This is a genomic window from Alistipes sp. An116, from assembly GCF_002161005.1.
Lineage (GTDB): Bacteria > Bacteroidota > Bacteroidia > Bacteroidales > Rikenellaceae > Alistipes > Alistipes megaguti.
The window spans coordinates 1-54,866 of record NZ_NFLR01000013.1; the positions used below are offsets into that span (position 1 = coordinate 1).

Annotated in this window: 65 protein-coding genes and 1 tRNA gene (1 of these 66 running past the window's edge); 54 read left to right on the forward strand and 12 right to left on the reverse strand. The window is 57.5% G+C overall.

What is annotated here, in order from left to right:
• Positions 1-290: 290 nt before the first annotated feature.
• A complete protein-coding gene (locus B5E60_RS09355) occupies positions 291-854 on the reverse strand; it encodes a Crp/Fnr family transcriptional regulator (protein ID WP_087311244.1) in 564 nt (187 codons plus the stop codon).
• 158 nt (positions 855-1,012) lie between these two features.
• Between B5E60_RS09355 and B5E60_RS09360 the strand changes: the two genes are divergently transcribed.
• Together B5E60_RS09360 and B5E60_RS09365 are read left to right on the forward strand one after the other, a co-directional pair.
• A complete protein-coding gene (locus tag B5E60_RS09360; RefSeq protein WP_087311245.1) occupies positions 1,013-1,339 on the forward strand; it encodes a DMT family transporter in 327 nt (108 codons plus the stop codon).
• Positions 1,340-1,352: 13 nt separating this feature from the next.
• Positions 1,353-2,534 (forward strand): MFS transporter, encoded by a 1,182-nt coding sequence (locus B5E60_RS09365; protein WP_087311246.1) that lies wholly within the window; start codon positions 1,353-1,355, stop codon positions 2,532-2,534.
• 410 nt (positions 2,535-2,944) lie between these two features.
• Here the strand turns inward: B5E60_RS09365 and B5E60_RS09370 are convergent, their stop codons facing one another.
• Positions 2,945-4,072, reverse strand: coding sequence for a hypothetical protein (locus B5E60_RS09370; RefSeq protein ID WP_087311247.1), 1,128 nt, complete (start codon positions 4,070-4,072; stop codon positions 2,945-2,947).
• 219 nt (positions 4,073-4,291) lie between these two features.
• Entirely contained in the window at positions 4,292-4,999 is a 708-nt protein-coding gene (locus B5E60_RS09375) for a leucine-rich repeat domain-containing protein (protein WP_143260726.1), read from the reverse strand.
• 387 nt (positions 5,000-5,386) lie between these two features.
• On the opposite strand from B5E60_RS09375, the gene rpsL reads away from it, so the two are divergent.
• The 34 genes from rpsL to B5E60_RS09545 all read left to right on the forward strand — a co-directional run bounded on the left by rpsL (position 5,387) and on the right by B5E60_RS09545 (position 25,284).
• Positions 5,387-5,767, forward strand: coding sequence for a 30S ribosomal protein S12 (gene rpsL, locus B5E60_RS09380; protein ID WP_087311249.1), 381 nt, complete (start codon positions 5,387-5,389; stop codon positions 5,765-5,767).
• A 50-nt stretch (positions 5,768-5,817) separates the two neighbouring features.
• Positions 5,818-6,294, forward strand: coding sequence for a 30S ribosomal protein S7 (gene rpsG / locus B5E60_RS09385; RefSeq protein ID WP_087311250.1), 477 nt, complete (start codon positions 5,818-5,820; stop codon positions 6,292-6,294).
• A gap of 15 nt (positions 6,295-6,309) precedes the next feature.
• Positions 6,310-8,424, forward strand: coding sequence for an elongation factor G (gene fusA, locus B5E60_RS09390; RefSeq protein WP_087311251.1), 2,115 nt, complete (start codon positions 6,310-6,312; stop codon positions 8,422-8,424).
• 9 nt (positions 8,425-8,433) lie between these two features.
• The gene (rpsJ, locus tag B5E60_RS09395) at positions 8,434-8,739 is read left to right on the forward strand and encodes a 30S ribosomal protein S10 (RefSeq protein ID WP_004329464.1); all 306 of its coding nucleotides are present in this window, start codon (positions 8,434-8,436) and stop codon (positions 8,737-8,739) included.
• A gap of 225 nt (positions 8,740-8,964) precedes the next feature.
• A complete protein-coding gene (gene rplC, locus B5E60_RS09400) occupies positions 8,965-9,579 on the forward strand; it encodes a 50S ribosomal protein L3 (protein WP_087311252.1) in 615 nt (204 codons plus the stop codon).
• Between the two features lies 1 nt (position 9,580).
• Positions 9,581-10,207, forward strand: coding sequence for a 50S ribosomal protein L4 (rplD, locus tag B5E60_RS09405; RefSeq protein ID WP_087311253.1), 627 nt, complete (start codon positions 9,581-9,583; stop codon positions 10,205-10,207).
• A gap of 16 nt (positions 10,208-10,223) precedes the next feature.
• Entirely contained in the window at positions 10,224-10,514 is a 291-nt protein-coding gene (gene rplW, locus B5E60_RS09410) for a 50S ribosomal protein L23 (protein ID WP_087263386.1), read from the forward strand.
• Positions 10,515-10,519: 5 nt separating this feature from the next.
• Entirely contained in the window at positions 10,520-11,344 is an 825-nt protein-coding gene (rplB, locus tag B5E60_RS09415; RefSeq protein ID WP_087311254.1) for a 50S ribosomal protein L2, read from the forward strand.
• Between the two features lie 17 nt (positions 11,345-11,361).
• Positions 11,362-11,631, forward strand: coding sequence for a 30S ribosomal protein S19 (rpsS, locus tag B5E60_RS09420; protein ID WP_009597568.1), 270 nt, complete (start codon positions 11,362-11,364; stop codon positions 11,629-11,631).
• A gap of 7 nt (positions 11,632-11,638) precedes the next feature.
• The gene (gene rplV, locus B5E60_RS09425) at positions 11,639-12,061 is read left to right on the forward strand and encodes a 50S ribosomal protein L22 (protein WP_087311255.1); all 423 of its coding nucleotides are present in this window, start codon (positions 11,639-11,641) and stop codon (positions 12,059-12,061) included.
• A 6-nt stretch (positions 12,062-12,067) separates the two neighbouring features.
• Positions 12,068-12,832 (forward strand): 30S ribosomal protein S3, encoded by a 765-nt coding sequence (gene rpsC / locus B5E60_RS09430; protein ID WP_087311256.1) that lies wholly within the window; start codon positions 12,068-12,070, stop codon positions 12,830-12,832.
• A gap of 30 nt (positions 12,833-12,862) precedes the next feature.
• Positions 12,863-13,291: a 50S ribosomal protein L16 gene (rplP, locus tag B5E60_RS09435; RefSeq protein WP_087311257.1), complete on the forward strand. Its 429-nt coding sequence runs from the start codon at positions 12,863-12,865 to the stop codon at positions 13,289-13,291.
• Positions 13,292-13,303: 12 nt separating this feature from the next.
• Positions 13,304-13,495 carry a 50S ribosomal protein L29 gene (gene rpmC, locus B5E60_RS09440; protein WP_087311258.1) on the forward strand — a complete coding sequence of 64 codons (192 nt, stop codon included), beginning with the start codon at positions 13,304-13,306 and terminating at the stop codon, positions 13,493-13,495.
• Between the two features lie 9 nt (positions 13,496-13,504).
• Entirely contained in the window at positions 13,505-13,759 is a 255-nt protein-coding gene (rpsQ, locus tag B5E60_RS09445) for a 30S ribosomal protein S17 (RefSeq protein ID WP_087311259.1), read from the forward strand.
• Between the two features lie 2 nt (positions 13,760-13,761).
• Positions 13,762-14,127: a 50S ribosomal protein L14 gene (gene rplN, locus B5E60_RS09450; RefSeq protein WP_087311260.1), complete on the forward strand. Its 366-nt coding sequence runs from the start codon at positions 13,762-13,764 to the stop codon at positions 14,125-14,127.
• Between the two features lie 20 nt (positions 14,128-14,147).
• The gene (gene rplX, locus B5E60_RS09455) at positions 14,148-14,465 is read left to right on the forward strand and encodes a 50S ribosomal protein L24 (RefSeq protein WP_087263393.1); all 318 of its coding nucleotides are present in this window, start codon (positions 14,148-14,150) and stop codon (positions 14,463-14,465) included.
• Positions 14,465-15,022 carry a 50S ribosomal protein L5 gene (gene rplE, locus B5E60_RS09460; protein ID WP_087311261.1) on the forward strand — a complete coding sequence of 186 codons (558 nt, stop codon included), beginning with the start codon at positions 14,465-14,467 and terminating at the stop codon, positions 15,020-15,022. The genes rplX and rplE overlap by 1 nt, the downstream gene beginning before the upstream one ends.
• A gap of 3 nt (positions 15,023-15,025) precedes the next feature.
• A complete protein-coding gene (rpsN, locus tag B5E60_RS09465; RefSeq protein ID WP_162608259.1) occupies positions 15,026-15,322 on the forward strand; it encodes a 30S ribosomal protein S14 in 297 nt (98 codons plus the stop codon).
• Between the two features lie 750 nt (positions 15,323-16,072).
• Positions 16,073-16,471 (forward strand): 30S ribosomal protein S8, encoded by a 399-nt coding sequence (gene rpsH / locus B5E60_RS09470; protein WP_087311262.1) that lies wholly within the window; start codon positions 16,073-16,075, stop codon positions 16,469-16,471.
• 18 nt (positions 16,472-16,489) lie between these two features.
• Positions 16,490-17,077 carry a 50S ribosomal protein L6 gene (gene rplF / locus B5E60_RS09475; protein WP_087311263.1) on the forward strand — a complete coding sequence of 196 codons (588 nt, stop codon included), beginning with the start codon at positions 16,490-16,492 and terminating at the stop codon, positions 17,075-17,077.
• A 16-nt stretch (positions 17,078-17,093) separates the two neighbouring features.
• Positions 17,094-17,456: a 50S ribosomal protein L18 gene (gene rplR, locus B5E60_RS09480; RefSeq protein ID WP_087311264.1), complete on the forward strand. Its 363-nt coding sequence runs from the start codon at positions 17,094-17,096 to the stop codon at positions 17,454-17,456.
• A 6-nt stretch (positions 17,457-17,462) separates the two neighbouring features.
• On the forward strand, positions 17,463-17,981 hold the full coding sequence (gene rpsE, locus B5E60_RS09485; RefSeq protein ID WP_087263398.1) for a 30S ribosomal protein S5: 519 nt from the start codon (positions 17,463-17,465) through the stop codon (positions 17,979-17,981).
• Between the two features lie 14 nt (positions 17,982-17,995).
• On the forward strand, positions 17,996-18,181 hold the full coding sequence (gene rpmD / locus B5E60_RS09490) for a 50S ribosomal protein L30 (RefSeq protein ID WP_087311265.1): 186 nt from the start codon (positions 17,996-17,998) through the stop codon (positions 18,179-18,181).
• Between the two features lie 30 nt (positions 18,182-18,211).
• Complete coding sequence (gene rplO / locus B5E60_RS09495; RefSeq protein ID WP_087311266.1) at positions 18,212-18,658, forward strand: 50S ribosomal protein L15; 447 nt, start codon at positions 18,212-18,214, stop codon at positions 18,656-18,658.
• Positions 18,659-18,679: 21 nt separating this feature from the next.
• Positions 18,680-20,056, forward strand: coding sequence for a preprotein translocase subunit SecY (gene secY, locus B5E60_RS09500; RefSeq protein WP_087311267.1), 1,377 nt, complete (start codon positions 18,680-18,682; stop codon positions 20,054-20,056).
• Positions 20,057-20,090: 34 nt separating this feature from the next.
• Positions 20,091-20,867 (forward strand): type I methionyl aminopeptidase, encoded by a 777-nt coding sequence (gene map, locus B5E60_RS09505; RefSeq protein WP_087311268.1) that lies wholly within the window; start codon positions 20,091-20,093, stop codon positions 20,865-20,867.
• A gap of 6 nt (positions 20,868-20,873) precedes the next feature.
• On the forward strand, positions 20,874-21,092 hold the full coding sequence (gene infA, locus B5E60_RS09510) for a translation initiation factor IF-1 (RefSeq protein WP_009597667.1): 219 nt from the start codon (positions 20,874-20,876) through the stop codon (positions 21,090-21,092).
• Between the two features lie 16 nt (positions 21,093-21,108).
• Positions 21,109-21,225 carry a type B 50S ribosomal protein L36 gene (gene ykgO / locus B5E60_RS09515; RefSeq protein ID WP_010262443.1) on the forward strand — a complete coding sequence of 39 codons (117 nt, stop codon included), beginning with the start codon at positions 21,109-21,111 and terminating at the stop codon, positions 21,223-21,225.
• Between the two features lie 31 nt (positions 21,226-21,256).
• Positions 21,257-21,637, forward strand: coding sequence for a 30S ribosomal protein S13 (rpsM, locus tag B5E60_RS09520; RefSeq protein WP_087311269.1), 381 nt, complete (start codon positions 21,257-21,259; stop codon positions 21,635-21,637).
• 13 nt (positions 21,638-21,650) lie between these two features.
• Positions 21,651-22,040: a 30S ribosomal protein S11 gene (gene rpsK, locus B5E60_RS09525; protein WP_022307380.1), complete on the forward strand. Its 390-nt coding sequence runs from the start codon at positions 21,651-21,653 to the stop codon at positions 22,038-22,040.
• Between the two features lie 49 nt (positions 22,041-22,089).
• The gene (gene rpsD / locus B5E60_RS09530; RefSeq protein ID WP_087311270.1) at positions 22,090-22,698 is read left to right on the forward strand and encodes a 30S ribosomal protein S4; all 609 of its coding nucleotides are present in this window, start codon (positions 22,090-22,092) and stop codon (positions 22,696-22,698) included.
• 24 nt (positions 22,699-22,722) lie between these two features.
• Positions 22,723-23,715, forward strand: a complete 993-nt coding sequence (locus B5E60_RS09535) for a DNA-directed RNA polymerase subunit alpha (protein WP_087311271.1) — start codon at positions 22,723-22,725, stop codon at positions 23,713-23,715.
• Positions 23,716-23,719: 4 nt separating this feature from the next.
• Positions 23,720-24,310, forward strand: coding sequence for a 50S ribosomal protein L17 (rplQ, locus tag B5E60_RS09540; protein ID WP_087311272.1), 591 nt, complete (start codon positions 23,720-23,722; stop codon positions 24,308-24,310).
• A 533-nt stretch (positions 24,311-24,843) separates the two neighbouring features.
• Positions 24,844-25,284: a PepSY-like domain-containing protein gene (locus B5E60_RS09545; protein WP_087311273.1), complete on the forward strand. Its 441-nt coding sequence runs from the start codon at positions 24,844-24,846 to the stop codon at positions 25,282-25,284.
• Between the two features lie 170 nt (positions 25,285-25,454).
• Here the strand turns inward: B5E60_RS09545 and B5E60_RS09550 are convergent, their stop codons facing one another.
• The 3 genes from B5E60_RS09550 to lysS all read right to left on the reverse strand — a co-directional run bounded on the left by B5E60_RS09550 (position 25,455) and on the right by lysS (position 28,752).
• Positions 25,455-25,922, reverse strand: a complete 468-nt coding sequence (locus B5E60_RS09550; RefSeq protein ID WP_087311274.1) for a MaoC family dehydratase — start codon at positions 25,920-25,922, stop codon at positions 25,455-25,457.
• Positions 25,923-26,204: 282 nt separating this feature from the next.
• Positions 26,205-26,963 carry a triose-phosphate isomerase gene (gene tpiA / locus B5E60_RS09555; protein ID WP_087311275.1) on the reverse strand — a complete coding sequence of 253 codons (759 nt, stop codon included), beginning with the start codon at positions 26,961-26,963 and terminating at the stop codon, positions 26,205-26,207.
• A 64-nt stretch (positions 26,964-27,027) separates the two neighbouring features.
• Positions 27,028-28,752 (reverse strand): lysine--tRNA ligase, encoded by a 1,725-nt coding sequence (gene lysS, locus B5E60_RS09560; RefSeq protein ID WP_087311276.1) that lies wholly within the window; start codon positions 28,750-28,752, stop codon positions 27,028-27,030.
• A gap of 47 nt (positions 28,753-28,799) precedes the next feature.
• Here lysS and B5E60_RS09565 point away from each other — a divergent pair, with 47 nt between their 5' ends.
• Entirely contained in the window at positions 28,800-29,366 is a 567-nt protein-coding gene (locus B5E60_RS09565; protein WP_087311277.1) for a hypothetical protein, read from the forward strand.
• Positions 29,367-29,442: 76 nt separating this feature from the next.
• Here the strand turns inward: B5E60_RS09565 and B5E60_RS09570 are convergent, their stop codons facing one another.
• From B5E60_RS09570 to B5E60_RS09590, 5 genes are read right to left on the reverse strand one after another with little or no spacing between them, the layout of a single operon-like run.
• A complete protein-coding gene (locus B5E60_RS09570) occupies positions 29,443-30,114 on the reverse strand; it encodes a phosphatase PAP2 family protein (RefSeq protein WP_087311278.1) in 672 nt (223 codons plus the stop codon).
• Between the two features lie 7 nt (positions 30,115-30,121).
• On the reverse strand, positions 30,122-31,627 hold the full coding sequence (locus tag B5E60_RS09575; RefSeq protein WP_087311279.1) for an MBOAT family O-acyltransferase: 1,506 nt from the start codon (positions 31,625-31,627) through the stop codon (positions 30,122-30,124).
• Positions 31,624-33,258 (reverse strand): hypothetical protein, encoded by a 1,635-nt coding sequence (locus tag B5E60_RS09580; RefSeq protein ID WP_087311280.1) that lies wholly within the window; start codon positions 33,256-33,258, stop codon positions 31,624-31,626. Before B5E60_RS09580 ends, B5E60_RS09575 begins: the two co-directional genes overlap by 4 nt.
• A gap of 9 nt (positions 33,259-33,267) precedes the next feature.
• Entirely contained in the window at positions 33,268-34,032 is a 765-nt protein-coding gene (locus B5E60_RS09585) for a zinc metallopeptidase (protein WP_087311281.1), read from the reverse strand.
• A gap of 12 nt (positions 34,033-34,044) precedes the next feature.
• Positions 34,045-34,794, reverse strand: coding sequence for an SDR family NAD(P)-dependent oxidoreductase (locus B5E60_RS09590; RefSeq protein ID WP_087311282.1), 750 nt, complete (start codon positions 34,792-34,794; stop codon positions 34,045-34,047).
• A 77-nt stretch (positions 34,795-34,871) separates the two neighbouring features.
• Between B5E60_RS09590 and B5E60_RS09595 the strand changes: the two genes are divergently transcribed.
• The 7 genes from B5E60_RS09595 (at position 34,872) to B5E60_RS09625 (ending at position 39,225) form a co-directional block, all read left to right on the forward strand.
• Positions 34,872-36,116: an ABC transporter permease gene (locus B5E60_RS09595; protein WP_087311283.1), complete on the forward strand. Its 1,245-nt coding sequence runs from the start codon at positions 34,872-34,874 to the stop codon at positions 36,114-36,116.
• Entirely contained in the window at positions 36,113-36,829 is a 717-nt protein-coding gene (ubiE, locus tag B5E60_RS09600; protein WP_087311284.1) for a bifunctional demethylmenaquinone methyltransferase/2-methoxy-6-polyprenyl-1,4-benzoquinol methylase UbiE, read from the forward strand. The genes B5E60_RS09595 and ubiE overlap by 4 nt, the downstream gene beginning before the upstream one ends.
• Entirely contained in the window at positions 36,826-37,335 is a 510-nt protein-coding gene (locus tag B5E60_RS09605) for a hypothetical protein (RefSeq protein WP_087311285.1), read from the forward strand. Before ubiE ends, B5E60_RS09605 begins: the two co-directional genes overlap by 4 nt.
• Entirely contained in the window at positions 37,332-37,799 is a 468-nt protein-coding gene (locus B5E60_RS09610) for a hypothetical protein (protein WP_239403304.1), read from the forward strand. The genes B5E60_RS09605 and B5E60_RS09610 overlap by 4 nt, the downstream gene beginning before the upstream one ends.
• A 101-nt stretch (positions 37,800-37,900) precedes the next feature.
• Positions 37,901-38,131: a hypothetical protein gene (locus tag B5E60_RS09615; RefSeq protein WP_087311286.1), complete on the forward strand. Its 231-nt coding sequence runs from the start codon at positions 37,901-37,903 to the stop codon at positions 38,129-38,131.
• 226 nt (positions 38,132-38,357) lie between these two features.
• Positions 38,358-38,972: a flavodoxin family protein gene (locus B5E60_RS09620; RefSeq protein ID WP_087311287.1), complete on the forward strand. Its 615-nt coding sequence runs from the start codon at positions 38,358-38,360 to the stop codon at positions 38,970-38,972.
• Between the two features lie 165 nt (positions 38,973-39,137).
• Positions 39,138-39,225 (forward strand) — tRNA-Ser (locus B5E60_RS09625).
• Between the two features lie 325 nt (positions 39,226-39,550).
• Here B5E60_RS09625 and B5E60_RS09630 read toward each other — a convergent pair.
• Positions 39,551-39,949 carry a hypothetical protein gene (locus B5E60_RS09630; protein ID WP_143260728.1) on the reverse strand — a complete coding sequence of 133 codons (399 nt, stop codon included), beginning with the start codon at positions 39,947-39,949 and terminating at the stop codon, positions 39,551-39,553.
• Positions 39,950-40,505: 556 nt separating this feature from the next.
• On the opposite strand from B5E60_RS09630, the gene B5E60_RS09635 reads away from it, so the two are divergent.
• The 10 genes from B5E60_RS09635 to B5E60_RS09680 form a co-directional block, all read left to right on the forward strand.
• A complete protein-coding gene (locus B5E60_RS09635) occupies positions 40,506-41,054 on the forward strand; it encodes an RNA polymerase sigma-70 factor (RefSeq protein WP_087311311.1) in 549 nt (182 codons plus the stop codon).
• A gap of 187 nt (positions 41,055-41,241) precedes the next feature.
• Complete coding sequence (locus B5E60_RS09640) at positions 41,242-42,411, forward strand: FecR family protein (RefSeq protein WP_087311289.1); 1,170 nt, start codon at positions 41,242-41,244, stop codon at positions 42,409-42,411.
• Positions 42,412-42,432: 21 nt separating this feature from the next.
• Positions 42,433-45,255, forward strand: a complete 2,823-nt coding sequence (locus B5E60_RS09645; protein ID WP_087311290.1) for a TonB-dependent receptor plug domain-containing protein — start codon at positions 42,433-42,435, stop codon at positions 45,253-45,255.
• A gap of 12 nt (positions 45,256-45,267) precedes the next feature.
• Positions 45,268-46,641, forward strand: coding sequence for a RagB/SusD family nutrient uptake outer membrane protein (locus B5E60_RS09650; protein WP_087311291.1), 1,374 nt, complete (start codon positions 45,268-45,270; stop codon positions 46,639-46,641).
• Between the two features lie 15 nt (positions 46,642-46,656).
• Entirely contained in the window at positions 46,657-50,127 is a 3,471-nt protein-coding gene (locus tag B5E60_RS09655; protein WP_087311292.1) for a SusC/RagA family TonB-linked outer membrane protein, read from the forward strand.
• Between the two features lie 33 nt (positions 50,128-50,160).
• Complete coding sequence (locus tag B5E60_RS09660) at positions 50,161-51,714, forward strand: RagB/SusD family nutrient uptake outer membrane protein (RefSeq protein WP_239403305.1); 1,554 nt, start codon at positions 50,161-50,163, stop codon at positions 51,712-51,714.
• 12 nt (positions 51,715-51,726) lie between these two features.
• Complete coding sequence (locus B5E60_RS09665) at positions 51,727-52,470, forward strand: DUF4843 domain-containing protein (protein WP_087311294.1); 744 nt, start codon at positions 51,727-51,729, stop codon at positions 52,468-52,470.
• A gap of 11 nt (positions 52,471-52,481) precedes the next feature.
• Positions 52,482-54,044: a hypothetical protein gene (locus tag B5E60_RS09670; RefSeq protein ID WP_143260729.1), complete on the forward strand. Its 1,563-nt coding sequence runs from the start codon at positions 52,482-52,484 to the stop codon at positions 54,042-54,044.
• A gap of 71 nt (positions 54,045-54,115) precedes the next feature.
• The gene (locus B5E60_RS09675; protein ID WP_087311312.1) at positions 54,116-54,760 is read left to right on the forward strand and encodes a YiiX/YebB-like N1pC/P60 family cysteine hydrolase; all 645 of its coding nucleotides are present in this window, start codon (positions 54,116-54,118) and stop codon (positions 54,758-54,760) included.
• A gap of 51 nt (positions 54,761-54,811) precedes the next feature.
• Positions 54,812-54,866 carry the 5' end (the start) of a zinc-dependent metalloprotease gene (locus B5E60_RS09680; RefSeq protein WP_087311296.1) on the forward strand. Its footprint extends 2,564 nt past the window's final position, so 55 of the gene's 2,619 nt are visible here — the first part of the coding sequence; its start codon is at positions 54,812-54,814; the stop codon falls past the right edge of the window.

A 54,866-nucleotide genomic window follows, 5' to 3' on the forward strand; every position in this document is an offset into this window, starting at 1 on the left:
CCCGAAAGACAGGTCTAAACTTGCACTTGCCATCAACGGGCAACCGATTGGGGAATGGTTCAAGAAGCAGTTTGGCAGGCTGTTTTCGTCCATCAGGAGGACTGTCGAGCCGCTTAGGAGAGGCAAGGGCATGGGATTATAAACAATGCCAACGGGAGGATAGCAAGTTGTCCTTTGGGTAACCCAAAGGCAGATGAGTTACTCCAAAGCCTGAACTCTGTTTTCAATGGTAGCAAGTTTGTGTTTTGGGCAGACTAAAACCGTTTGCTGTCCCCCAGTTTGTTGAAACGTCACTTTATTTGTGCTCTAATCCTGCTCAAGCTCGCTTGTGTGACACCTAAATAGGTTGCGATACTTCCCAATGGTAACCGTTGCAACAAGTCAGGTTCTTTCTCTAACAACTCCTTATACCGTTCCGAAGCGATGGCGGACAACATGGAAATCAGCCGTTCCTCGGTGGCAAGCAATTCCATCTCCGCATAACGCCGCCCCCAATTGGCGATGTGCAAGTCTTCTGAAAACAATTTTTTCAGTTTTTTTCTTTCCAATACATACAGGACTGAATCCTCCATCAGCTCCATCGTTTCATATCCCGGCTCGTCATTTACATAGCCTTTCATGGAAACGAGAGTCGCCCCTTCTTTGCCGACCCAAAAAGTAATTTCTTTCCCCTCTACCGAAGTGTAGGCGCGAACAATGCCTTGTTTGATGAAAAAAATGTCTTTCTCCACTTTTCCGCTTTCCAACACTCGGAATCCTTTGGGGTACGAAACTTCCGTCAGGCATTGCCGCAACCTGTCCAAAGACGCGTCCGGCATGGCATATCTCAGGTTGATGATTTGCTCAATATCCATAATTTATTGTTATCAGTGTGCAAAATTATGAAATAGTACACAGAAACGGGAATGAACGGCTGTTTTTTGTCAAATGCAAAATACGTTTTTGCCAAATGCAAAAAGTTATAAGGAATTACTTGTTTACCTTTGCGCCCGAATTTTAATAAATCATAGATATGAATTGGATAATTTTATTATTGGCAGGATTGTTTGAGATAAGTCTTACATTCTGTTTGGGAAAGACAAAAGCGGCGTCAGGAGTCGAGTTTTATCTGTGGGGGAGCGGTTTCCTTGTCTCCACCGTACTGAGCATGTCCTTGCTTGCCAAGGCGGTACAGACTTTGCCACTTGGGACAGCATACGCCATTTGGACAGGCATCGGAGCAGTAGGTACAGTCTTGATAGGGATATTCGTTTTCAAGGAGCCTGCCACTCCCATCCGGCTTTTCTTTCTGTTCACGCTTATAGCGTCTTTGATAGGATTGAAAGTTGTTTCATACTGAAAGGAGGCGACCGATGAAGTATGAATTGAGGGAGAACCAAGGCATTCCGGCACCTCTGCTGGCTTTGATGGCAGCCGCTACCGGACTTTCCGTTGCCAACTGCTACTACAACCAGCCTTTGTTGGGCAGCATGGCAAAAGACTTTACAGTAAACGACTTTTCTGCCAGTATGGTAGCGACATTGACCCAGATAGGCTATGTGGCTGGACTTGTGTTTGTAATTCCGCTTGGCGACTTGGTTTCACGAAAGAAGCTGATATTGACCAATTATTTCGTTTCCATGTGTGCATTGCTTGCCATCGCCCTTGCCCCGAACATCTATTGGGTGTGGGGCGCATCCTTGCTTGCCGGTGCATCTTCGGTTATGCCGCAGTTTTTCATCCCGTTGGTGTCTTACCATTCGGCACCTGCACACAAGGTGCGCAATGTGGGCATTATACAATCCTGTTTGCTCATAGGCATTCTCGGCTCACGGGTGTTCAGTGGCTTTCTCGCTGATGTATGGGGATGGCGTTCCGTCTATTTGGTAGCTTGCGTGTTTATGCTCGGATGCTTTCTTATGATTTACGAGATGCTTCCCGTTCTGTCTGCCCGTTCACAAGGAAATTATATGGAGCTGATGAGATCCCTGTTGCGCCTGTTCTACAAATACCCGTATTTGCGTATCGCTTCGTTAAGGGCGGCATTGGCTTATGGTTCGTTCTTCGCTTTGTGGAGTTGCCTTGCTTTCCGGATGAAACAAGAGCCTTTCTTTGCGAGTGACGATATTATCGGGGCACTCGGTTTGTGTGGATTGGCAGGTGCATCTACGGTTGTATTCATTAGCGGTTATATCCAAAAGTACGGTGCAAGGTTCTTCTCTATTGTCGGAGGATGCGTTATCTTGGCTGCATGGCTGCTGGCATTTTCTTTGAATGACAGCTACTTGTGGATGGTAGTCGCCATTCTTTTGATTGATGCGGGAATGCAATGCATTCATTTGTCTAATCAGACAAGCGTGGTTGCCCTCGATGCATCTGCCATCAATCGTGTCAATACCGTTTATATGACCATTTATTTCTTGGGCGGTTCTGCCGGTACATTCGTTTCTGGTCTGTCTTGGCAACATTATGGATGGACAGGTGTGGTAGTGGTAGGAGTTGCCTTTACCGTGGCTTCCCTGCTCGTAAATTGCCTCAAGCCAAAAACGGCATAAGAGAGTGGATGCCCATTCAGGCTGAAATAATATTGGGAATACTTCTTCCAGACTGAATATTTTTTATACCTTTGCATCCGTAAGAGTTACCAAAACAAGCAAAGCGATGCAGACCACGGCAATCAGGACGGTTGCCTACTCATTACCCGAAAACGAGGTAATTCTTCTAACTCACTTGATTTCAATGATATATATTTCTTATACAGATTTACGGAAAGTTTTTCAGATTGAACCCTTTTTGGGGATTCTTTGCATGGACGGGGTTGTGTGCGGCGGTTTGTTCTGCCGTGCGGGGCCGGCTCCCGGTCCGGATCTGCCGGATCCGTCGGATCGGCGGGCAGCGCGGTGCGGCTGTAACGGTTTTGTTGCAGTCGGGCTGCCCGGACCGGTGGGGCGATACTGCCGCCCGCTCAGTTGTTGCCGGAAGTGTCGCCCGAGTCCTCCGCGCCGGTCGTTTCGTCGCTTTCGTAGTGCGGCACGACGTACATCGCGTAGGCCTCGCCGCGTCCCAATGTATAGAGAAGATCGCTGCCCTTCCAGACGACGGCGTGGCGGCTGCTGCCGAAGAGCGTCCCGGCCGTGAAGAGATCGTCGCCCCAGGCCGCCACGGCGTAGGGCATGCTGCCCGAGGAGGTGCCGTCCGAAAGGGTGTAGAGCTGTGTGCCGTTCTTCCAGACGACGCCCTGCTCCTCGAAGTCCGGTTTCGTGTAGTAGCCGACCGTGTAGAGCTCCCCGTCGGTCATCCACAGCGACATTGCCTCGGCCGACGACGAACCGTCGGTCAGCGTGTAGAGCAGTTTGCCGTTCTTCCAGACGACAGCCTCCTCGCCCTTCGATCCGGCGGCATAGAGCGTCCCGCCCGCCAGGAAGAGCCCCCGGACATCGCCCGGTGTGGTGCCGTCGGTCAGCGTTTCGTAGGCGTCGCCGTTCAGCCAGATCTGCCCGACCTGCTGCGTGCCGCCCGTCAGCAGATTTCCGGCCGCATAGAGGTCTGATCCCGCGAGCAGCAGCGTCCGGGCCTGCGACGAGGCCGGAGTGACCGAATAGGTGTACAGCACCGAGCCGTTTTTCCAGACGGTGGCTGTCAGCGAGCCGTCGACGGTCGTGCTGCCGGCCGCATAGACGTCGCCGTCCGATACGGCCACGGCCATGGCGTAGGAGTTGCTGCCGGAGGCGCCGAGCGTGTATTTCAGCGTCCCGTTCTCCCACAGGCAGGCGACGACGTGTCCGTCGGTCTGCTCCTCGTAGCCGGCCGTGTAGAGGGTTCCGTTGTCGACACAGAGGGCATGGGCCCAGGCATTCGACGTGCCGTCGGTCAGCGCGTAGAGCTCCTGGCCGTTTTTCCAGACGGTGGCTGCAGCCTTCGAGTCGACCCGTTTGTAGCCGGCCGTGTAGATGTCGTAGGAGGTCGGTTGCGGAGCCGGAGGGGTCGGAGTCGGGTTCGGAGTGCCGGCGTTCGAATCGTCCGAACTGCAAGCCGTGCCGCAAAGCAGAAGCGCCAGCAGCGGGGTGAAGAGTGTGAGCATGGTCTGTTTCATTGTTTTGTCGCAATTGGTTTCCGGTCGTGGTTCCGGTGAGGGGCGTTCGGCCCCGCACTCCCGGGCAAGGGAGCAAAGTCCGTGCCGACCCTCTTTTCCGGCTGCGGATGTCGGGCGAAGAGCGGGCGGCAATCGTAAACGTAAAAAAACGCAGCCGGATGGCTGCGTCGCGGATCGGTCTGTCGGATCGGTCGTAGGTGTATCGGATCGGGATTCGGACTATTCGTAAATGATCTGGGTCGTTTCGGGGACCGACATCAAGATGTTGGCGTCCTTGTGGGCCTGCAACATGCGCAACTCTTTCAGCGAGGTCATCTGGATGGCGAAGAGTTGTGTAAGTTTCGGGTTCTTCGTTACGTCGAGCGTCTCGATCTGGTTGGTGAAGTTCGGCATCATGTTGATGTAGAGGAGTTCGAGTTCCGGGTTGTGGCCTACGTCGAGGGCTGTGAGCCGGTTGCCCTGCACGAAGAGAGACCGCAGTTTCGGATTGTGGGACAGGTCGATCGACGTCAGGGCGTTGTTGTTGCAGTTGAGGGTCTCCAACTCGGGGAGACAGCTCACGTCGAGCGCTGTCAGTTTTCCGTACATCAGGGCCAGGTCTTTCAGCCGGGTGTTGCGGCTCAGGTCGACCGACGTGAATTCGCACATGGTGCAGGAGAGCTTCTCCAGCCCGGTGAAATACTCGATTCCGGCCAGCGAGTTGATGCCCGAGAGTGTTTTGTCCGTGTTGGCGTCGAGGGTCAACTCTTTCACCGAGGCGGCTTCGTCGGTCGTGAACACTCCGTCGCCGTTGGTGTCGTACTGGCTCGCACAATAGTTTTCGAAAACCGTGTTTTCGAACGTTACGGGTTGAGGGTCAGCGTCCCCCCCCCTGTCGCACCCTGTGGCCAGCACGGCCAGGGATAGCAGTAAGATTGTGTTTTTCATGAAGTTGAGCTATTAGGGTTTTCTTTGCGGATGTGTCGGAGTGTTTGTTGTTGACAAATATAGGTTTTTCGGCTGGATTCTGCAAGATTTCCGGCGGTTTGGGTGCGGATGGCGTGTGATTTCCCCGGTTTGCCGGGCTCTGTTCACGGGATTTCGCGCGCAGCGTATAAGCGGATGATGAACAGGGGATTATGGGAATGTGTATAAGTAATTTCATATAGTTTTATAAAAACGATCAGTAAAAAGAATTGCAAAAGGCGCAAATTCCTGAAAAAAGGCCAAAAAAGATGGGCTTATATATTGTATTTCCAAAAAAATGCGTACCTTTGCAGTCCATTTTGGACAATGGAGATAGAATTTTTTAACCATTAAAGGACAGTTTTTACAATGCCAACTATTCAACAGTTAGTGAGAAACGGTCGTCTGTCGCTCGAGGACAAATCGAAGTCCCCGGCCCTGGCCGCTTGTCCCCAGCGCCGTGGCGTCTGCACGCGTGTGTACACCACGACCCCCAAGAAGCCTAACTCGGCTATGCGTAAGGTGGCTCGTGTGCGTCTGACCAACGGCAAGGAGGTCAACGCCTACATCCCCGGCGAAGGCCACAACCTGCAGGAGCACTCGATCGTGCTGGTTCGCGGCGGACGTGTGAAGGACCTCCCGGGTGTACGTTACCACCTGGTTCGCGGAGCTCTCGACTCGGCCGGTGTGGACGGACGTCGCCAGCGTCGCTCGAAGTACGGTGCAAAACGCCCCAAGGCAGGCAAGTAATCCTCCGAAACTCTCACTTGAGAAAAAATCTTTAGACAACATTTATAGCAATGAGAAAAGCTAAGCCAAGAAAGCGAATTCTACTTCCGGATCCGAAGTTCGGAGACGTGGCCGTGACCCGTTTCGTGAACAACCTCATGCTGGATGGTAAGAAGAGTATTGCCTACACGATTTTCTACGACTCGCTCGAAATCGTCGGCAAGAAGATGAAGGATGCTGATAAATCTCCGCTGGAAATCTGGAAACAGGCCCTGGAGAACATCACGCCCCAAGTCGAAGTGAAATCGAAGCGTATCGGTGGCGCAACGTTCCAGGTTCCTATGGAGGTTCGTCCGGAGCGCAAGATTTCTATTTCCATGAAAAACCTTGTCCTCTATTCCCGCAAGCGCGCCGGCAAGACGATGGCTGATAAGCTCGCAGCAGAGATCATGGACGCCTACAACCAGCAGGGTGCCGCCTTCAAACGCAAGGAGGAGATGCACCGCATGGCCGAGGCCAACAAGGCATTCGCTCACTTCAGATTCTAAACAAGGTAATCAGAAATGGCAACCAGAGACTTACATTATACGCGTAATATCGGTATCATGGCCCACATCGATGCCGGTAAGACCACGACGTCCGAGCGAATCCTTTTCTACACGGGTAAGACCCACAAGATCGGCGAGGTTCACGAGGGTGGCGCCACCATGGACTGGATGGTCCAGGAGCAGGAGCGCGGTATCACCATCACCTCGGCCGCCACGACGGCCTTCTGGCACTACAAGGACCACCAGTATCAGATCAACCTGATCGATACCCCGGGACACGTCGACTTCACCGTCGAGGTGGAGCGTTCGCTCCGCGTGCTGGATGGCGCTATCGCCACGTTCTGCGCCGTGGGTGGCGTGGAGCCCCAGTCCGAGACCGTATGGCACCAGGCCGACAAGTATCACGTTCCCCGTATCGGCTACGTCAACAAGATGGACCGTACGGGTGCCGACTTCTTCTCGGTATGCGCCCAGATCAAGCAGCACTTCGGTGCTACGGCTCTCCCGGTTGTCCTCCCCATCGGTGCCGAGGACAAGTTCGAGGGTCTGGTAGACCTTATTTATAATAACGCGATCTACTACTTCGACGACAAGACCGTGCGCGACAACTTCGAGATCCGCGAGATCCCCGAGTCGATGAAGGCCGAGGCCGCCGAGTGGCGCGCCAAACTCATCGAGGAGGTCGCCTCGACGGACGACGCCCTGATGGAGAAGTTCTTCGAGGATCCCGATTCGATCACCCCCGATGAACTGCTGGCCGCCATCCGTAAGGCTACGATCTCCATGCAGCTCGTGCCGATGCTCTGCGGCTCGTCGTTCCACAACAAGGGCGTGCAGAAGCTGCTCGACTACGTGATGGCCTTCCTGCCCTCGCCGCTGGACGTGCCCCCCGTACACGGAATCAACCCCAAGACCGACGAGGAGGAGGTCCGCCACGCTTCGGAGGACGAGCCGTTCTGCGGTCTGGCCTTCAAGATCGCTACCGACCCGTTCGTAGGTCGTCTGGCCTTCGTACGCGTATACTCGGGTAAACTCGATGCCGGTTCCTACGTGCTCAACTCCCGCAGCGGCAAGCGCGAGCGTATCAGCCGTATCTACCAGATGCACGCCAACAAGCAGAACCCCATGGAGAGCGTCAGCGCCGGTGACATCTGCGCCGCCGTCGGCTTCAAGGAGATCCGCACGGGCGATACGCTCTGCGCCGAGAACGCCCCGATCGTTCTGGAGCAGATGACCTTCCCCGAGCCGGTGATCGGTCTGGCCGTAGAGCCCAAGACCCAGAAGGATCTCGACAAACTGGGCATCGCCCTGGCCAAGCTGGCCGAGGAGGATCCTACCTTCACGGTACACACCGACGAAGATTCGGGGCAGACCGTGATCAGCGGTATGGGTGAGCTTCACCTGGACATCATCGTCGACCGTCTGCGCCGCGAGTTCGGTGTGGAGATCAACCAGGGTGCTCCGCAGGTGAACTACAAGGAGGCTCTTACCAAGACGATCCAGCACCGCGAAGTCTTCAAGAAGCAGACCGGTGGTCGTGGTAAGTTCGCCGACATCATCTTCGAGATCGGTCCCGCCAGCGAAGGCAAGATGGGTCTGGAGTTCGTCGATCAGGTCAAGGGCGGAAACATCCCCAAGGAGTTCATTCCTTCGGTTCAGAAGGGCTTCGAGGCTGCAATGGCCAACGGCGCTCTGGCCGGCTATCCGATGGACTCGATGAAGGTGACGCTGCTTGACGGTTCGTTCCACCCCGTCGACTCCGATCAGCTGTCGTTCGAAATTGCTGCCCGCAACGGTTACCGCAACGCCGCTCCGAAGGCCGGTTCCGTCATCCTCGAGCCCGTGATGACGGTCGAGGTTGTAACCCCCGAGGAGAACATGGGTGATATCATCGGCGACCTGAACAAGCGCCGCGGTCAGATCACCGGCATGGAGACCAAGGGCCCGGCCCGCGTCGTAAAGGCCAAGGTGCCTCTGGCCGAGATGTTCGGTTACGTAACGGTACTGCGTACGATCTCGTCGGGTCGCGCAACCTCGTCGATGGAGTTCTCGCACTTCGAGGAGGTACCTGCCAACCTCGCCAAGGAGATCATCGAGAAAGCAAGCGGTAAACGTAAGGATATAGAATAAGCAAACGATATGAACCAGAAGATTAGAATCAAGTTAAAGTCGTTCGATCACAATCTGGTCGACAAGTCGGCCGAAAAGATCGTTAAGACCGTGAAGAGCACGGGCGCCGTTGTCAGCGGCCCGGTGCCCCTTCCCACGCACAAGCAGATTTTTACGGTCAACCGCTCGACGTTCGTCAACAAGAAGGCCCGCGAGCAGTTCCAGCTCTGCACCTTCAAGCGGATTCTCGACATCTACTCGTCGACCCCCAAGACGATCGACGCGCTGATGAAACTCGAGCTTCCTTCGGGTGTCGAGGTCGAGATCAAGGTCTGATCCGGCGGGGAGGTGAGGTGAGCTCTCCGGCATGGTGACAACGGGGCTGGGCCCGGTTGAAGCGGCCGGATGATGGGAGCGCCTCTTCCATAGAGAGCCATTTCGGACGCCTCCGGCCGGTCGGACGGATCGGTCGGAGGCCCACCCGAAAAAACGGTCCCGCAAGAGACCGATGGCCTGAAGAAAACTTCACTTTACACATTTATAACAAACAATTGACAACAAATGTCAGGACTTATTGGAAAGAAAATCGGAATGACTTCCGTTTACAGTGCCGAGGGTAAGAACATACCATGCACTGTCATTGAGGCTGGTCCGTGCGTTGTTACGCAAATCAAAACCGTCGAGAAGGACTCCTACGAGGCGGTTCAGATTGCCTATGACGAGAAAAGTGAAAAGCACACCACCAGCAGTCTGTTAGGCCACTTCAAGAAGGCCGGCACGACCCCCAAGCGCAAGCTCGCAGAGTTCAAGGGGATGCCCGAAGTGGCACTCGGCGACACGCTGACCGTAGACCTCTTCTCGGAGGAAGACTGGGTCGACGTGACCGGGATCTCGAAAGGTAAAGGCTTCCAGGGCGTTGTGAAACGCCACGGCTTCGGCGGCGTCGGCGGCCAGACTCACGGCCAGCACAACCGTCAGCGCAAACCCGGTTCGCTGGGTGCATCGTCTTACCCTTCGCGCGTATTCAAGGGCAAGCGTCTCCCCGGACAGATGGGCGGCGAGCAGGTCAAGGTTCTGAACCTGAAAGTTTTGAAAGTTATTCCCGAGAGCAACCTGATCCTCGTGAAGGGTTCGATTCCGGGAGCCAAAGGTGCTTATTTAACGATTGAGAAGTAGTATGGAATTAGCTGTATTGAACACCCAGGGTCAAGAAACGGGTCGTAAGGTAGTCCTTTCGGATGCCGTTTTCGGCGTGGAGGCTAATGACCACGCAATCTACCTCGACGTAAAGCAGTATCTGGCCGATCAGCGTCAGGGTACGCACAAAGCCAAGCAGCGTAACGAAGTAGCCGGTTCGACGCGCAAGCTGAAGCGTCAGAAGGGTACCGGCGGTGCCCGTTGCGGCAGCATCCTTTCGCCGCTCTTCCCGGGAGGCGGCCGTGTATTCGGTCCGCAGCCCCGCGACTACCGCTTCAAGCTCAACAAGAAGCTCAAGCAGCTGGCCCGTCGCAGCGCCCTTACGTACAAGGCCCAGGCCGGCGTGATCTGCGTGGTCGAGAACATCCAGCTCGATGCCCCGAAGACCAAAACCGTCGTGGCACTTGCCGAGGCGCTGAAGGTCGACGACAAGAAGGTGCTGCTCGTCCTTCCGGAGTCGAACACCAATCTCCAGATCTCGTGCCGCAACCTCTCGTACGTCAAGCCCGTTCTGGCTCAGAACGTCTGCACGTACGACGTGATGAACGCTTCGGCAATCGTCATGGTCGAGGGCGCCGAGAATGTATTGAATACGATGTTAGCTTAAAAACGCAAGAGTTACAATGAACATTATTATTAAGCCCGTTTTGACCGAGAAAATGACGATTCAGGGCGAAAAGTTGAATCGCTACGGTTTTATCGTTGACGTGAGGGCTAACAAACTGCAAATCCGCAATGCCGTAGAGCAGATGTACAACGTCGTGGTGACGGATGTCAACACCGTGAACTACATGGGCAAGCTCAAGAGCCGCTACACCAAAGCCGGTCTGCTCGAAGGTCGTGCGAACAACTTCAAGAAGGCGATTGTCACCTTGAAGGATGGAGACAAGATCGATTTTTACAGTAATATCTAACGAAGATGGCAGTAAGAAAATTTAAACCTGTAACCGCAGGTACGAGACATAAGATTATCGGCACGTTCGACGAGATCACCAAGTCGACGCCGGAGAAGTCGCTCCTGAGCCCCAAGAAGAGCACGGGCGGCCGTAACAATGCCGGTAAGATGACCGTCCGCTACATCGGCGGCGGCCACAAGCAGATGTATCGTAACGTCGACTTCAAACGCGCGAAGGACGGCATCGCTGCAACTGTAAAATCGATCGAGTATGACCCGAACCGTACGGCACGTATCGCCCTGCTGGTATACGCCGACGGAGAGAAGCGTTATATCATCGCACCCAACGGACTCCAGGTGGGTCAGACCGTGATGAGCGGCGCCGGTGTCGCTCCGGAGGTCGGCAACACGCTCTTCCTGAGCGAGATTCCTCTGGGAACCGTTATCCACAACATCGAACTCTACCCCGGTCAGGGTGCCGCCATGGCACGTTCGGCCGGCTCGTACGCCCAGCTGCTGGCTCGTGAGGGCAAATTCGCCATCATCAAGCTGCCTTCGGGCGAGACTCGTATGGTACTCGTTACTTGCCGCGCTACGGTAGGCGTCGTGTCGAACCTCGACCACAGCCTCGAGCAGTCGGGCAAGGCCGGTCGCGAGCGCTGGCTCGGCCGCCGTCCGCGCAACCGTGGTGTCGTTATGAACCCTGTCGATCACCCGATGGGTGGTGGTGAAGGCCGTGCATCCGGTGGTCACCCCCGTTCGCGCAAGGGTCTGCTTGCCAAGGGTTACAAGACCCGTAACCCGAAGAAGACCACTTCGAAGTTCATTATTTCCAAGAAGAAAAAATAATTAAATAAGAGTACATAATGAGCCGTTCATTAAAAAAAGGACCGTTTATCGACCCGAAACTCGAGGCAAAGGTGGTCGCACAGGCCGAGGGTAACAAGAAGTCGGTCATCAAGACCTGGTCGCGTGCCAGCATGATCTCTCCCGACTTCGTCGGCCAGACGATCGCTGTCCACAACGGAAACAAATTCATTCCGGTCTACGTAACTGAGAACATGGTAGGGCACAAGCTCGGTGAGTTCGCTCCCACCCGCAACTTCCGTGGTCATGCCGGTAACAAGAAAAAATAGGTAGAAAATGGGTGCAAGAAAAGCAAATATGGCCGAAAAACTGAAGGCCGAAAAGAAGCAGAAGGCAATCGCCATCATGCGTGATTGCCCGACCTCGCCCCGCAAGATGCGCCTGGTGGCCGACATCATCCGCGGTGTGGAGATCAACAAGGCGCTGGGCATCCTGCGTTATTCGAAGAAAGAGGCATCGATCCGCATGGAGAAGCTCCTCAAGTCGGCTATCGCCAACTGGGAGGCCAAGAACGAGAACGAGCGTCTGGAAGATACGAAACTCTGCGTCAAGGAGGTATTCGTAGACGGCGGCCGCATGCTGAAGCGTATTCAGGCAGCCCCCCAGGGCCGTGCCCACCGGATCCGCAAGCGTTCGAACCACGTTACGATCGTTGTGGACAAAATGGTAACCGTTGAAAAAACCGTTGAAAACAAGTAAAAACAGATGGGACAGAAAGTTAATCCGATAGCAAATCGTCTTGGTATCATCCGCGGCTGGGATTCGAACTGGTTCGGCGGCAAGGACTTCTCCGACAAACTCGTAGAAGACGCCAAGATCCGCAAGTATCTGAACGTCCGTCTGGCCAAGGCGTCGATCTCGAAGATCATCATCGAGCGTACGCTCAAACTCGTGACGGTTACGATTTCGACGGCCCGCCCGGGTATCATCATCGGCAAGGGTGGCCAGGAGGTCGACAAACTCAAGGAGGAGCTCAAGAAGCTCACCGGCAAGGAGATTCAGATCAACATCTTCGAGGTGAAGCGTCCGGAGGTTGACGCCGTGATCGTGGGTCAGAACATCGCCCGCCAGCTGGAGGGCCGTGTATCGTTCCGCCGCGCCGTGAAGACCGCCGTCGCATCGACGATGCGCATGGGTGCCGAAGGTATCAAGGTTCAGGTTGCCGGCCGTGTGGGCGGCGCCGAGATGGCCCGTACCGAAACCGTCAAGGAGGGTCGTATTCCGCTGCATACGTTCCGCGCAGACATCGACTACTGCCTGACCGAAGCCCTCACGAAGGTGGGTATCCTCGGTGTGAAGGTATGGATCTGCCAGGGTATCGTTTATGGCAAGCGCGACCTGTTCGAGATCGCCGGCGCTTCGTCCCAGGCTCCGTCGGGCGAGCGTGGCGAGCGTCGTGACCGTCGCGGCGACCGCCGCGGTGACCGTCGCGGACGCCGCGGTGGCGACCGTCGCAACAACAATCAGTAGTAAGTAGGACCTTTTTAAAGCAGAACTAACATGTTACAGCCGAAAAAGACCAAATTTAGAAGAATGCAGAAAGGCCGTATGAAAGGTATCGCTCAAAGAGGTAACCAACTTGCATACGGATCGTTCGCAATCAAGGCTCTGGAGTCCTCGTGGATCACCGGTCGTCAGATCGAGGCCGCGCGTCAGGCCATCACCCGTTGCATGAAGCGTGAGGGCCAGCTCTGGATCCGCATCTTCCCCGATAAACCCATCACGAAGAAGCCAGCCGAGGTACGTATGGGTAAAGGTAAAGGTAATCCGGAAGGATTCGTAGCCCCCGTAACGCCGGGCCGCATCCTGTTCGAGGCCGAGGGAGTGCCCCTGGCCGTAGCGCAGGAGGCTCTCCGTCTGGGCGCCCAGAAGCTGCCGATCACCACCAAGTTCATCGTACGGCGTGACTACGTCGAAACCACAATTTAAGGGAGACACAACATGAAAAGTGCAGAAATCAAGGATATTTCGATCAAGGACCTGCAGGAGCGCATCGAGGCCGAGAAAGCTCAGCTTGCCAAGCTCAAGGTGCAGCATGCCGTGTCCCCCGTCGAGAATTCGTCGATCATCAAGAAAAACCGCAGAGATATAGCTCGCATGCTGACGATTCTGCGTCAAAAAAACGCCAAATAAGTAAGAACCATGGAAAGAAATCTTAGAAAAGAGCGTATCGGAGTGGTCGTCAGCAACAAAATGGCCAAAACCATCGTAGTGGCCGTTGCTCGTAAGGTCAAGCATCCTATCTACGGCAAGTTCGTGAACAAGACCACCAAGTTCGTCGCCGAGTCGCTCGATGAAACCTGCAAGGAGGGCGATACCGTACGGATCATGGAGACCCGTCCGCTCAGCAAAACGAAGCGTTGGAGATTAGTACAAATCATTGAAAGAGCTAAGTAGTTATGATACAACAGGAAAGTAGACTCGTAGTAGCCGACAACAGCGGTGCGAAGGAGGTTCTTTGCATCCGTGTGCTCGGCGGTACGAAGCGTCGCTATGCATCGATCGGCGACAAAATCGTGGTGGCCGTCAAGAGCGCTTCTCCTTCGGGTGACGTCAAGAAGGGCGCCGTATCCAAGGCCGTCGTCGTGCGTACGACCAAAGAGATCCGCCGTGCCAACGGTTCGTACATTCGTTTCGACGACAACGCCGTGGTGCTGCTCAACAACCAGGGTGAAATGCGCGGAACCCGTATCTTCGGCCCCGTAGCCCGCGAGCTGCGTGACCAGTACATGAAGATCATCTCCCTCGCCCCCGAAGTTTTGTAATCATAAAAACTGTTTCGAATATGAAATTGCATATTAAGAAAGGGGATCAGGTCCAGGTTATCGCCGGTGACTCGAAGGGCCAGCAGGGTAAAGTCCTGAAGGTCGAGGTCTCCAAGCAGCGCGCAATCGTCGAGGGTGTGAACCTCTGCAAGAAGGCCACCAAGCCCAATGCCAAGAACCCTCAGGGCGGTATCGTCGAGAAAGAGGCCCCGATTCACGTGTCGAACCTCATGCTGATCGACCCCAAGTCGGGCAAACCCACCAAGGTTGGTCGCAAACTCGACTCCAAAGGTAAATTAGTTCGTTTCGCTAAAAAGTCAGGGGAGGAGATCAAATAATGGCTTACGTACCTACACTCAAGACCCAGTATAAGGAGCAGATCGAACCTGCCCTTATGAAGGAGTTCGGCTACACGAGCGTCATGCAGTGCCCGAAACTCGTCAAGATCGTCATCAACCAAGGAATGGGCCAGGCCGTTGCCGACAAGAAGCTCATCGACGTGGCTCAGGCCGAGCTGACGCTGATCGCCGGACAGAAGGCCGTTCAGACCCACTCGCGCAAGGATATCTCCAACTTCAAGCTGCGTAAGGGTATGCCCATCGGCGTACGCGTGACGCTGCGCGACAACAAGATGTACGAGTTCCTCGAGCGTCTGATCGCCGTGGCACTGCCGCGTATCCGCGACTTCAAGGGTATCAACGAGAAGTTCGACGGCCAGGGCAACTACACCCTCGGCATCACCGAGCAGATCATCTTCCCGGAGATCGACATCGACAAGATCACGAAGATCTTCGGCATGGAGATCACCTTCGTCACCACGGCCAAGACCGACGAAGAGGCTTATGCCCTGCTCCGTGAGTTCGGTCTTCCTTTCAAAAACGCTAAAAAGAACTAAGCTATGGCAAAAGAATCGATGAAAGCCCGCGAGGTAAAGCGTGCAAAACTCGCCAAGCGCTACCAGCACAAACGCGAGGAGATCGCTGCCAAGGTAAAGAGCGGTGAGATGGACCACGAGGAGGCATGGCAGGCCCTTTCGAAGCTGCCGCGCAACTCCAACCCCATCCGCCAGCACAACCGCTGCAAGATCACGGGCCGTCCCAAAGGATACATCCGTCTGTTCGGCATCAGCCGTATCCAGTTCCGCGAGATGGCATCCAAGGGTCTGATCCCGGGCGTTACGAAGGCCAGCTGGTAGTCCCGAGGGGCGCCGGAGGGGGCGAGAGAAGGGGGCGAGAGAAGGAGCACGAAGAGGTGCCGGAGTGGTGTCGTAGAGAGGCTGCAGTGGTACCGGTGAGGTGCAGTTGTGGTGACCCTGCAATGGGCTGACGGCGTTGCCGCCCAAGTCCTCAATCCTCTCGAGTCCCGTCGGTGAGCCCGGGCGCAATGAAAAGGGTTCCGCTTTCCGGAAGGTGAGGAGCCTGTGCGGCGCAAGCCGCGGAGGAGACGGAGCTAATAGGGGTGTACGACCCATGCAGATACGTCACAGTATCGGGGAAAGTGCCGCCACAAGCGGTAACTTCCCGATATGTGGGGCGTAACGGAAAGTCGCACACTGGGGTTACAGATTCCTCGGACCAAGAGGCCGGAATCGGGTGCCACGCAGAGGGCCGACCGTCGGGTCGGATCGCCGCGGGGGTGGTCGATGACCGGTTTTCGGGTCGTCGAAGCAGGATTTCTGTACGGATGATGTTAGCAGCCGCTGTGTGTGCTAACATTTCCGTATTCCTGCGGGACCCGGAAAAACGCTAAAAATCAGGCGATAATCTTGGCTGTTTGGAAAATAATGCGTATATTTGCGCGCTTTTGGGCGCTCGTGTGCGTATGCGAACGCGTGTCCAGGGGTGGGCGAAGGGGAATGAGAAAGGGACGGTTTCCCGATGGCAATTCTCTGAGCCACAAAACATTGAAAACTTTTTATTCATTTAATTTTTAACTTCTATTCGTTATGACTGATCCTATTGCGGACTTTCTGACCAGAATTAGAAACGCGGTGAAAGCCAACCACAAGGTGGTTGAAGCTCCCGGTTCAAAAATTAAACAGGAGATCACCAAGATCCTCTACGAGCAGGGCTACATCCTGGCCTACAAGTTCGACACCGATGAGAAGGGCCATCCTTCGATCAAGATCGCACTGAAGTGGGATGCCGCCACGAAGACCAACGCCATCAAGGACCTTAAGCGCGTCAGCCGTCCGGGTCTGCGCCAGTATGCGTCGGTTTCGGACATGCCCCGCGTACTGAACGGTCTGGGTATCGCCATCCTCTCGACTTCGAAAGGCATCATGACCGACGCCAAGGCACGTAAGGAGAACGTCGGCGGCGAGGTGCTGTGCTACATCTACTAATAATTAAAAATCAACGCAATGTCAAGAATTGGTAAATTACCTGTAAACTTGCCTGCCGGAGTAACCGTCGAGGTCGCTCCCGACAATACGGTAAGCGTGAAAGGGCCGCTTGGAACGCTGAGTCAGAAGGTTGACTCGGATATCAAGGTAGAGGTCAGCACGCACACGGATCCCCACACCGGCAAGGAAATCCCGGCCGTCTTCGTATCGCGCCCGACCAACCAGCCGCGTCACCGCTCGCTCCATGGCCTCTATCGCGCCCTGATCCACAATATGGTCGTCGGCGTATCGAAGGGCTATGAGATCAAGCAGGAGCTCGTCGGCGTGGGCTACAAGGCCGAAGTCAAGGGCCAGGTGCTCGAGATGAGCCTCGGTTATTCGCACGATACCTACTTCCTGCTCCCGAAGGAGGTCACCGCTACGGCCGTTACCGAGAAGAAGGGTAACCCGATCGTAACGCTGAAGTCGATCGACAAGCAGCTCATCGGTCAGGTCGCTGCGAAGCTCCGCTCGCTGCGCAAGCCGGAACCCTACAAGGGCAAGGGTATCAAGTTCGTAGGCGAACAGCTGCGTCGTAAGGCCGGTAAGTCCGCTGGTGCAAAATAGTTAATCGTCTGAAATTATGTCACTGAACAAGATAGAAAGAAGAGCGCGGATCAAGATGCGTATCCGCAAGATCGTCAGCGGAACGCCCGAACAGCCCCGTATGACGGTATTCCGCAGCAACAAGCAGATCTATGTGCAGTTTATCGACGACCAGGCCGGCGTAACGCTCGCCACGGCATCGTCGCTCGACAAGGAGATTGCCGGGGCCGCTGCCGGAAAAACCAAGTGTGAAATCGCGTCGCTGGTGGGCAAACTGGCCGCCGAGCGTGCCGTTGCCAAGGGAATCTCGGCCGTTGCTTTCGACCGTAACGGATACCTCTATCACGGAAGAGTAAAACAGTTGGCCGAAGCTGCTCGCGAAGCCGGTCTTAAATTCTAATCGATCATGGCAAATACCAACATAAAGAAAGTTCGCACGAGCGATCTGGAACTCAAGGACCGTCTCGTCAGCATCCAGCGTGTCACGAAGGTGACCAAGGGTGGTCGTACGTTCAGCTTCTCGGCCATCGTGGTCGTGGGCAACGAGGACGGCGTCGTAGGTTACGGCCTGGGCAAGGCCTCGGAGGTGCAGGCCGCCATCGCCAAAGGCGTGGAGGATGCCAAGAAAAACCTCATCAAGATCCCGGTTATTAACGGTACGATTCCTCACAAGCAGGAGTTCCGCTATGACGGTTCGCTCGTGATGATCCGTCCGGCCGCTCCCGGTACGGGTATCATCGCCGGCGGTGCCATGCGTGCCGTCCTGGAGTCGGTAGGCGTGAAGAACGTGCTGGCCAAGAGCAAGGGCTCGTCGAACCCCCACAACCTCGTCAAGGCAACCATCGGTGCGCTGTGCGAGCTTCGCGACGCCGCAAGCATCGCCCGTCTGCGCGGCATCTCGATGGATCAGGTGTTTAACGGTTAATTCTTCAAGAAGAAATGGCAAGACTGAAAATAACCCAGATCAAAAGCCGCATCGGTGCCACGGAGCGTCAGTGCAAGAACCTCGACGCGCTGGGACTCAAGCGGATCAACGCCAGCGTCGAGCACGACGATTCGGTGATCATCAAGGGTATGATCGAGCGCGTGAAGCACCTCGTGAAGGTCGAGGTCGTTGCGCAATAAGTTTAACTCAGCAAACGATTTTATAGCAACATGGAACTCAATAATCTCAAACCTGCAAAGGGTTCAACGCATCACGACAAACGAATCGGTCGCGGTGCCGGATCGGGTCACGGCGGAACCGCAACCCGTGGTCACAAGGGAGCACAGTCGCGTTCGGGCTACTCGCGCAAGCTCGGCTTCGAGGGTGGTCAGATGCCGCTGCAGCGTCGACTGCCGAAGTTCGGTTTCACGAACCTCAAGCGCGTGGAGTTCAAGGCGATCAACCTTGACGCCCTGGAGGACCTGGCTGCCAAGAAGCAGCTCACGGAGATTACGGTTGACACGCTGATCGCCGCAGGTTTCATCTCGTCGAACGACAAGGTGAAGATCCTCGGCAACGGCGCCCTGACGAAGGCCCTGGCCGTCAAGGCCCACGCCTTCTCGAAGAGCGCCGAGGCAGCCATCACGGCAGCCGGCGGCAGCGTGGAAAAACTGTAAGAACCTTAGAAACCCAAAACTATGAATCAGTATCTCGTTGTTGGTATCGTCTTTATAGTGGTGATCGCTCTACTGGCGACCAACAAGAAATTGGTAGAAACGCTCAAGAACATCTACAAGATCGAGGAGCTCCGCAAGCGTGTGCTGTACACGATCGGGCTGCTGCTTGTATACCGCTTGGGCAGTTTCGTTGTGATTCCGGGTATCAACCCCAATGCCCTGGGCGAGGGATCGGCGTATGCCAGCCAGCTTGAAGGCAACGGACTTCTGGGTCTGTTGAACGTATTCTCGGGCGGCGCATTCGGCAACGCGGCGATCTTTGCACTCGGAGTCATGCCGTATATCACCGCCTCGATCATCATCCAGCTGATGGGTATGATGATTCCGTATTTCCAGAAGATGCAGAAGGAGGGTGAGAGCGGCCGCCGCAAGATGAACCAGTGGACGCGTTTCCTGACGATCGGCGTGCTGATCCTTCAGGGCCCGGCCTACATTGCCAACCTGTATCACCAGGTTCCGCAGGCGTTCGTCTACGGCAACACGTTCGGCTTTGTTGCCTATGCGACCACGATTCTGATCGCCGGAACGATGTTCATCATGTGGCTCGGCGAAAAGATCACGGACAAGGGTATCGGCAACGGCATCTCGCTTATCATCATGATCGGTATCGTGGCCCGTCTGCCTCACGCCCTGCTGGCCGAGGTCAACGCCCGTATCCAGAGCGCTACGGGCAGCGCCATCATGCTGATTCTCGAGCTGGTGCTGCTGTTCTTCGTCTTCATGGCAACCATAGCCCTGGTACAGGCCGTGCGCAAGGTGCCTGTACAGTATGCCAAACGTATCGTCGGTAACAAACAGTACGGCGGAGTGCGTCAGTACATCCCCCTGAAGATGAATGCGGCCAACGTGATGCCGATCATCTTTGCCCAGGCGCTGATGTTCATCCCCGCGCTGTTCTCCGGAACGGCCTTTGCGGCTGCCTTCAGCTCGATGACCGGTTTCTGGTACAACTTTACGCTGGCAGTGCTGGTGATCGCCTTCACCTATTTCTATACGGCGATCATCATCAACCCTCAAATGATGGCCGATGACATGAAGCGCAACGGCGGCTTTATCCCGGGCGTAAAACCGGGCAAGCAGACCGTGAACTACATCGATACCATCATGACGCGCATTACGCTCCCGGGCTCGTTCTTCCTGGCCATCGTGGCAATTCTGCCGGCCCTGGCCATGAAGTTCCTCGGCATCCAGCAGTCGTTCGCCTACTTCTACGGCGGAACGTCGCTGCTGATCATGGTGGGCGTTGTGCTCGACACTCTGAAGCAGATCGAGAGCTACCTGCTGATGCGCCATTACGATGGTCTGATGAAGACCGGACGTATTCAGGGTCGTCATTAGGAGTTTTTCCGAGGAGTTTTAAGCATAAGAGTCCATGATTCATTTGAAAACAGACGAGGAGATCGAATTGCTCCGCGAAAACAATATTCTGGTGTCGAAAACCCTGGCGGAAGTGGGGCGTCACATCCGTCCGGGGATCTCGACCCTGGAGTTGGACCGGATCGCTGAAGAGTTCATCCGGGCTCACGGAGCAGTCCCCGCTTTCCTCGGATACGAAGGATACCCGGCGTCGTTGTGCATTTCGGTCAACGAGCAGGTAGTCCACGGTATCCCGTCTTCGAAATGCGTCCTTAAGGAGGGCGACATCGTTTCGATCGATTGTGGTACGTTTATGAAGGGGTTTGTTGGTGATTCGGCGTATACGTTCGCCGTAGGCGAGGTGTCGGAGGATGTACGACAGCTCATGGAGGTCACCAAAGAGGCTCTTTATAAAGGTACGGCACAGGCCAAGGCCGGCAACCGCGTAGGCGACGTGTCGGCGGCCGTGCAGGAGTACTCCGAAAGTTTCGGCTACGGAGTGGTGCGCGAACTGGAGGGACACGGACTGGGTCGCAAGATGCACGAAGACCCCGGCGTCCCCAATTACGGCGCACGCGGCAGAGGCCCCCTTCTGCGAGAGGGAATGGTCATCTGCATCGAACCGATGATCACGCTTGGCAACAAGGCCGTGGTATTCGAACGGGATGGCTGGACGGTCCGCACGCGCGACCGCAAACCGGCGGCTCACTACGAGTTTGCCGTTGCGATCCGCAAGTCGGGCCCCGACGTTCTGACGGACTTCCGTATCATCGAACAGGCAATTAACAACTGAAACTCTATGGCAAAACAAGCTGCTATCGAACGCGACGGCACGATTATCGAAGCCCTTTCGAACGCGATGTTCCGCGTCGAGCTGGACAACGGTCATGTGCTGACCGCGCATATCTCCGGAAAGATGCGCATGCACTACATCAAGATCCTTCCCGGGGATAAAGTTAAAGTGGAGATGACGCCCTACGACCTTACAAAGGGGCGGATTTCCTTCCGGTACAAATAATTAGATCGCTTGAAAAATGAAAGTTAAAGCATCCATCAAGAAGAGAAGCGAGGATTGCAAGATTGTAAAGCGTAAGGGCAAACTGTACGTCATTTGCAAGAAGAATCCCAAGTTCAAAATGCGCCAGGGTTAGTTTAATCAGTTAAAAAAGACAAAATTTCAATATGGCACGTATTGTCGGTGTAGATTTACCGAAAAACAAAAGAGGCGAGATCGGCCTGACCTATATCTACGGTATCGGTCGTTCTACGGCTCGCAAGATTCTCGACGCCGCAGGCATCAGCTACGACGTCAAAGTACAGGATTGGACCGACGACCAGGTCGGCGCCATCCGTTCGCAGATCGCCGAGATGGGGATCAAGGTCGAGGGCGAGTGCCGCTCGATGGTTCAGTTGAACATCAAGCGCCTGATGGATATCGGCTGCTATCGCGGCATCCGTCACCGTCTGGGCCTTCCGGTCCGCGGCCAGTCGACCAAGAACAACGCGCGTACCCGCAAGGGCCGCAAGAAGACCGTCGCAAACAAGAAAAAGGCAACGAAGTAATCTTTAGAGAATTATGGCAAAGAAAACTGGAACAGTCAAGAAGAAGGTTGTTAAGGTTGGTGCCGTGGGTAACGCCTACGTACACTCCACTTTCAACAACGTAATCATCACCATCACCAACGAGGTGGGTGATGTCATCAGCTGGTCGTCGGCCGGTAAGATGGGATTCCGTGGTTCGAAGAAGAATACGCCGTATGCCGCTCAGACGTCGGCCGCCGATTGCGCCAAGGTCGCTTACGACATGGGTCTGCGCAAGGTGAAGGTCTACGTCAAGGGTCCGGGTGCAGGCCGTGAGTCGGCCGTACGTACGATCCATGGTGCCGGTATCGAGGTGATGGAGATCATCGACGTCACTCCGCTGCCGCACAACGGCTGCCGTGCTCCCAACCGTCGTCGTGTATAAGGTACGGTTACGGAGAAAACAATTCACGATTCTTTAAATAGTCACAACAATGGGAAAATACATAGGACCTAAATCGAAAATCGCCCGTCGTTTCGGCGAAGCTATCTATGGTGCGGACAAGGTGCTCGAGAAGCGCAATGTACCCCCTGGACAGCATGGTCTGGCGCGCAAGCGCAAAAAGGTGTCGGAGTACGGCACGCAGTTGAGTGAGAAGCAGAAGGCCAAGTTCACCTACGGACTGCTGGAGAAGCAGTTCTCGCGTACGTACGAGCAGGCTGCCCGCATGGGCGGTATCACGGGTGAGAACCTGCTGAAGCTGCTCGAGTGCCGTCTGGACAACGTGGTTTACCGCTTGGGTATCGCCCCGACGCGTGCAGCTGCCCGTCAGCTCGTATCGCACCGTCACATCTGTGTCAACGGCAATGTGGTCAACATTCCGTCCTACTCGCTGCGTGCGGGAGACATCGTGTCGGTTCGCGAGAAGTCGAAGAGCCTCGAAGTAATTACGGCATCTCTGGCCGGCTCGTCGCGGAGCCGCTACTCGTGGCTGGAGTGGGACAACGCCTCGATGAGCGGCAAGTTCCTGCAGAAGCCCGAGCGTGAGGAGATCCCCGAGAACATCAAGGAGCAGCTTATCGTCGAGTTGTACTCGAAGTAGTAATCAAAACAAATTCACGCAATTATGGCAATATTAGCATTCCAGAAACCTGAGAAGGTTATTATGCTCGAGTCCACTTCGTCGTTCGGGAAGTTCGAATTCCGACCGCTGGAGCCCGGATTCGGGATGACTGTCGGTAACGCTTTGCGTCGTATCCTGCTCTCCTCGCTCGAGGGCTACGCGATCACGACTGTCAAGGTAGCCGGTGTCGATCACGAGTTTGCCGCTATCCCCGGTGTGATGGAGGATATGTTGAACATCATCCTCAATCTCAAGCAGGTTCGTTTTATCCGCACAGTCGATAATCAGGATGCCGAAAAAGTGTCCATTAACGTTGCGGGTGTGACGGAGCTGACTGCCGGATATATCTCGAATTACCTGTCGTTCTTCAAGGTTCTGAATCCCGACCTGGTGATCTGTCACCTGGCCCCGGGGACGAAGATGCAGATGACGCTCACGATCGGCAAGGGCCGCGGCTATGTTCCGGCCGAGGAGAACACGCCTGCCGACTGCGAGTTCGGAACCCTCCCGATCGACTCGATCTTCACGCCGATCAAGAACGTGAAGTACTCGATCGAGAACTACCGTGTCGAGCAGAAGACCGACTACGAGAAGCTGAATTTGGAAATTACTACCGACGGGTCGATTCACCCCAAAGAGGCACTCAAGGAGGCTGCCAAGATCCTCATCCAGCACTTCATGCTCTTCTCCGACGAGAAGATCACCGTCAACATGGAAGACACGAACGGTACGGAAGAGTTCGACGAGGATGTGCTCCACATGCGCCAGCTGCTGAAGACGAAGCTTTCGGACCAGGATCTTTCGGTCCGCGCGCTGAACTGTCTGAAGGCAGCCGACGTCGATACGGTGGGCGACCTGGTGAAGCTCAACCGCAACGACCTGCTCAAGTTCCGCAACTTCGGCAAGAAGTCGCTTACGGAGCTTGACGAGCTGTTGGCCTCCCTGAACCTGAAGTTCGGAATGGACGTATCAATCTACAAACTTGACAAAGATTAATTAAATGAGACACAATAAGAATTACAACCACCTCGGCCGCCAGGCAGGTCACCGCAAGGCCCTGCTGTCGAACATGGCATCGTCGCTGATTCTGCACAAGCGCATCGAAACCACCGTTGCCAAGGCCAAGGCCGTACGGATGTTCGTAGAGCCTCTGGTTACCAAGTCGAAGGAGGACACGACCCACTCGCGCCGTATCGTTTTCTCGTACCTGAAGCAGAAGGAGGCCGTGACGGAACTCTTCCGTACGATCGCCCCGAAGATTGCCGAGCGTCCGGGAGGTTACACCCGCATCCTGAAGACGGGCTTCCGTCTGGGTGATGCCGCCGAGATGTGCATCATCGAGTTCGTGGACTTCAACGAGGCCTATACGCTGGGCATCACGCCGGCTGCCGCCACGGAGGCCAAACCCAAGACGCGTCGTTCGCGCAAGAGCGCTGCGAAGAAGACCGATGCCGTAGAAGACGCTACGGTAGTCGAGGGCGAGACCAAGAAGGCCGCTGCCCCGAAGGCTCCGAAGGCCCCGAAGGCTGCCGCTGCCAAGACGGCTGCTCCGAAGGCTGCCAAGAAGACCAACGTCGGCAAGAAGATGTAGTCCCGCGCAGGGAGCGCAATTCGAGGGGGGGGGAGGAAAAAAAGCTGGAGACAAGGAGAGAAAAAGCGGGTCTGCCCCGCGGTCTCCGCAACTCACTTCGAATTCCGTTCCAGACTGCGGATCAAAATTCCCGAAGAGGTGTCCAACCGGGCCTCTCTCCGGGAATTTTTATTTGTTCGGGGTAGCGTCTGCCGCAACGACAGCGCGCCGATTGCCTCATCGGGAACGGGAATGCCTGTCTGCCTCGAAAAGGATTCCGATGCAGGCATGCCCTTGAGGCCGACGACGTGCTGATCTCCGCCGGGAGGGAGATCGCCCGGAGGAGACGATCCCCGGCCAGCGGGAGGATGGGTCTTGATGCAGGGCGAATCTGGATGCCCTGCAAGCGGGTTTGAGCCCCATGTGGGGGCGGTTTGGCGAAATATTTGCAGAAAAAAGGTGTTGGAAAGGCAAATTTTAGATTCCGTTCAGAATTCCTTCCGACCTTTGTATCGTAATCAAAAACGAATGTTCAATTAAAAAACTTTAAAACCATGAAAAAGATCTTTTTGACCGCAGCCCTTCTCCTTGCAGGAATCACCGTAACGCTGGCCGGAAACGACCGCCCGATCACCGTTGACAAACTGCCCGCCGCAGCCCAGAACTTCCTGAAGAGCTATTTCTCCGACCTGACGGTGGCCTATGCCGTGGAGGATCCCAAGTTTGCCGGTTCGGAGTATGAGGTGACCTACACCGACCGTACGGAGGTAGAGTTCGATACCAAGGGTGAGTGGACCTCGGTAGAACGCAAGTATACGGCCGTTCCCGCCGCAATCGTTCCGAAGCAGATCACCGATTACGTGGCCAAGAGCAACTTCCCGAGCCAGGAGATCCGCAAGATCGAGCGCAATGCCTATACGTGGGAGATCGAGCTTACGAACGGACTCGAGATCAAGTTTGACCGGAATTTCCGCGTCATTGACATCGACGACTGATTCGGACAACGCTCCGGGAATCGCGTGTACGGTGAGCTCCCCGCATCCGGACGATTCTCGCGGAGATAAAAACGGACTCTTCCCCGACGGGAAGAGTCCGTTTTTGGTTGGTCGGGAGTTGAGAGTGTGGGGAAGGGTTGGGACTCTCTGTCCGGTTTTATCGCCTCCGGCTACTTGTTGAAGTGGTAGAGGAAGATAACCGTGGCATCCATGGCCGTCTTCGGGCAGTCGCGGATCTCGAGTGCCACCTTGATCTCGGCCTTGGCTATGCCGCGCAGATTGGTGATCGACACCAGCGTGGCGCGCAGCCGGATCTCGCTGCCGACCGTCACCGCCTGGTTGAAGCGCAGCTTCTCAATGCCGTAGTTGACCAGCATCTTCACGTTCTGCACCTCGACGATCTGTCCCCACAGGTAGGGCAGCAGCGAAAGGGTCAGATAACCGTGGGCAATGGTTGTCTTGTAGGGGCTCTCTACCCGGGCCCGTTCGGGATCGACGTGGATCCACTGGTGGTCCAGCGTGGCGTCAGCAAAGAGGTTGATCTGTTCCTGGGTGATCTTCAGGTAGTCCGAGATGCCCAGCTCCTGGCCCGTGTAGCGGGCAAAATCATCGAAATCGTGGATAATCAGTCGGCTCATGGTTGTTATTGCTGTTTTCTGCAAAGATAGAAAAACTTTCTGATCGTGCGTCGTTTTGATTCCGTGTCAGGCCGTTTTTAAACACTCTTTTCGCGAATCCGTCGATGTCCGGCCCTTGTCTGTCAAGTGCGGGATACGATTGCCGGGATGAAACAAAGAGGGTGTCCGACCGTAGATCGGACACCCTCTTTTCGATGGCGGGTTTCTTGGTGTGGCGCATCCTTCACGGGGCCCCCGATGCATGAATGCCTCACCCTCTTTCCCGCACTCCCGGTCGGGAGACTATTTCTGGAATCCCTTGCCGATGGCCAGGAAGTCGGCAGCCTTCAGGGCGGCACCGCCGATCAGACCTCCGTCGACATCCTCCTTGGCGAAGATTTCGGCGGCGTTGGCCGGCTTGCACGAGCCTCCATAGAGGATCGGGCACTCGGCAGCTGCGGCACCGAACTTCTCGGCCAGCACCTTGCGGATGTAGGCGTGGATTTCCTGTGCCTGGTCGGCCGTGGCGGTCTTGCCCGTACCGATGGCCCATACGGGCTCGTAGGCGATGACGAGGTTCTTGAACTGCTCCTCCGTGAGGTTGTAGACAACCTCCTCGATCTGAGCCTTCACCACGTCGAAGTGCTTGCCGGCCTCACGCTCCTCGAGGTTCTCACCCACGCAGTAGATCGGGGTCAGTCCGTTGGCATAGGCCTGCTCCATCTTCTTGTTGAGCGTTGCGGAGGTCTCGCCGTAGTACTGGCGGCGCTCCGAGTGGCCGAGGATGACGTATTTGCAACCCAGGGCGGCGATCATCGAGGCTGCTACCTCACCCGTGTAGGCACCCTTTGCCTCGGCGGCGCAGTTCTGGGCGCCGAGTTCGATGTCCGAACCCTTGAGGGCCTCGGCCACCATCGAGAGGTGGGTGAAGGGCGGGCAGACGATGAAGTTCACGCACGAGCATACCTCGCCGCGTCCTGCTACGACGCCTTTTGCCAGTTCGACTCCTTCGGCCGGAAGCGTATTCATCTTCCAGTTGCCGGCTACGATTTTCTTTCTCATAACGGTATTGTTTTGTTAAAAGTCCTTGTATGTGTTCACACGTTGGCGGGGCGGTGGCAGCCGTTTATTCGGCCGAGCACCACGTCTTGACCTCCTCCATCGAGGGGGCCTTCAGCCCGAGTTTGTTCTTCTTGTTGAAACCGCACAGGTCGTTGAAGAACTTGCCCGGGGCGAGCTTGCGCAGTGAATCGACGGTCAGGTAGCCCATCTTCTGGATGACGGGCACCCACTCCTCGGGAACGCCGATGGCCGTATAGGCCTCGACGGGATCCGTCGCGGCCTTCTTCTCGGGGCGCATCTGCGGGAAGAACAACACGTCCTGGATCGAGTTCTGGCCCGTCATGAACATCGCCAGACGGTCGATGCCCATGCCCATGCCCGAGCAGGTCGGCATGCCGTACTCCAGGGCACGGACGAAGTCCATGTCGATGAACATCGCCTCGTCGTCGCCCTTCTCCGAGAGGCGCAGCTGCTCCTGGAAGCGCTCCAGCTGGTCGATCGGGTCGTTCAGCTCCGAGTAGGCGTTGCAGAGCTCCTTGCCGTTGACGAAGAGTTCGAACCGCTCGGTGAGATCCTTGTTGTCGCGGTGGCGCTTGCTCAGCGGCGACATCTCGATCGGGTAGTCGCAGACGAAGGTCGGCTGGATGAGGTCGCCCTCGCAGTACTGGTCGAAGATGGCGTCGATCAGCTTGCCCTTGCCCATCGTGTCGTCGATCTCGACGTTGAGTCGCTTGCAGGCTTCGCGCAGCTGCTCCTCCGACTGGCCGGTGATGTCGTAGCCGGTCTTCTCGCGGATGGCGTCGGTCATCGTCACACGGCGGAACGGCGCCTTGAAGGAGATCTGCCGTCCGTCGATCTCCAGCTCCGTCGTACCGTTGACGGCCGTGGAGATGCGTTCGAGCATCCGCTCGGTGAACTCCATCATCCAGCGGTAGTCCTTGTAGGCGATGTAGATCTCCATGCAGGTGAACTCGGGGTTGTGGGTGCGGTCCATTCCCTCGTTGCGGAAGTTCTTGCCCACCTCGTAGACGCCGTTGAAGCCTCCGACGATCAGCCGCTTCAGGTAGAGCTCCGTGGCGATGCGCAGGTAGAGGTCGGTATCGAGCGAATTGTGGTGCGTGATGAAGGGACGCGCCGCGGCGCCGCCCGGAATGGGCTGCAGAATCGGCGTCTCGACCTCGATGTAGCCCTGCGAGTCGAAGAACTCACGCATCGTGGAGATGATCTTCGCGCGCTTGATGAAGACCTCCTTGACCTGCGGGTTGACGATCAGGTCGAGGTAGCGCTGGCGGTAGCGGATCTCGGGGTCGGTGAAGGCGTCGAACGTCTTGCCGTCCTTCTCCTTGACGACGGGCAGCGGGCGGATCGACTTCGAAAGCACCGTAAAGCGTTTGCAGTGAACCGACAGTTCGCCCGTATTGGTGCGGAAGGCGAAGCCTTCGACGCCGATGATGTCGCCGATGTCGAGCAGCTTCTTGAAGACCGTATTGTAGAGCGTCGGATCGCCTTCGGGGCAGACGTCGTCGCGGCGGATGTAGACCTGGATGCGGCCCGTATGGTCCTGCAGTTCGAAGAACGAGGCGCTGCCCATGATGCGGCGCGACATGATGCGGCCCGCGATGCGGACATCCTGGAAGTTTTTCTTTTCGTCGTCATAGCCCTCGGCGATCTCGCGCGCCGTGGCCGTCACCTCGTAACGGGCGGCGGGGTAGGGGTCGATGCCCAGGTCGCGCAGCGCCTGGAGCGACTGCCGGCGAAGCTGTTCCTGTTCACTGAGTTCGATTGCCATATATTTCGTTTGTATTTGATGATGCGGAATATATCCGTGCAAAAGTAGTGAAAAACCCGCAAAATCGCAACCGGCAGGATGATTCTGTGCCGGCAGGCTCCTGTGCGGCGGTCAAGGCTGCGTCGTTCACCTTCAACGAGACGGATCCCTCGCTCGATGCCGCAACGCTCTCGGGCGACTATGCCTTCTTTACCCATTGGACCCGTTCGGTCAACTCCAACAAGGTGGTGCGCAACTACTCCTATTGTTACGACACGTGTCGTCGCAACCCCATTTGGGCGGCCTATCCCCTGCATCCCGTCTATCGGGAGGGCGGCTACGGACGAACCTCGCCCGATCCCCGGTCTCCCGATCCGGCCCTCTATCCGACCAACATCGCCCCGCAGCCCAACGACGCGGCCAGCACGTTCGGCAAGGTGTGGGGATGTATCGAGTGCCCGGACCGTGTTGCGGGAGATTGCCGCTCCGGTCTCCCGGATCGAGCCGCAGACCGGTCTGACCCTCTTCCCCGGCGTGCCGGCCTCCGTCAAGGAACAGCGCAACCCCTCCGACCGGGGATTCTGACCGGAGCCGTGAGCCGGGGCCGGAGCCGGGGCCGTGAGCCGGGAGTGTGAACTGGGGCTTTGAACCGGGGCCGTGAGGCGTGTGTCGGAAGCAGAAGTCCGGAACCGGGTCTTCTCCGCCGGCGAATTATTCCGCTGCCTTGCTGCGGGGTGCGAAACGCCGGTAGAGTGCCCAGGCCGCCCAGCCCAGCACGGCACCGACCAGAGCGCCCCAGACCAGATCCATCGGGAAGTGTTTGCCCAGATAGATCCGCGAGTAGCAGACAACCAGCGTACAGCATATCATCAGCAACGTGAACCACCGCCGGCGGATGACCCGTGCCGAGAAGAGCGCCAACGCCACGATCGTCGCGGCGTGGGCCGAGACGCTTCCGTAGCGGCCGCTGACCGCTTCGATGGGGACGTGTACCGTCCAGTGCTCCGAATACCCGGCCGCCGCAAGCTCCTCGGGCGAGAGCCAGCGCAGCGTCCGCAGCGAGTCGGGCGGGATGTCGAGCCCCTCGAGCGAAGGGGTGAACATCGGCCGCCAGCGCGGTACGAAATCGGGCAGCAGACCGCCCAGCAGTCCGTTGTGTTTGAAGATCCCGGCCACCATGTCGGCCAGTGCCACCGCTGCGGCCATCAGCACCAGGAAGAGCAGCATCCCCCGCCAGCCCGAGCGTCGCCAGACGAGCCACAGGATCACCGCGTAGAGCGGAATCCACATCGTCGTTCCTGAAAGGGTGAGCATGATGCGGTCCCACACGGGTCCGCCGTCGAAGTTCAGCGCCAGAAAGAGTTGTTGGTCGAGGTTCTGCATCGTCGGATCAGAATTGGAAGTAGATGAAGGGCTGGATGTCGCTCGACTTGATCTGCATGACACACCAGATCATCGCGGCGGCCATCACCACCTGCAGCACCAGCGGGGCGTTGACCACCACCTGCCGGGCCAGGGCATCGACCCGCCCCGGCATCAGGTGCAGGATGTATCCCGCGGCAATCAGGGCGAAGACCCCGGCATATCCGGCCACCACCTGCGGGATCATCGCCGGGTTGAAGTTCTCGAAGATCTGGTGCAGCATCAGCGAGACGGTCTGCATCGACTCGGCGCGGAACATCAGCCACCCGAAGCAGACCAGATTGAACGTCACGAAGATACCCGCCGCACGGCTCCACCAGTGCATCTGTGCGCCCGATACCTTGGCACCGGGGACGACGCTCAGCCAGAGCTTGTGCAGCGCCAGCGCCACGCCGTGCAGCCCGCCCCAGAGGATGAAGCGCACCGCCGCACCGTGCCACAGTCCGCCGAGCAGCATCGTCAGGAGCAGATTCCAGTAGGTGCGCAGCCGTCCCTTGCGGTTGCCGCCCAGCGAGATGTAGAGGTAGTCGCGCAGCCACGACGAGAGCGAGATGTGCCACCGCCGCCAGAATTCGGTGATCGTGGCCGACTTGTAGGGTGCGTCGAAGTTCTTCGGGAAGCGGAAGCCCAGCAGCAGCGCGATGCCGATGGCCATGTCCGAGTAGCCCGAGAAGTCGCAGTAGATCTGCAGCGCGTAGCCGTAGATGCCCATCAGACACTCGAAGCCCGAGTAGAGCAGCGGTTCGTCGAAGACCCGGTCGACGAAGTTCAGCGAGATGTAGTCCGAGATGATCGCCTTCTTGAAGAGACCCGTGAGGATTAGGAAGACTCCCGTTCCGAACATTTCGCGCGTGATGCGGATCGGGTTCTGGCGAATCTGCGGGATGAAGTCCCGGGCCCGCACGATGGGGCCGGCGACCAGCTGTGGGAAGAACGACAGGTAGAAGAGGTAATCGAGCCAGTTGGTCAGCGGGCGCAGCTGTCCGCGGTAGACGTCGATCGTGTAGCTCATCGACTGGAAGACGAAGAACGAGATGCCCACCGGCAGGAAGATGTTCTGGAACTGGAGAAAACCCTGCCCGAAGAGCTGGTTCGAGATGTCGATCAGGAAGTTCGTGTACTTGAAGTAGCCCAGCATGCCGAGGTTCACCGCCACGCTCAGCGCCACCAGCCAGCGTTTGGTCTGCCGGCTCTGCGTGTGGAAGATCCCCCGTGCGATCAGGAAGTCGCTCGTCGCCGTGAAGATGAGCAACAGGAAGTAGATGCCGCTCGACTTGTAGTAGAAGTAGAGCGAAAAGAGTACCACATAGATGATGCGGGCCATCGGCGCCCGCCGGAAGGCACTGTAGACGAGCAGGAAGCCCGCAAACAGAAACAGGAAAAGACCGCTGCTGAAGATCAGCGGCGAGGTGGCGTCGTAGGTCAGCAGCGCCGTGAGCCGTTCCCAGATGCCGTCCGTTGTGGGGAGTGTCATGGTTGCGGCAGGTTAAGGGATTCGGGGACCGGAAGCCCCTGCGGTTCGGGCGTCAGCTCCGGAAGCAGCTCCCGCTGCAGGCGGATTCGCTGCAGCGAGTCCATCACGGCCGCGGCTTCGGCCTGGCGGCGCTGCGTGAGGAGGATCTCCGTGTAGGCCTTGCGGATCTCCTCGTTCAGCGCATCGTAGAGCGCCCACGCCACACGCCGTCCGCCGGCGTAGTTGATGTGGGTGAAGTCCTTGCCGGCCCAGCCGTTGCGCACGAACTCCGCCATGCCGCCCTGGGCGCGCATCGCGTCGCTCGTGGGCCAGAAGGCGGCTCCCGTGTTGCGGGCCGCCGTGCGCTGGCTCTCGGTCATGTAGGGAACGGCGTCCATCGGTTCGAATCCCGAGTCGGTCTTCACCGAGCGGTCGCTCACGCCCAGGATCAGCACCGCGGCACCCGGGAAGCACTGCCGTACGTAGGCCACCATCTTTTCGATCTGCGAGGCGTAGCCGCGATAGTCCGTCACGCCCGCCTGCATGATGTTCAGCCCGTACTGGAGGATCACCAGATCGTATGGTGCAAAGGAGTGGATGCGGGCGTTGACCGACGGATTGGTCCAGAACATCGCCTGGCCGTTGTTGCTGCGCACCGAGTAGTTGTCGACCACCACGCCGTGCCCCTCGAAGATCGCACCGTAGCCGATGAAATCCTTCGTCCCGGCGAGAACGCGGAAGCCCAGCGAGTGGATGTGCGGTGCCGAAACGGCGATCTGGCGCACCGTGGCATCGCCCTCGACCGTGAATTCATGCCGCAGCGTGTCGTTCAGCGTCACCTCCACGCGGCTCTCCGCCGGGGAGAGGAAGAGGATCCGGGCGTCGGTCACGGCATCGAGCTGCTGCCGGAAGTCGGTGTTCTCCCAGCGGGTCGAGGCGTCGGTCGAGGGCTGGCTCACCCAGCCCGAAATGTAGAAGTGTTCGCGCAGGAAATCCGGAGCCGCCTTGCGCTGCATGATGTTGTAGGTGGTCCACCCCTTGGACTGCGTCTTGATGGTGCGGCGGAAGGCCGTCAGCGGCGAGGCCATCGGGGCAAAACCCGTACCGCCGCCCGGACGTCCTCCGTAGGCGGTCTGGAGGCGTTCGCGCAGATCGGCCGTCAGGATGTCGCCCTCGACGAACGAGTCGCCCAGAAAGGCAATCCGCACCGGACGTCGCGCCAGCAGCAGCGTGTCGCAGAAGGCCCGCAGACGGCCGCTGTCGCTGTAATCCTCGATCGGAGTCAGCGTGGCGACCCATCGTGTGGTGTCCGCCTTGCGCGGCGCATAGCGGTCGTCGGCCGGCGTGTCGTCCGCAAGCCGCCATTCATGGATGGTCGGGGCCTCCTGGTGCGCGGTGTCGGCCTCGATGCGCGAGGCCACCTCCGCCAGATCGACGCGGAACTCCTCCTCGTCGTAGAGCCCCGTGGCGGCCTCCTGCTCCGCCGGGGCCGAATCGTCGAACGTCATGAGGTCCGAGAGAATGTTTGCGCGCCGCAGGTGGATGCCTCCGATACTCTGCGGAGGTATGAAACTTACGGCCACGAGCACTGCGATGAGTGCCGCGGCCGCCAGCCAGGTGCGATGGGTGTAGTCTTTCTCCGGAGTGTTCATTCCGCGTTGTCAGTCGTTGCGTCGTCCGAGGATCAGGAAGACGTAGTAGAGCACCGACGCGATGGCGCTCAGTGCCGCCACCAGGTAGGTGCGGGCTGCCCACGAGAGGGCTTCGCGCGCCTGCGAAAGCTGCACGCCCTGGATCGTACGGCTGGCCTGCAGCCACTCCAGCGCCCGCGCCGAGGCGTTGTACTCCACGGGCAGCGTCACGATCGAGAAGAGGGCCGACATGGCGATCAGTCCCACGCCGATCCAGCAGAGCACCTCGTTCTGTGTCGTGGCCAGGATCACCAGACCCAGGATGATGACCCACGTGGCGGCCGACGAGGCGAACTGAACCACCGGAACCAGCTGCGAACGCAGCACCAGCGGTGCATAGCCCCGGGCATGCTGCACGGCGTGGCCGCACTCGTGGGCCGCCACGGCGGCTGCCGCCACGCTCGTCGACGAGTAGACCGCGTCGCTCAGGTTGACGGTCATCGTCTGCGGGTTGAAGTGGTCGGTGAGCTGGCCGCTCACGTGCGTAACCTTCACGTTATGGATGTTGTTGTCGCGCAGCATCTTCTCGGCCACCTCGGCGCCCGTCAGGCCGCCCGGGAACTGCACCTTCGAATACTTCTTGAAGACCGACTGCAGGCGCGCCTGCACCACGAAGCCGATGACGCCGATGATGATGATCAGCACGAACATGCCCATCGTGGCGGCGTCGTAGCGTGCGGCATGCGGCTCTGCGTAGTAACCTGCCTGAAGCAGGGTGATAAGGGGTTGATACATAGTCGTAAGTGTTTACTGTTTCTTGCGATACGTGTAGTACGAACCGGCTTGCTGGCTCGGCATCAGTACCATGTCATTAACGTTCATGTGGGCCGGTAATTGTGCCACCCACGCGATTGCCTCCGCAATATCCGCGCCGGTGAGGGGCTCGACCCCCTCGTAGACGGCTGCGGCACGTTGCCGGTCGCCGTGGAAACGCACCTCGGAGAACTCCGTTTCGACCATGCCGGGGCGGATCTCCGTCACCTTGATCCCGGCCGGGAGCAGATCGGCGCGCATCGACTGCGAGATGGCGTGCACGGCGTGTTTCGTGGCGCAGTAGACCGCGCCGTTTTCGTAGGGCTCCGTGCCGGCGATCGACCCCAGGTTGATGACGTGTCCGCGGCCTGCGGCCACCATTTTCGGCGTGATGACCCGCGTGACATAGAGCAGCCCCTTGACGTTGGTGTCGATCATGGCGTCCCAGTCGCGCGTGTCGCCGCGGTCGATGTGTTCGAGTCCGGCGGCCAGTCCGGCGTTGTTGACCAGCAGGTCGATCTGCTCGAGGGGTTCGAGGTTGCGCCGAACCTCCTCTTCGGAGCGGACGTCGAAGGCGAGTGTCGTGCAGCTCCCGCCCGCCGCCTCGATCTCGGCCTTGAGTTCGGCGAGCCGTTCGGCACGGCGTCCCGTGGCGATGATGTCATAGCCTGCGGCGGCGAGTCGCAGGGCCGTTGCGCGGCCGATTCCGGAGGTCGCACCCGTGATGAGAGCCCGTTTTTTCATGAAAATCCCGTATTTCGGGCAAAAATACGAAATTTATATGTTTCTTTGCATAAATTTCAGAACAAAATAGAGCACCCGTGAATCTCGCCTTTTTCATCGCCCGCCGTACGGCGCGTCCGACGCCCGGAAACCGCCCCGGGGTCATGGACCGCATTGCCGTAGGGTCGGTGGCCCTCGGGGTGGCGGTGATGATCCTGACGCTGGCCGTGGTCATCGGCTTCAAGCGCGAGGTCGCCCGCAAGATGGAGGGGTTTGCCTCGCACGTCACGGTGACCGACATCCGCGGGGTCGATGCGCTCGATTCCCGGCCCGTGCATCGCAGCGCCCGTCTCGAGGCGTTGATCCGTTCGACCGACGGCTTTGTTGCGATGGCCCCCTATGCGCTCAAGGGCGGGATTGTCCGCACGGCGGATGCCGTGGGCGAGGTGGTGCTCAAGGGCATCGGACCGGATTACGACACGTCGCTGCTCGGGGAGTGGCTCGTCCGGGGGCAGATGCCCCGCATCGGCGATTCGATCCGCACGAAGGACATTCTCCTCTCGCAGCTGCTGGCCGACCGGCTGGAGGTCGGCGTCGGGGACCGCATCGAGATGCTGTTCGTCGACGGCGGCGAACGCCCCCGCCGCGACCGCTTCAAGGTGTCGGGAATCTACGCCTCGGGGTTGGACGAGATGGACCGCTCGATGGTCTTCACCGACATCCGGAACGTGCAGCGCCTCTGCGACTGGTGCGCTGACGAGGTCTCGGGCTACGAAATTCGGGTCCGTTCGCTCGACGAGGCCCCGGCCTTTGCCCGGACGCTGGACCGCACGCTGCTCTACGACGAGGGTGAGGGCACCGAGAACCTGGCCGTCGAGAGCGTCACCGAGCGTTACGCCAACATCTTCGACTGGCTGAAGGCCCACGATGTCAATGCAGCCGTGGTGATCGGCATCATGCTCGTCGTGGCGTTCTTCAACATGACCTCGGCGCTACTGATCCTCGTCCTGGAGCGCACGCGCATGATCGGGCTGCTGAAGGTCCTCGGCATGCGCAGCCGGCAGATCCGTGCCGTCTTCCTCTGGCGGGCCGCCTTCGTGGCGCTGCGCGGTCTGGGGTGGGGCAACCTCGTCGGTCTGGGCCTCTGCGTGCTGCAGCACACGACCCATCTTGTCAAACTCAACCCGGAGGGGTATCTCCTCTCCGAAGTCCCCATATCGCTGGGGTGGGGGTGGTGGCTGGCACTCAATGCCGGCTTCATCGCCGTGATTGTCCTCCTGCTGATGATCCCCGCCTCGATTGTCTCCCGCATCAAACCCGAAGAAACGATTCGTTACGAATGAAACCCTACAATACCGATCAGTCCAAGAAGGAGGAGGTCCGCGAGATGTTCGACAACATCGCGCCGAAGTACGATCTGCTCAACCATACGCTCTCGATGAGCATCGACCGTCTCTGGCGCCGTCATGTCGTGAAGATCGTGTGCCGTGTGAAACCCCGCCGCATCCTCGACGTGGCCACCGGAACGGGTGACCTGGCCATCGCCATGGCCCGCCGCATCAGAGAGACTCACGTCCTGGGTGTCGACCTCTCGGAGCGCATGCTCGACGTAGCCCGCCGCAAGGTCGAGGCCCGCGGTCTGGACGGCCGCATCGTGCTGGATCACGGCGATGCCGAGCACCTTGATGTGGCGACGGCGTCGGTCGACGTGGCCACCGTCGCCTTCGGCGTGCGCAATTTCGGCGATCTGGATGCCGGGCTGCGCGAACTGGCCCGGGTGCTGCGCCCCGGCGGGCGGGTCGTCATCCTGGAGTTCTCGAGACCCTCGAACCCGCTGTTCCGCACCCTCTACGAATTCTATACCTACCGGATTCTGCCCCGCATCGGCGGCATGGTCTCCCACGATCGCCGTGCCTACGAGTATCTCCCGGCCTCGGTCGGCGAATTCCCCCGCCCGGCCGAATTTCTGCGGCGGCTCGAGGCGGCCGGATTCCACGACTGCAAGGCCCGCAGCCAGAGTTGCGGCATTGCCCAAATATATATTGGTGTACGATGAAACGATTGTTCTTTTATTCGCTGCTACTCTTCGCCGTCCTGGCGATGGGCTCCTGCCGGCGCTCGGTTGAGAAGACGGCTCAAAAGATCCGTTTCGAGGAAATTGAACGGGTGCAGCTGCAGGGGTTGACCTCCGCCGAGGTGGTCGCCCGGATCGACAACGGCTCGGCCCATCGGCTCCAGCTCGCCTCGGCCCGGATCGACATCCATTACGCCGATGCGGTCGTGGGGCGGCTGATTCTCGAGGAGCCCGTCGAGATCGACCGTCGGACGCAGGCCTCGATCCGGACGCTCTGGCGGCTGCAGATCTCCGATCCGCTGACCCTCTTCGTCCTCTACCGCAAGGTGAAGGCCGGTGAGTTGGACCGTATCGCCCTCTCCTTCGAGATCGAGGGCCGCGGCGGCCCGGCTCCGCTCCGTTTTTCCCGCGAAAAGATGCCTTTGTCCGAATTTTTGACTACCTTTGGGCTCTCCGTTCAGGATGTGCAAAATTATCTGAAGTTATGAAATACCGTACGCTGATCCTTACCTGCGCTCTGTTGATGGTCGCTTCGGTTGCCGGAGCCCAGTCGCTCGAGGCCTTCAAGCAGCGTCTGGCCCAACCGACAGCCGGCTCTGCGCTGTTCGATCCGGCCCGCGTCGTGGTCACCGAACACGGGGATGCCGCCCGCGCCGTGGCCGATGCCGCCCGCAGTGCCCAGCGCCTCTCCTACAAGGGCCATCGCGTCTGCATCTTCTTCGACAACGGCCCCGATGCCCGCAACGGTGCGCTGGCAGCCAAACAACTCTTCGAAGAGACTTTTCCCGGTATCCGGGTCTACATGGTTTACGAAAGCCCGTGGTTCTCGGTCTCGGTCGGAAACTGCCTGACCTCCGAAGAGGCTATCATCCTGAAAGGCAAGGTCTCGGCCACCTTCCCGAAGGCCTTTCTGAAGAACGAAGTGATCTCCGTGAGCGACCTTCTGGAGTGATTTGCGGCTGTTTTTGAAAATTTTTTGATTTTTCTTTGCTTTGTTTCGGCGAATATCTATCTTTGTGGCGTTTAAGAAGTGTTAATTAAACGTTTGACGCTATGAAAAAGATTTTCTCTTTGGTCATCGTTCTGGCTGCCGTAGCCATGGTTAGCTGTGGTGGAAACGCCAACAAGAAGGCAGCTGCTGATGCCGCTGCTACGGAAGCTGCTGCTACCGAGGCTTCGGCTTGCGAGGGTTGCACCGAGAAGTGCGATTCGACGGCTGCTTGCGAGCAGGCTGATTCGACCGCTACCGAGGCTGCTGCCGAGACGGTTGAGGCTGCAAAATAATTTTGCCCTCTGAAGATTGGGGAGATTCCTCGAAGGGAATCTCCCCTTTTTTTGTCTTCTCGGGATCGGAACGTGCGGCTGCAGTCCCCCCCCCTCCCGAGATTAGACGGGCGGAGGCGTCTGCGCAGGCGACCTTCCGATAAAATCGGGTGATGCGATCTCCTCCGCATCCCCTTTTTTTGTATCTTTGGGAGACGAAAACCAACGACATTAAAAAATATCAGCTATGAAAGTCCTGCTTATCAATGGAAGCCCCCATCGCGAGGGCAATACCTTCATCGCATTGAACGAAGTTGCCCGCACGCTCGAGGCCGAGGGCGTAGAGGCCGAAATCGTCTCGATCGGTACCAAACCCATTCCGGGCTGCATCGGCTGCTGGCAGTGTGCCCAGACCGGCAGTTGCGCCTTCAACGACGATCTCTACCTGCTGATCCGCGAAAAACTGGCCACGGCCGACGCACTGATCGTCGGTTCGCCGGTCTACTTCGCCGGCCCGAACGGTTCGCTGTGTGCGCTGCTGGACCGTCTGTTTGTCTCGTGCGTCGACCGCCTGGCCTATAAACCGGCTGCTGCCGTGGTCGTGTGCCGCCGCGGAGGAGCCAGCGCCGCGTTCGACCGTCTGAACAAGTATTTCATGATAACGAACATGCCGGTCGTCTCGTCGAAATACTGGAACAGCGTCCATGGACGGACTCCCGGCGAGGCCAGTCAGGACGGTGAAGGTCTGCAGACGATGCGTGTGCTGGGGCGTAACATGGCCCGCGTGCTCAAGGCCGGATTGCTCGCTACGGAGAACATCCCCGAAGCCGAACCCCGCATCATGACGAGTTTTATCCGTTAGTCGGTTCTCGGGGCGCACGAATCGGACTCGGGACCGGGCCTTTCATGCCGCGGGACTGACTTTTCTTTCGAGCCTGTCCGAATCCGTGTCAGGCGGCGCCGTGCAGAAAAAATCGCCGTCATTTGCAGAATCGGGAAATATTGCGTACTTTTGCGCCATCCCCACGGAAAGATGCAGGAGTGGTTGAACTGGCCCGCCTGGAAAGCGAGTAAACCTCAAAAGGGTTTCAGGGGTTCGAATCCCCTTCTTTCCGCTCGAAGGTACGTTTGTGAAGAGCGTTGCAGAATTTCTGCAACGCTCTTTTTGGTTGTTCTCATATGCGGCGTTTGCCCGGTTTCCTCCCGGAGCAGATGGCGCGGGACCGAAGACCGGAGTGGATTCCGGTCGACGGTAGAGTAGTGCGGCATCGTGTTTGGCGCCGCTTCCGGTAGGCGGAAGGGGCGCGACAATATCCCGTGGGCTGTTGGCGGGGTGAAGGTACGCCGTGAACACGGGCTCTGTCGGCAGCTCCTCCCGTTGCGGGTGGGCATGCCTTGTCGGCTGATGGGGCCGGTTGTCGTACAGGTCCCGAGCGTCGCTTATTCGACGTGTTGCTGTGCCTGTCCGATCCGCCGGTCCAGCGGGGTTGAGGAGCGTTCACGGAGAATCGTCAGCACCTCCTCGACAATCTCCTGCAGGGTCCACGGAGAACCCATTTTGCGTAATCGCAGACGCTCGCTGGCGATACGCAGCGGCTCGAGTAGTCCGATGGCTGCCACGATGTAGGGCGGCAGCCGGAGATTGTCGATCCGGTATTTCCGCTGGTTGAGGTAGGTCAGAAACGTGTCGTAGGTCGTTCCCAGCAGGTAACGGCCGTAAAGTTCGAAGATCCGTTTGCAGTTGCGGAGTGAGTTCTCGCGTTCGAAGTAGGCCTGTTTCAGCTCTTGCGCCAGAAGAATTCGCCATTTCAGGTGGTTGGGTACGTACATATCTTTCATTTTTGATGGTCTTTTTCGTGCAGGCCGGTCCTTGCACCGAATCCGGGGGGCTCGAAGCCGGACCGGGTGGGTGGCGGAACTGCTTGCTGGCAGTCTGATTCCTGTTTTGTCTCCGGCCAGGGGCTTCGGCTGAGGAGATAAATCGCTCCTTTCCGTTGATCTGATTCCTGGCTGTTGGAATTGGCTGGCAAATATTTATTGCAAATATAAAATAATATATTGTAAAAGTGAGCCTTTCAGCCGAAAAAAAAGCGGTAAGGCTGTAAAATCGCTGTAAACGGATTGCCTTTCTGTAGGAGTGAATCGCGTCCCGATTCGACAGAGACAATCTTTTCCTGATTGATTTTTGAAAATGATTACAGATGAAAACTACAGGTTACAATTGTGTAAGGTATTTATTTGTAGGTTGTTATTGTTCGCCTATGGCTCGTTGAAGGCCTGGATGGCTGGATTCTGCTGAAAAAAATGTTGCAATTTTTACAAAAACCTTTTATTTTTGAGCCCGTGTGTAGTGGCTGTCACAGATTGTTTCGTCGCAGCAAAGCCTGACAAAATCATGTGCAAGAAAGATACATACAAGGAATCGGATGAAAAGACGAAGGAGTTGGTTCCCGAATTCTTCCGGACTTATTATCCGATGTTTGTCTCTTTTGCCCGCAATTTCGTGCAGTGTCATGAAGCGTGTGAAGATTTGGTGCAGGAGGCGTTCGCAACCCTGCTTGAGCAGGGTTATACCTTTGAGAACGAATATCTTGTCAGGGGATTTCTTTATAAAACACTTCGCAATAAATGTCTCAATCATCTGAGACATGAACAGATTCGGAACCGTTATTCCGAATTGCAGATTGCTCGTCATAAGCAGAAACAATCGGAAGAATTCTTTATAGACGCCATCATGCAGGAGGAGTCCTCGGTAATTATTGCACAAGCCATCGAATCCCTCCCGGCAATGGGTCGGCGGGTGCTCAGCCTGGCTGTAGATGGTTTTAGCAATCAGGAAGTTGCAGATGTGTTGGGCATTTCGGTCAATACGGTCCGTACGCATAAGGCACGGGCTTACAAAATACTGCGCATGATTCTTTCGAATCAGTGGATGATTTTCTGAGGAGAGACCTTTCCTCTCCGTGTCGTTTCTGTTCAGGCCTTTGGACTTACGATTATTTATCTATGCAAGGTGCACATTAAAAGCATCTTGCAATTTTTTTTGATCTTATGTCATCCTTTTTTGTTTCTAAAGTGTTATATTAACGGTGTTAGTTGGGAATATCATATCATTTGTCAGGACGGCTGTCTTGCTGGGGAGGTTTTGGGTTTCGAAAACCTCCGATCAGGAGCGCGAACAACTCAAACTCAGACTCCGGGAGTGGAATCGTGAGCACAAGATCGCACTCTTCCGTCGGATCCTCGATGAAGAGGAGCTGGAGAACCGCCGGATCATCCGCGAACAGTGTGATGTCGATGAAGCCTGGCGAAAGGTACAGGTCCGCCTCCGTGAGCGAAAAAGCAGGGCCCGCATCCGGCGTTACATGCTCAAACTGCAAAGTGCGGCTGCCGTACTTGTCGTACTGCTCCTGACTGCCGGCATCATTTACGATTCGCATACCGGACACCGGAAGCGGGTCATGGCCCGAATCGCCGAGATCCGTCCCGGAGGTGCACAGCCAACCCTCTATCTGGCCGATGGCCAAAGCGTGGAACTCGGTCGGGCGGATTCAACGGCGGATCTCGGCAATGCCCGTATCAGCGGAGAAAACAGTCTGACCTACCGTCCGGAGCCTTCTTCCGATCGCGAGGATCGTTCGGAACCCCTCGCGGAGGTCTATAATACACTCATTACACCCCGCGGATGCATGTACGACGTGACGTTGGTCGACGGTACGCGGGTCTGGGTGAATGCTGCCTCGCGGCTGCGCTTCTTTACGACCAACCACAGCAGCGAACGGATTGTCATGCTGGAAGGAGAGGCCTATTTCGAGGTGGCGCATGATGCCTCCCGTCCCTTCGTCGTCGTGTCGGGCGGACAGCGGATCCGGGTTCTCGGAACCCATTTCAACATCAAGGCCTATGATGCCGCTCAGGCAGTCTATACCACATTGGTGGAAGGTTCCGTCGAGGTGACACCCGACTCCGGCGAGCAGAGTGTCCGACTCTCGCCCGGCGAGCAGGCTGTCTACCGGCGGCAGTCGGATGAACCGATCGAGGTGACACAGGTCGACCCCTCGCAGGCCCTTGCCTGGCGTTCCGGAACCTTTATCTTCTCGCACGCCACCATCTCCGAAATCCTCGAGGAGCTCTCCCGATGGTATCGCTTCGATTATGAGGTGGCTCCGTATCTCGACCGGTTCCGCTTCACGGGTCAGTTCCCCCGCTGCGGCGAACTCGACCGGATCCTCGATATCATTACCTCTACAGGCACCGACATAAAGATCGACTTCGACGGAGAACGTATCACGCTGAAATAATCCCACTAAACTTTTCCCATTATGACGAAACCTTTACAAACGAAAAAACGGAAACATCCCAAGGGCGTTCCAGCACCGGGAACGTGGCGGATATGGATCCTTCCGGCAGCGGTTTCGACCCTGCTCTCCCTTGCCCCATCGTTTCTGTTTGGTCAAGGTGACGGGCCGCAGGAGGAACGGTTCATCCGGGACAATTACGGTCTGCCGGTGTCGGATGCCGCGGAAACAACCCTTTCGGGCGAGTATCTGCGCAAACTCCATCCGACCGATCTGTTGCGTGCGCTCGAACTGGCCGATCCTTCGTTGTGCGGATTTGATCCGGATCAGGGCTCCGATCCGAATGCCGTACTCCAGTCTCTGAGTCTGCAGGGAACACGCTCCTTTGCCTGGAATCTGAGCCAGGCGGATGCGCTGCCGCTGGTCATTGTCGACGGCCACAGCGAATCGATGGATCGGCTGAGCGATTTCGACATGCAGCGCATCGAAAGCGTTACGCTGCTCAAGAATGCTTCGGCAACCGCTTTGCTGGGTGTGCGCGCCGGACAGGGGGCCATCCTGATCCGAACCCGGACTCCCGAAGCGCATCGCCTGCAGTTGACCTACCGTTTCGACGGTATGTTCCAGAAGGCCTCTCTGCGCAATTTCGATCTGATGGATGCCGCACAGAAACTCGACTGGGAAAAAAGTACGGGTGCTTACGACGGTAACGAGGCCCTCTACGATCAGCGGATGGCCGGCGTGCGGGCCAACGGTTCGACCGACTGGCTCAACATGCCCGTTAGAACCTCGTTCTCGCATCGGCACCGTGTCTCCGTCGACGGCGGTGACAGCAGCCTGCGCTATCGCGGCGTGCTCTACCTGAATCCCGTCAAGGGGGTCATGAAGGGCTCGGAGCGGAAATCCTACGGCGGTTCGGCCTTCATCGGATATACGACCCGATCGTTCCAGATCTCCAACGAACTCAATGTCGACCTGTTCGATGCCGGAGAGTCTACCGCCGGAGCCATCCTCGAATGGGCCCGGATGGATCCCTATTATGTGGCGGCCGATGGACGTGGAGTTCCGTATGACGTGCTCGGAAGCGGTACCTTCTCCGAGCAGGGGTCTCCGTTGTACGAAATGTCGCTCAACAGTTTCGCCGAAGACAAGATCGCTCGGGTGAACAACAACCTGACCGTACGTTGGAAGATCGACACCCGCTTCAGCATCGCCGGACAGTTCAACCTGACGCACGATTACGACCGCCGTTCGGAATTTGTCTCTCCGTCGTCGCTCGTCTACCGGGGATACACCGCCGATGAGGCTACAAAGGTGGGCAGTTACCGGATTCGTCGCAACGAGTTGAAGAGCTATCAGGAGCGGATCTGGGCCGATTATCGGCAGGAGTGGAATCGTCACTCGCTGCGGGCTTCGCTTGGCATGGAGATCTACTCGGCCACTTACACCGATAACTCCTTCCGGGGAACCGGTATTTCGAGTGACCACATGGATTACGTCTCCTTTGCCCAGTATTATGCCGAGGAGCGCCCCGAAGGTGTCGAGATGGCCGAGCGGGTGTTGAGCGGTTACGGAACCCTCTCGTGGAACTTCGACCAAAAGCTCTTTGTCGATCTTTCGGGGCGTCTGGACCGGTCCTCGCGGCTGGCTCCCGAAAAACGCACCGCCGGCTCCTACGGCATAACGGCTCGCTACGATCTGCGGCGGAGCTTCCTGCCCGAGTCGGATTTCATCAGTCGGCTGAGTCTGTCGGCCGGGTACGGCGCCACGGCCGGCTATCAGTTCGATTATGCTCAGGTCAATCCACTCTACGCCTATGATTTCGACAACCCCTATCTGAACGGTTTGGGCTCGTCGGATTACAGCGAAGGTCTGGTTACCCTGTTCCACTCGAACGTCTACAACCCGGCGCTCCGGTGGAAGACCACCCGCAGCGCTCACGTCGGTATTGACGGCCGGTTCGGACCGATCGACCTCACGCTGAAGTTTTACAACTCGCTTTCGAAAAATCTGATGACCATTGAGAGTCAGTCGCCGGTGTTCGGCTCGGAGATCCGTTATACGAACCGGGGAGCCATCCGCAATTCGGGCGTCGAATTTGCTGTTGCGGCAACGATCCTGAACAACCGGAACGGAGTCGATCTGACCCTCTTTGTAAACGGGGCAGCCAATCGCAGCCGGATTACCGCGTTGCCCGATTATTCGTCCGATCTTTTCCTTGCCCAGACCCTTGCCGAGGGATCTTGTGTCGGGATGGTTCGGGGTGATGCTGCCGACGGTATCTATGTGCTGCCTTCGGCGGGCATTGATCCCGATACCGGACGGGAGCTCTTCTACGGTCGCGACGGTTTGCTGACCGACACCCCGCAGAGCAGCGATCTGGTCTTCGAAGGGTCCCGGACGCCCAAACTCCGCGGCCGTTTCGGCGCAACGGCAGCCTGGCGGAACCTCGATCTGGGAGTGGTGTTCGCCTATTCGCTGCGCGGAACATATTACGATCTCTATACGCAGCAGGCGGTCGACTGGGCCTCGACGGCCGATAATGTCCCGACCGCAGCTCTCGACAAATGGAGCCCGAGTCATCCGGATGCCGCCTTCCAGGGCGGAGACAATCCGTCGCATTACGCCTCGTCGCGCTTCGTGTCGAAGCGCAATACGCTCTCGCTGGCTTCGGTGCGCGTAGGGTATGCCTTCCCGAAGAAGATCGCCGCAGCCATGCGCATGCAGGGTCTTAAGGTGAGTCTGACGTGCGACGATGTCTGGTTCGTCTCCTCGGTCAAGACTCCCCGGAGTCTCTACTATCCTTATGCCTCGAGTTTCATCCTCTCTCTGCAAGCAACCTTCTAAACGCGTTTCCCCATGAAAAGACTCATATACACGGCGTTTATGCTCCTTACCTTCGTGTCGTGCGACCAGTGGTTCGATGTCGAACCCAAGGGTGAGGGTACCTCCGGCAACGGACTGTTCAACAACGAAGTCTCTTTCCGCGATTACATGAACGGAATCTATGCCGATCTGCGTTCGCGGGATCTCTACGGTGGCAACCTGACGCTGGGCGGCGTGGAATTCCTTGCACAGACCTTCGTCCCCTATACCGGAGCCGAAGCCTGGACCCGCATGGATTTCAACAGCGATATGGCCCGCACGATCGCCCGCAAGGCCTACGGCGGACTCTACGCCGTCATCTATCGCTGCAACGATCTGCTGCGGCAGTTTGACCGGAATCCTGACGTGGAATTCGTCTCCGGATCCCGCGAAATGATGATGGCCGAAACCCGGGCGTTGAGGGCTTTCCTGCATTTCGAACTCCTGCGGCTCTTCAGCCCGGCATATGCCGTGGATGCTTCGGCCAGTTTCGTTCCCTGGATCGGCTCCGTTGACGGACCTGCGGTGACGATGACTTCGGCCGAGCTGCTCGATCGGATCCTTTCCGAACTGGATGCCGCGCTGGTGCAACTCGAAGCCTGTGATCCCGTTGTAACGGGGGTCGGCTACGACGACATGTCGCTGTTGGGAACCTCGCCCGCGGACCGCTGCTGGAAACTCAATTATTATGCCGTAGCCGTGGTCAAGGCCCGGGCGCTGATGTTCCGGGGCGCACAGTCGGACTGCCGGGAGGCCTCCACGCTGCTTGGATCGGTCATCGAAAAGGGCGGTTATGAATTCGTGCGGACGGTCTCCGACAGCGACTACTCCTTCTCCCGGGAGTTCATCTTCGCTCTGCCGTCGGACGAGAAGGGTTTCTGCGCACTCTCCGAGGAGCTCTTCGGCCCGAGCGGAAAGGGGGTTGTGCTTTCGTCGCAGATCAGCCTCGACGACCTGAGCTCCGACGATCGCCGGCGCGGATGGATCGATGGCGACAATACGATGCGCACGAAGTTTGCGCCGACCAGCAAGATTGATCTTTGGGAGACGGCGCCTGCCATCCCGATGGTCAAACTCGGCGAGGTCTACCTCCTGGCAGCCGAGGCTGCCGCCAAGTCCGGCGACCTTGTGTCGGGTATCTCCCGCTTCAACAACTTCATGACCGAACGCAACAGCGCTTCGATGGTTCTGGCCCAGGATGCTTCGCTGGATCAACTCATGGAGGCTGTCGATCTCCAGTATCGTTACGAATTCATGGGCGAAGGCGTCCGGTTCCATTTCTGCAAGCGCCTCGACAAGACCATCACCGCTTTTGACGGCTCGCAGATCTCTGAAGTCGGGAAAAAGTATCTCCCCATTGTTCAATAACAAAATATCAAGCAGATGAGCTACATCACATCATACAAAATCCCGGGATCGGGCAATTTCCGCCGTCTGCGGAGGTGTCTGCTGCTGGTCGTGCTGGCTTGCATGCCCTTCGGGATCCTTCGTGCCCAGGAGGCAAAGGTTTCGGTCCGGCTTCAGGAGGCGCCGCTCTCCGCGCTGCTCCAGGAGATTCAGAAACAAACCGAATACAAGGTCTTTTACAGCGACAACAAGGTGGATCCGACCCGTCTGGTGAGCGTTTCGGCCCGACAGGTTTCGGTCAGCCGGATTCTCAAAAGTATCCTCCCGAAACTGGGGCTGACTTATCAGTTCATCAACAATACGATCGTGCTTTCGCGCGATTCCAAGGTTGCCGAACCCGCTTCGGGGGTCATGGCCCGCGCCGTTCCGGTACGCAAGGTCTCCGGTACGGTGAAGGATGAGTCCGGCGTGCCGATGGTCGGGGTTACGGTGGTGGCCTCCAAGGACAAGCGGCGCGGTACGTCGACCAATGCCGACGGCTCCTTCTCGCTCAATGTGCCGACCGACGAAACCCATGTCGTCTTCTCGATGGTCGGTATGAAGACCCAGACGCTGCCCGTCGGCAGCGGGGTGCTGAACGTGGTGCTGAAGTCCGACGTCATCGAGTCCGAGGCGCTGGTTATCACCGGTTACGTCCCCAAGGCCAAGAACAGCTTCACGGGTACGGCTACCCAGGTCAAGGGCGAGGATCTGGTGAAGGTCAATCCGACGAACATGCTTCAGGCCCTGCAGGTCTACGATCCGTCGTTCGTGGTGTCGGACATCACGGGGGAATTCGGCTCGAACCCCAATTACATCCCCGATCGGATCGAGATTCGCGGTGCCAACAGCATGCCCGATATCTCGGAGAATACCCTGCAGACCTATACCACGCTGCCGATCTTCATTCTCGACGGATTCCAGGTCGATGTCGAGAAGGTCTACAACCTGGACATCAACCGCGTGGAGAATGTCACCATCCTCAAGGATGCCGCCGCATCGTCGATCTACGGCTCCCGGGCCGCCAACGGCGTGGTGGTGATCACCACCAAGATGCCCGAAAAGGGAAGCATCCAGGTCTCCTACACGCTCAATACCGCGATCGAAACCCCGGATCTCTCCTCCTATAACCTCATGAACGCCAGCGAACTGGTGCAGTACTACGAGAAACTGAATATCTTCTCCCGCGGAAACGTCACCATCGGCGAGGTGGATCCCGAACGGCGGAATCTGTTGACGATGCTCAAGATGGAGGCGGCAAACGGGGTGGATACCTACTGGCTCGCCCAGCCGCTGCGAACCTCCTTCCAGCATACTCATTCGCTCTTCCTCGAGGGTGGTACGGATGTCGGACGCCCCGAGGCCGGACGCTCCCTGCGCTATCAGATCAACCTGAACGGAAACTTCTCCGACGGTGTGATGAAGGGCTCGCTGCGCAATACCTACGGGGGTGGTGCCAAACTGATCTATGATACCCGCAAGTTACAGATTACGAGTGATCTGCAGGTCGAATTCACCAATACGCAGGATTCGCCCTACGGCAGTTTCTCGACCTATACGCAACTCCTGCCGCTCTTCCGGATCAAGGACAGCAACGGCGAACTCTTCCCGACGCTTTCGGCGGCCAACATCCCCCTCTATGACAACTATCCCTGGACCGACATCGGTACGTCAATCCTCGGTACGCAGATCAATCCCCTCTATGAAGCCGAACACCGGAACAGCTTCTCCCGCGGGCACAACCTCGGACTGACCTATCAGCTGGGGTTGAACTGGGAGATCGTCGATAACCTCCGCGTGCGCGGATCGTTCACCTACAACCGTCAGGAGCAGACCTCGGAGAAGTATGTTTCGCCCTTCAGTTCGGCCATCTCCGACGGTCTGGACAACAACTCGATCGAACAACTCTACCGCCGCGGATCCTACAACCGCAACGGCAGCATGTCGACGGATTATTACGGCATGGTCAACCTCTCCTATCTGAAGAGTTTCGGACGTCATACCGTGCAGGCTGTGCTGGGTGGAGAGATCAAGGAGGATCTCACCGAAAGCGACAGTTATTCGGTGGTGGGTTTCCTCAACGATGCCCAGACCTTCCCCTCCGATGCCGCCCAGTATCCTCTGTCGGGTGGCCCGGGCGGAGCCAGCAGCATCGTCCGCACGGTGGGTACCTTCGCTACGGTCAACTATTCGTTCGACAACCGGTACATGCTCGACGGCAGTTATCGACTTGACGGCTCGTCGAACTTCGCCAGCAAACAGCGCGTGTCGTCGTTCTGGGCCGTGGGTGTGCGCTGGAATCTGATGAACGAGAAGTTCATGAACCGTGACCTCTTCAACAACCTGGCCCTGAAGGCCAATATCGGTACCACCGGCAACTCGAACTTCGTACTGAGCCAGATCCTGAACATGTACCGCTATCTCAGCATGTATGACGGTATTACGGGTGCCGAGCTCATGTCGTTGGCCAATCCCGATCTGCGGTGGCAGACCACGCTCAAACGCAATATCGGGGTGGAACTCGGATTCCTCGATAACCGTATCAATTTGGAGTTCAACTATTACCGGAATACGACCGATAACAATATCACTCAGGTCGACATCCTGCCGTCGACGGGATTCTCCTCCTACACGGCCAATCAGGGTGACGTGGCCAACCGCGGTTTTGACTTCAGCCTCTCGGTTACGCCGCTTCGCACCAAGTCCTGGCAGCTGAACTTCTTCGTCAACGGTCAGCACAACCGCAACAAGCTGACCAACCTCTCGGAGGCCCTCAAGGATTACAACAAGCAGGTCATGGAGCAGCAGACCGAAGCCTCCGGTACCAAGATCGAAAACGTCTTCCTCTTTGAAGAGGGCAAGTCGCTCACGGCCATCTACGCTGTCCCGTCGGCCGGCATTGACCCCGGTACCGGTCAGGAGATCTTCATCACCCGGGATGGCAAGCGGACCTTCACGTGGAATGCTGCCGATCAGGTGGTCGTGGGGGATACGGAACCCGATCTGCGCGGCTATTTCGGCATCAACCTCAGCTACAGGCAGTGGTCGCTGAATACCAGCTTCGAATATTCGTTCGGCGGTGAGATGTACAACCAGACGCTCGTCGACCGTATCGAAAATACCTCGATCAACTCGTCGAGCAACAGTATCGCCTACAACATGGACCGTCGGGCGCTCTACGACCGTTGGACGCAACCGGGCGACGTGGCCAAATACCGCAGCGCAAACGTCTCGGGAAAGACCTATGCCAGCTCGCGCTTCGTGCAGAAGAACAACTACTGGCGTTTGAACTCGATCCGACTGATGTACAACCTCAACCGGCCCGACAAACGCTTCCTGGGTATGTCGATGCTCCGGATCGCCCTCTCGGCCAACGATCTCTTCTACGTATCCACCATCCGGCAGGAGCGGGGCCTTTCGTATCCCTATGCCCGTACCTTCACGCTCACTCTCCAGGCTAACTTCTAATTCGGAACGCTTATGAAAACAAAATACCTATCTGTGATTCTCCTGTTGGCCGCCGGCACCGTCTCGTGCACCAAGTGGCTCGATGTCTATCCCCGGTCGGAGATCACCTCCAACAAGGTCTTCGACACCGAGGACGGTTTCTACTCGGCATTGGCCGGTCTTTACATCAAGATGGCCGACGACAACCTCTACGGTTTCGACCTTACGTGCGGCTATCTCGACATGATGGGAGGAGCCGTCTTTACCGGAGCCGGAAACATGCTGACCTATCAGGCCAATAACTTCTACGCCGATCCCATGTATGGTCCCATGGTTGCTCCGCTGCAGTTCCCGGCCTTCAACTATACCCGCGGCCAGATCCGGACCGAAAACACGGATGCGACTCTCGAACAGATCTGGACCAAGATGTACAATACGATCACCAATGCCAATCTGTTGCTTGAGGAGCTCGACAAGGCCGAGGACGGCATGTTCGAGACGGGTGTCAAGGAGTTGCTCCGCGGCGAGGCCTTGGCTGTCCGAGCCTATCTGCATCTGGACCTGGTGCGTCTGTTCCAGCCTCCCTATCTCTCTGAGAACGGCCGTACGGCCCGGCGGATCCCCTATATGGATACGCTTGATGCGCTGACCTTCACCCCGTCGTCGACTACCGACGAAATCCTCGACAAGGTGGATGCCGATCTGGCGGAGGCGGCCCGGATCATGAAGGAGAACGATCCGATCAGTTCGGGCAAGAGCTACTACACGACCATGTTTACGACCGACCGGTGCTACAAGCTCAATTACTACGCCGTCAAGCTGCTGCAGGCCCGATCGTTCCTCTATCGGGGGTTGAACAAGCAGGCTTATGATGCGGCCATGGAGGTCATCGAACAGGCGCAGGGGGTCGGAATCCACTTCATTACCGATGCCGAGCGCGCCAAGGTCGACAGCAACGGAACCCCGGTGGATCGCAGTTGCCCGATGGAGAACCTCTTTGCCGTGCTTACGGATGAACTGGACGAGAATATGCGCGATGCCGTCAGTTCGTCCGGGACGAGATTGGGGTATTTTGGACGCATTGCCTCGAATAACTGGTTGAGTGCCACTCCGAACATGACTCCCGAGGCCTTCTTCTCGGCCGCAGGCGATATCCGGATCAGTCTCTGGAAGCGCACCGTCTACCCCTCGGGCATGGTCGGCAAGTACATCCGCGAGTCAAGCAAGGCCGAGGATGTGGCGCTCTATCCGAAACAGGCCGTGACCCTGCTCAAACTTGGCGAAGCCTACCTCATAGCAGCCGAGGCGGCCATCGATGCCGTCAGTCCGGCCGAGGGGCTGCGACTGCTTCAGCAGTTGCAGACGGCGCGCCAGGGTGGCATCTACAATTCGTCCGACCCCGAAGGCCTTCGTCAGGAGATTCTGTTGGAGTATCGGCGTGAAACGCTTGGCGACGGGCAGCTCTTCTATGCCTACAAGCGCCGTAACGAACCCCGGCTTACGACCCTCTACCAGACGCCCGACTACACCTACTACTTCACCATGGACGCCAACAAGTATACGCCCGACATCCCCGATAAGGAGTTCAACGCGGGTCGAACCTATTAAACGACGATTGTCATGAAAAGATATGTTTTCCCGGTTGTGGCCGTACTCGTCCTGCTGGCGGCCTGCAACAAGGTGGAGGTGCCGGTCTACGACTCGGAACACCCATCGCTGAACTTTGTCAAGAATTTCTTCATCCCCGGGTCGTTGAGTGATCCCGAACTGGATACCGTGCGCGTACATGCGGTCTTCTATCCCGGGCTGAGCGAAGGCGAGTGCAAGCTCCCGGTCTATCTCTCCGGAGCCGTGGCGGATTACGATCGTACCTACCGGGTGCGTCTGGTCGATGAGAAGTGTTACGGCAATCTCGTCGAGGGGGTGCATTACACGCTGCCCGCCGAGCAGACCCTGCACGCCGGACAGTATGCCGATTCGGTGGTGGTGAAACTCCATCTCGACCGCCTGCGGGCGGATCGTGCCGCAGGGGTGTTGGTGGTCGAACTGGTTCCTGACGGAAACTTTGTTGCCGGATTGGATGACTACCGGAATATCGGTGTCGAGATCTCGGGCGGTGACTTCCTGCGTGAACCCTATTTCTGGGGCTTGAACAAGCTTACCGATTATGGCGGGACCTATCTCTCCGTGAAGGCCGAAAAGTTCGCTGAACTCAACGGCATCACCTCGGCCCAATGGCGCCGCGATAGCAACGCTCAACTCTATGCCTACGGCAAACGAACCTACGAATGGTTCCGCGACAATCCGACCTGCGACGCCGACGGAGGCCGGGTTGAATTCAAGGGCAGTATCAATTACGAATAAAAGCCACGATGATGAAAATGTATAAATATTTGACCGCTCTGCTTCTGACGGCTTTCGCTGCGGGCGGTTGCTATGAGGACAAGGGCAGCTACTTCACCGGAATGTGGAGTCAGATCGAAGCGATCGAGGGCGTGTCGCTGCCCGGAACCGAGAATCTCTATACGCTTGATCTGATTGAGGAGCAGCCGTTGACGATCGACCCCGTGGTACGGTTCAAACCCGGAGTCGATGCCTCGGACTTCTCGTTCCATTGGGTCATGGGCGGTGATACCATCGCCTCGGGGCTCAAACTCGACTGGGTGGTCGAGCGCACCAACAAGATGTTCTTCAATTCGAATCAGGAGACCGACTTCTGGCTGGCCATCGACAATGTGTCGAGCGGCGAAAGCTGGTGCTACTATCTGCAGAATTCCACGGGAGCCATCCTGAAGGTGAAGATCGTGCAGGCCATCACGCCGAAAATCGGCGTCTTCGTCTACGAACAGCCCGACGGAACGGTCGAGTGGGGATCGGTCAAGGGGTCCAATCCCGCGACGCCCGAGGCCTTCACGTCACTCTACACCGGAATCTTCGAGCGTTACAATGCTCCGAAAACCATCGAGGGTAGCGTCTGCGGTGTGACCTATACATCGTCCGACCTGATTATCTATACGGATCGTTCACCCGCCTGCGGAGCTGTCATCCAAACCTCCGAAACGGGCAGCTATCCGCTCGGATATCTTCAGGGCACGGTCGGTGATCTGATTTTCGACGGCGAGCCCGAGGCGGTCATCAACGGACAGTCCTTCTATCCGGGATTCATGCAGGAACTGCTCGTCGGTACGTCGCTCTTCATCTACTCGGCGCAGTCCTCCTACCAGATGATCCTTCACGGAGCCGAACCGACCGAATCCGGTGTGGCACAGATCATGGGTGCGACGCCTTACATGAATCTGATGCACTTCTCCGTGCTGCGTCGCACTTCTGGCGAGATCTGCTACTACCGCTACAACGAAAACCAGGGCTATCTCTGCCAGCCGTTGCCCGAGGAGGACGGCTCGACGCTCTCGGCCGACCGGATTGTGGGCGTCTGCCGACAACCCAGCAGCAGCGAAAAGGCTCTGAAACTCTTCGTTGCGGTGATGAAGGGGACCTCCTGCCAGCTCTACACCTACACCTATGAGCAGAGCAGCGGCGTGAAGGATATGATCACCTTCGTCTCCAAGCGGGACATATCGGCCTGGGCCGGAGGCATGACCGGCGACTGCCGTATGTTCACCAACAGCGTCGAGATGCCGCTCAACTACCTGTACATTGCCAAAGGTGCGGATCTGTGGCGGACGAGCTACGAGTCGCAGGCCGATCCGCAGATCATCCGTTCGTTCGCCGAACCGATCACTGTCGTCGAAGTGGTCAGCAGCAGTCCTCAGCAGCCCAGCGGCGCAACGGAACTCTACACGGCGCTCTTCACCTACGACCAGACGGCCGGAACGTCGAAGATGTACGTGCTGGATGCTACCTCCGACAATGCCGAGATCCTCTCCGAGGTCGAAACCGAAATCCCCGGTAAGGTCGTCGCCTATCGGGCCAATTGAGTAATCCGGATGCGGATCGTCCCGCTTCATGAAGGGCCGGTCCGCATCTTTGAACGTTTCCAGGTGTGATCATGCGTAAAACCCTTTTGATCCTTGCGACGGCCATGGCGGCCGTCGGCATTTGCCGGGCTCAGGATGCCTTCCCGCTTGAGACCGGCGACCTGCTGTTTCAGGTCAACGGCCGGAGTGCCTATACGGAGGCAATCCGGAACGTGACGACCGGTATCGACCGGTTGGAATTTACCCATGTGAGTGCGGTCTGTATCGAGGACGGGAAGATTTATGTGCTCGAAGCCATCCCCTATGGGGTGGTCAAAAGCCCGATCGAGACCTTCTTCCGTCAGTCGCTGATGTCCGACGGAAAGCCTATTGTCGTGGTCGGACGTCTCAAACCCCGTCTGCGGAGATGCATCCCGCAGGCTATGGATCGCATCAAGGCCCTGTTGGGTAAGCGTTACGACTTCGTCTTCGATCCCGATGACGACGATTATTATTGCAGCGAGCTGATTCAGGCCTGCTACCTGAAGCCCAATGGAAAACCGATCTTCCGGTCGGCTCCAATGACCTTCCGGGATAAAAACTCGGGAGAGGTCAGTCCGCTCTGGATCGAGCATTTCAAACGCTTCGACTGCAAAATTCCCGAGGGTGTGCCCGGTACGAATCCCGGCGACATGTCCCGTTCGCGGAAGATCCGCATCGTACACCGTTATTTCTGATCTCAGTTCAACCTTGAGAAAACCCGCAAACCGATATCCAACATCAGATCTATGTTCACACGAATGCTAACCCTGCTGCTCTGCAGCATGATCGCCGCCGCTCCCG

Bases quoted from the DNA above. Each gene is read 5' to 3' on its own strand.
- B5E60_RS09355 (WP_087311244.1), bottom strand. From the start codon at position 854: ATGGATATTGAGCAAATCATCAACCTGAGATATGCCATGCCGGACGCG.
- B5E60_RS09360 (WP_087311245.1), top strand. From the start codon at position 1,013: ATGAATTGGATAATTTTATTATTGGCAGGATTGTTTGAGATAAGTCTT.
- B5E60_RS09365 (WP_087311246.1), top strand. From the start codon at position 1,353: ATGAAGTATGAATTGAGGGAGAACCAAGGCATTCCGGCACCTCTGCTG.
- B5E60_RS09370 (WP_087311247.1), bottom strand. From the start codon at position 4,072: ATGAAACAGACCATGCTCACACTCTTCACCCCGCTGCTGGCGCTTCTG.
- B5E60_RS09375 (WP_143260726.1), bottom strand. From the start codon at position 4,999: ATGAAAAACACAATCTTACTGCTATCCCTGGCCGTGCTGGCCACAGGG.
- rpsL (WP_087311249.1), top strand. From the start codon at position 5,387: ATGCCAACTATTCAACAGTTAGTGAGAAACGGTCGTCTGTCGCTCGAG.
- rpsG (WP_087311250.1), top strand. From the start codon at position 5,818: ATGAGAAAAGCTAAGCCAAGAAAGCGAATTCTACTTCCGGATCCGAAG.
- fusA (WP_087311251.1), top strand. From the start codon at position 6,310: ATGGCAACCAGAGACTTACATTATACGCGTAATATCGGTATCATGGCC.
- rpsJ (WP_004329464.1), top strand. From the start codon at position 8,434: ATGAACCAGAAGATTAGAATCAAGTTAAAGTCGTTCGATCACAATCTG.
- rplC (WP_087311252.1), top strand. From the start codon at position 8,965: ATGTCAGGACTTATTGGAAAGAAAATCGGAATGACTTCCGTTTACAGT.
- rplD (WP_087311253.1), top strand. From the start codon at position 9,581: ATGGAATTAGCTGTATTGAACACCCAGGGTCAAGAAACGGGTCGTAAG.
- rplW (WP_087263386.1), top strand. From the start codon at position 10,224: ATGAACATTATTATTAAGCCCGTTTTGACCGAGAAAATGACGATTCAG.
- rplB (WP_087311254.1), top strand. From the start codon at position 10,520: ATGGCAGTAAGAAAATTTAAACCTGTAACCGCAGGTACGAGACATAAG.
- rpsS (WP_009597568.1), top strand. From the start codon at position 11,362: ATGAGCCGTTCATTAAAAAAAGGACCGTTTATCGACCCGAAACTCGAG.
- rplV (WP_087311255.1), top strand. From the start codon at position 11,639: ATGGGTGCAAGAAAAGCAAATATGGCCGAAAAACTGAAGGCCGAAAAG.
- rpsC (WP_087311256.1), top strand. From the start codon at position 12,068: ATGGGACAGAAAGTTAATCCGATAGCAAATCGTCTTGGTATCATCCGC.
- rplP (WP_087311257.1), top strand. From the start codon at position 12,863: ATGTTACAGCCGAAAAAGACCAAATTTAGAAGAATGCAGAAAGGCCGT.
- rpmC (WP_087311258.1), top strand. From the start codon at position 13,304: ATGAAAAGTGCAGAAATCAAGGATATTTCGATCAAGGACCTGCAGGAG.
- rpsQ (WP_087311259.1), top strand. From the start codon at position 13,505: ATGGAAAGAAATCTTAGAAAAGAGCGTATCGGAGTGGTCGTCAGCAAC.
- rplN (WP_087311260.1), top strand. From the start codon at position 13,762: ATGATACAACAGGAAAGTAGACTCGTAGTAGCCGACAACAGCGGTGCG.
- rplX (WP_087263393.1), top strand. From the start codon at position 14,148: ATGAAATTGCATATTAAGAAAGGGGATCAGGTCCAGGTTATCGCCGGT.
- rplE (WP_087311261.1), top strand. From the start codon at position 14,465: ATGGCTTACGTACCTACACTCAAGACCCAGTATAAGGAGCAGATCGAA.
- rpsN (WP_162608259.1), top strand. From the start codon at position 15,026: ATGGCAAAAGAATCGATGAAAGCCCGCGAGGTAAAGCGTGCAAAACTC.
- rpsH (WP_087311262.1), top strand. From the start codon at position 16,073: ATGACTGATCCTATTGCGGACTTTCTGACCAGAATTAGAAACGCGGTG.
- rplF (WP_087311263.1), top strand. From the start codon at position 16,490: ATGTCAAGAATTGGTAAATTACCTGTAAACTTGCCTGCCGGAGTAACC.
- rplR (WP_087311264.1), top strand. From the start codon at position 17,094: ATGTCACTGAACAAGATAGAAAGAAGAGCGCGGATCAAGATGCGTATC.
- rpsE (WP_087263398.1), top strand. From the start codon at position 17,463: ATGGCAAATACCAACATAAAGAAAGTTCGCACGAGCGATCTGGAACTC.
- rpmD (WP_087311265.1), top strand. From the start codon at position 17,996: ATGGCAAGACTGAAAATAACCCAGATCAAAAGCCGCATCGGTGCCACG.
- rplO (WP_087311266.1), top strand. From the start codon at position 18,212: ATGGAACTCAATAATCTCAAACCTGCAAAGGGTTCAACGCATCACGAC.
- secY (WP_087311267.1), top strand. From the start codon at position 18,680: ATGAATCAGTATCTCGTTGTTGGTATCGTCTTTATAGTGGTGATCGCT.
- map (WP_087311268.1), top strand. From the start codon at position 20,091: ATGATTCATTTGAAAACAGACGAGGAGATCGAATTGCTCCGCGAAAAC.
- infA (WP_009597667.1), top strand. From the start codon at position 20,874: ATGGCAAAACAAGCTGCTATCGAACGCGACGGCACGATTATCGAAGCC.
- ykgO (WP_010262443.1), top strand. From the start codon at position 21,109: ATGAAAGTTAAAGCATCCATCAAGAAGAGAAGCGAGGATTGCAAGATT.
- rpsM (WP_087311269.1), top strand. From the start codon at position 21,257: ATGGCACGTATTGTCGGTGTAGATTTACCGAAAAACAAAAGAGGCGAG.
- rpsK (WP_022307380.1), top strand. From the start codon at position 21,651: ATGGCAAAGAAAACTGGAACAGTCAAGAAGAAGGTTGTTAAGGTTGGT.
- rpsD (WP_087311270.1), top strand. From the start codon at position 22,090: ATGGGAAAATACATAGGACCTAAATCGAAAATCGCCCGTCGTTTCGGC.
- B5E60_RS09535 (WP_087311271.1), top strand. From the start codon at position 22,723: ATGGCAATATTAGCATTCCAGAAACCTGAGAAGGTTATTATGCTCGAG.
- rplQ (WP_087311272.1), top strand. From the start codon at position 23,720: ATGAGACACAATAAGAATTACAACCACCTCGGCCGCCAGGCAGGTCAC.
- B5E60_RS09545 (WP_087311273.1), top strand. From the start codon at position 24,844: ATGAAAAAGATCTTTTTGACCGCAGCCCTTCTCCTTGCAGGAATCACC.
- B5E60_RS09550 (WP_087311274.1), bottom strand. From the start codon at position 25,922: ATGAGCCGACTGATTATCCACGATTTCGATGATTTTGCCCGCTACACG.
- tpiA (WP_087311275.1), bottom strand. From the start codon at position 26,963: ATGAGAAAGAAAATCGTAGCCGGCAACTGGAAGATGAATACGCTTCCG.
- lysS (WP_087311276.1), bottom strand. From the start codon at position 28,752: ATGGCAATCGAACTCAGTGAACAGGAACAGCTTCGCCGGCAGTCGCTC.
- B5E60_RS09570 (WP_087311278.1), bottom strand. From the start codon at position 30,114: ATGCAGAACCTCGACCAACAACTCTTTCTGGCGCTGAACTTCGACGGC.
- B5E60_RS09575 (WP_087311279.1), bottom strand. From the start codon at position 31,627: ATGACACTCCCCACAACGGACGGCATCTGGGAACGGCTCACGGCGCTG.
- B5E60_RS09580 (WP_087311280.1), bottom strand. From the start codon at position 33,258: ATGAACACTCCGGAGAAAGACTACACCCATCGCACCTGGCTGGCGGCC.
- B5E60_RS09585 (WP_087311281.1), bottom strand. From the start codon at position 34,032: ATGTATCAACCCCTTATCACCCTGCTTCAGGCAGGTTACTACGCAGAG.
- B5E60_RS09590 (WP_087311282.1), bottom strand. From the start codon at position 34,794: ATGAAAAAACGGGCTCTCATCACGGGTGCGACCTCCGGAATCGGCCGC.
- ubiE (WP_087311284.1), top strand. From the start codon at position 36,113: ATGAAACCCTACAATACCGATCAGTCCAAGAAGGAGGAGGTCCGCGAG.
- B5E60_RS09605 (WP_087311285.1), top strand. From the start codon at position 36,826: ATGAAACGATTGTTCTTTTATTCGCTGCTACTCTTCGCCGTCCTGGCG.
- B5E60_RS09610 (WP_239403304.1), top strand. From the start codon at position 37,332: ATGAAATACCGTACGCTGATCCTTACCTGCGCTCTGTTGATGGTCGCT.
- B5E60_RS09615 (WP_087311286.1), top strand. From the start codon at position 37,901: ATGAAAAAGATTTTCTCTTTGGTCATCGTTCTGGCTGCCGTAGCCATG.
- B5E60_RS09620 (WP_087311287.1), top strand. From the start codon at position 38,358: ATGAAAGTCCTGCTTATCAATGGAAGCCCCCATCGCGAGGGCAATACC.
- B5E60_RS09630 (WP_143260728.1), bottom strand. From the start codon at position 39,949: ATGAAAGATATGTACGTACCCAACCACCTGAAATGGCGAATTCTTCTG.
- B5E60_RS09635 (WP_087311311.1), top strand. From the start codon at position 40,506: ATGTGCAAGAAAGATACATACAAGGAATCGGATGAAAAGACGAAGGAG.
- B5E60_RS09645 (WP_087311290.1), top strand. From the start codon at position 42,433: ATGACGAAACCTTTACAAACGAAAAAACGGAAACATCCCAAGGGCGTT.
- B5E60_RS09650 (WP_087311291.1), top strand. From the start codon at position 45,268: ATGAAAAGACTCATATACACGGCGTTTATGCTCCTTACCTTCGTGTCG.
- B5E60_RS09655 (WP_087311292.1), top strand. From the start codon at position 46,657: ATGAGCTACATCACATCATACAAAATCCCGGGATCGGGCAATTTCCGC.
- B5E60_RS09665 (WP_087311294.1), top strand. From the start codon at position 51,727: ATGAAAAGATATGTTTTCCCGGTTGTGGCCGTACTCGTCCTGCTGGCG.
- B5E60_RS09670 (WP_143260729.1), top strand. From the start codon at position 52,482: ATGAAAATGTATAAATATTTGACCGCTCTGCTTCTGACGGCTTTCGCT.
- B5E60_RS09675 (WP_087311312.1), top strand. From the start codon at position 54,116: ATGCGTAAAACCCTTTTGATCCTTGCGACGGCCATGGCGGCCGTCGGC.